General features: G+C 63.6%; 53 protein-coding genes, 1 other RNA gene and 1 pseudogene (2 of these 55 cut by a window edge). 16 read left to right on the forward strand and 39 right to left on the reverse strand.

What is annotated here, in order from left to right:
• Nucleotides 1–516: the 3' portion of a hypothetical protein gene (locus tag LB557_RS22100; protein WP_224643438.1), read on the forward strand. The gene continues 384 nt to the left of window position 1, outside the view; 516 of the gene's 900 nt are visible here — the last part of the coding sequence; the start codon falls outside the window, past its left edge; the stop codon is at nt 514–516.
• 243 nt (nt 517–759) lie between these two features.
• Nucleotides 760–1,274 (forward strand): annotated as a pseudogene (locus tag LB557_RS22105) (TMEM175 family protein).
• A gap of 57 nt (nt 1,275–1,331) precedes the next feature.
• On the opposite strand, the gene LB557_RS22110 reads toward LB557_RS22105, so the two are convergent.
• Nucleotides 1,332–1,613: a hypothetical protein gene (locus LB557_RS22110; protein ID WP_140660926.1), complete on the reverse strand. Its 282-nt coding sequence runs from the start codon at nt 1,611–1,613 to the stop codon at nt 1,332–1,334.
• A 134-nt stretch (nt 1,614–1,747) separates the two neighbouring features.
• On the opposite strand from LB557_RS22110, the gene LB557_RS22115 reads away from it, so the two are divergent.
• Nucleotides 1,748–2,614, forward strand: a complete 867-nt coding sequence (locus LB557_RS22115) for an SDR family NAD(P)-dependent oxidoreductase (RefSeq protein ID WP_140615657.1) — start codon at nt 1,748–1,750, stop codon at nt 2,612–2,614.
• Between the two features lie 217 nt (nt 2,615–2,831).
• Here the strand turns inward: LB557_RS22115 and LB557_RS22120 are convergent, their stop codons facing one another.
• The 3 genes from LB557_RS22120 to LB557_RS22130 form a co-directional block, all read right to left on the reverse strand.
• Nucleotides 2,832–3,125 (reverse strand): low affinity iron permease family protein, encoded by a 294-nt coding sequence (locus LB557_RS22120; RefSeq protein ID WP_411970563.1) that lies wholly within the window; start codon nt 3,123–3,125, stop codon nt 2,832–2,834.
• A gap of 258 nt (nt 3,126–3,383) precedes the next feature.
• Nucleotides 3,384–4,025, reverse strand: a complete 642-nt coding sequence (locus LB557_RS22125) for a DapH/DapD/GlmU-related protein (protein ID WP_224523312.1) — start codon at nt 4,023–4,025, stop codon at nt 3,384–3,386.
• A gap of 84 nt (nt 4,026–4,109) precedes the next feature.
• Nucleotides 4,110–4,604, reverse strand: coding sequence for a CreA family protein (locus tag LB557_RS22130; protein WP_263496805.1), 495 nt, complete (start codon nt 4,602–4,604; stop codon nt 4,110–4,112).
• 255 nt (nt 4,605–4,859) lie between these two features.
• On the opposite strand from LB557_RS22130, the gene LB557_RS22135 reads away from it, so the two are divergent.
• The 3 genes from LB557_RS22135 (at nt 4,860) to LB557_RS22145 (ending at nt 8,383) form a co-directional block, all read left to right on the forward strand.
• A complete protein-coding gene (locus tag LB557_RS22135) occupies nt 4,860–5,438 on the forward strand; it encodes an SCO family protein (protein WP_140714597.1) in 579 nt (192 codons plus the stop codon).
• 11 nt (nt 5,439–5,449) lie between these two features.
• A complete protein-coding gene (locus LB557_RS22140; protein WP_224643437.1) occupies nt 5,450–6,322 on the forward strand; it encodes a 50S ribosomal protein L11 methyltransferase in 873 nt (290 codons plus the stop codon).
• 216 nt (nt 6,323–6,538) lie between these two features.
• Nucleotides 6,539–8,383, forward strand: coding sequence for an aminopeptidase P family protein (locus LB557_RS22145; RefSeq protein ID WP_224643436.1), 1,845 nt, complete (start codon nt 6,539–6,541; stop codon nt 8,381–8,383).
• A gap of 135 nt (nt 8,384–8,518) precedes the next feature.
• Here LB557_RS22145 and LB557_RS22150 read toward each other — a convergent pair whose 3' ends face one another.
• Entirely contained in the window at nt 8,519–8,815 is a 297-nt protein-coding gene (locus tag LB557_RS22150) for an AzlD family protein (RefSeq protein ID WP_023769676.1), read from the reverse strand.
• Entirely contained in the window at nt 8,812–9,540 is a 729-nt protein-coding gene (locus LB557_RS22155) for an AzlC family ABC transporter permease (RefSeq protein ID WP_140726132.1), read from the reverse strand. Before LB557_RS22155 ends, LB557_RS22150 begins: the two co-directional genes overlap by 4 nt.
• Before the next feature lie 161 nt (nt 9,541–9,701).
• Here LB557_RS22155 and LB557_RS22160 point away from each other — a divergent pair, with 161 nt between their 5' ends.
• Entirely contained in the window at nt 9,702–10,460 is a 759-nt protein-coding gene (locus LB557_RS22160) for an SDR family NAD(P)-dependent oxidoreductase (RefSeq protein ID WP_140615645.1), read from the forward strand.
• Nucleotides 10,461–10,486: 26 nt separating this feature from the next.
• On the opposite strand, the gene LB557_RS22165 is transcribed toward LB557_RS22160, so the two are convergent.
• From LB557_RS22165 to mraZ, 21 genes are all read right to left on the reverse strand, one after another.
• Nucleotides 10,487–11,179 (reverse strand): DUF2461 domain-containing protein, encoded by a 693-nt coding sequence (locus tag LB557_RS22165; protein WP_224643435.1) that lies wholly within the window; start codon nt 11,177–11,179, stop codon nt 10,487–10,489.
• Nucleotides 11,176–13,380, reverse strand: coding sequence for an NAD-dependent DNA ligase LigA (gene ligA / locus LB557_RS22170; RefSeq protein WP_224643434.1), 2,205 nt, complete (start codon nt 13,378–13,380; stop codon nt 11,176–11,178). Before ligA ends, LB557_RS22165 begins: the two co-directional genes overlap by 4 nt.
• Nucleotides 13,381–13,550: 170 nt before the next feature.
• On the reverse strand, nt 13,551–15,224 hold the full coding sequence (gene recN, locus LB557_RS22175; RefSeq protein WP_140714589.1) for a DNA repair protein RecN: 1,674 nt from the start codon (nt 15,222–15,224) through the stop codon (nt 13,551–13,553).
• Nucleotides 15,225–15,408: 184 nt separating this feature from the next.
• Entirely contained in the window at nt 15,409–16,278 is an 870-nt protein-coding gene (locus tag LB557_RS22180; protein ID WP_015317218.1) for an outer membrane protein assembly factor BamD, read from the reverse strand.
• Nucleotides 16,279–16,541: 263 nt separating this feature from the next.
• A complete protein-coding gene (gene lpxC / locus LB557_RS22185; RefSeq protein ID WP_140714587.1) occupies nt 16,542–17,492 on the reverse strand; it encodes a UDP-3-O-acyl-N-acetylglucosamine deacetylase in 951 nt (316 codons plus the stop codon).
• A gap of 280 nt (nt 17,493–17,772) precedes the next feature.
• Nucleotides 17,773–19,458 (reverse strand): cell division protein FtsZ, encoded by a 1,686-nt coding sequence (gene ftsZ, locus LB557_RS22190; RefSeq protein WP_140615637.1) that lies wholly within the window; start codon nt 19,456–19,458, stop codon nt 17,773–17,775.
• 66 nt (nt 19,459–19,524) lie between these two features.
• Complete coding sequence (gene ftsA / locus LB557_RS22195) at nt 19,525–20,832, reverse strand: cell division protein FtsA (RefSeq protein WP_015317215.1); 1,308 nt, start codon at nt 20,830–20,832, stop codon at nt 19,525–19,527.
• Nucleotides 20,829–21,770, reverse strand: coding sequence for a cell division protein FtsQ/DivIB (locus LB557_RS22200; protein ID WP_140873342.1), 942 nt, complete (start codon nt 21,768–21,770; stop codon nt 20,829–20,831). The genes ftsA and LB557_RS22200 overlap by 4 nt, the downstream gene beginning before the upstream one ends.
• A complete protein-coding gene (locus tag LB557_RS22205; protein WP_015317213.1) occupies nt 21,758–22,684 on the reverse strand; it encodes a D-alanine--D-alanine ligase in 927 nt (308 codons plus the stop codon). The genes LB557_RS22200 and LB557_RS22205 overlap by 13 nt, the downstream gene beginning before the upstream one ends.
• Nucleotides 22,685–22,985: 301 nt before the next feature.
• The gene (murB, locus tag LB557_RS22210) at nt 22,986–23,951 is read right to left on the reverse strand and encodes a UDP-N-acetylmuramate dehydrogenase (protein ID WP_224641320.1); all 966 of its coding nucleotides are present in this window, start codon (nt 23,949–23,951) and stop codon (nt 22,986–22,988) included.
• Nucleotides 23,948–25,348 carry a UDP-N-acetylmuramate--L-alanine ligase gene (gene murC, locus LB557_RS22215; protein WP_015317211.1) on the reverse strand — a complete coding sequence of 467 codons (1,401 nt, stop codon included), beginning with the start codon at nt 25,346–25,348 and terminating at the stop codon, nt 23,948–23,950. Before murC ends, murB begins: the two co-directional genes overlap by 4 nt.
• Nucleotides 25,345–26,472 carry an undecaprenyldiphospho-muramoylpentapeptide beta-N-acetylglucosaminyltransferase gene (gene murG / locus LB557_RS22220; RefSeq protein ID WP_140660918.1) on the reverse strand — a complete coding sequence of 376 codons (1,128 nt, stop codon included), beginning with the start codon at nt 26,470–26,472 and terminating at the stop codon, nt 25,345–25,347. The genes murC and murG overlap by 4 nt, the downstream gene beginning before the upstream one ends.
• 1 nt (nt 26,473) lies before the next feature.
• Complete coding sequence (gene ftsW, locus LB557_RS22225; RefSeq protein ID WP_015317209.1) at nt 26,474–27,625, reverse strand: putative lipid II flippase FtsW; 1,152 nt, start codon at nt 27,623–27,625, stop codon at nt 26,474–26,476.
• Complete coding sequence (murD, locus tag LB557_RS22230) at nt 27,625–29,025, reverse strand: UDP-N-acetylmuramoyl-L-alanine--D-glutamate ligase (RefSeq protein WP_224641319.1); 1,401 nt, start codon at nt 29,023–29,025, stop codon at nt 27,625–27,627. Before murD ends, ftsW begins: the two co-directional genes overlap by 1 nt.
• Nucleotides 29,026–29,033: 8 nt before the next feature.
• Nucleotides 29,034–30,116, reverse strand: coding sequence for a phospho-N-acetylmuramoyl-pentapeptide-transferase (mraY, locus tag LB557_RS22235; protein ID WP_015317207.1), 1,083 nt, complete (start codon nt 30,114–30,116; stop codon nt 29,034–29,036).
• Between the two features lie 17 nt (nt 30,117–30,133).
• Nucleotides 30,134–31,591 carry a UDP-N-acetylmuramoylalanyl-D-glutamyl-2,6-diaminopimelate--D-alanyl-D-alanine ligase gene (locus LB557_RS22240; protein ID WP_224641318.1) on the reverse strand — a complete coding sequence of 486 codons (1,458 nt, stop codon included), beginning with the start codon at nt 31,589–31,591 and terminating at the stop codon, nt 30,134–30,136.
• On the reverse strand, nt 31,588–33,042 hold the full coding sequence (locus LB557_RS22245; protein WP_224641317.1) for a UDP-N-acetylmuramoyl-L-alanyl-D-glutamate--2,6-diaminopimelate ligase: 1,455 nt from the start codon (nt 33,040–33,042) through the stop codon (nt 31,588–31,590). Before LB557_RS22245 ends, LB557_RS22240 begins: the two co-directional genes overlap by 4 nt.
• Before the next feature lie 54 nt (nt 33,043–33,096).
• On the reverse strand, nt 33,097–34,821 hold the full coding sequence (locus LB557_RS22250) for a peptidoglycan D,D-transpeptidase FtsI family protein (protein ID WP_224594781.1): 1,725 nt from the start codon (nt 34,819–34,821) through the stop codon (nt 33,097–33,099).
• Nucleotides 34,818–35,213, reverse strand: a complete 396-nt coding sequence (locus LB557_RS22255) for a hypothetical protein (RefSeq protein ID WP_015317203.1) — start codon at nt 35,211–35,213, stop codon at nt 34,818–34,820. The genes LB557_RS22250 and LB557_RS22255 overlap by 4 nt, the downstream gene beginning before the upstream one ends.
• Before the next feature lie 4 nt (nt 35,214–35,217).
• Nucleotides 35,218–36,234 (reverse strand): 16S rRNA (cytosine(1402)-N(4))-methyltransferase RsmH, encoded by a 1,017-nt coding sequence (rsmH, locus tag LB557_RS22260; RefSeq protein WP_224583486.1) that lies wholly within the window; start codon nt 36,232–36,234, stop codon nt 35,218–35,220.
• Nucleotides 36,231–36,704 carry a division/cell wall cluster transcriptional repressor MraZ gene (gene mraZ / locus LB557_RS22265; protein ID WP_224583484.1) on the reverse strand — a complete coding sequence of 158 codons (474 nt, stop codon included), beginning with the start codon at nt 36,702–36,704 and terminating at the stop codon, nt 36,231–36,233. Before mraZ ends, rsmH begins: the two co-directional genes overlap by 4 nt.
• A 406-nt stretch (nt 36,705–37,110) precedes the next feature.
• Here mraZ and LB557_RS22270 point away from each other — a divergent pair, with 406 nt between their 5' ends.
• The gene (locus LB557_RS22270; protein ID WP_015317200.1) at nt 37,111–38,226 is read left to right on the forward strand and encodes a cystathionine gamma-lyase; all 1,116 of its coding nucleotides are present in this window, start codon (nt 37,111–37,113) and stop codon (nt 38,224–38,226) included.
• Between the two features lie 115 nt (nt 38,227–38,341).
• On the opposite strand, the gene LB557_RS31640 is transcribed toward LB557_RS22270, so the two are convergent.
• The 8 genes from LB557_RS31640 to LB557_RS22305 all read right to left on the reverse strand — a co-directional run bounded on the left by LB557_RS31640 (nt 38,342) and on the right by LB557_RS22305 (nt 42,355).
• A complete protein-coding gene (locus tag LB557_RS31640) occupies nt 38,342–38,473 on the reverse strand; it encodes a type II toxin-antitoxin system RelE/ParE family toxin (protein WP_318012210.1) in 132 nt (43 codons plus the stop codon).
• Between the two features lie 28 nt (nt 38,474–38,501).
• A complete protein-coding gene (locus LB557_RS31645) occupies nt 38,502–38,645 on the reverse strand; it encodes a type II toxin-antitoxin system RelE/ParE family toxin (protein WP_263485734.1) in 144 nt (47 codons plus the stop codon).
• Nucleotides 38,642–38,917 (reverse strand): type II toxin-antitoxin system ParD family antitoxin, encoded by a 276-nt coding sequence (locus LB557_RS22280; RefSeq protein WP_140615618.1) that lies wholly within the window; start codon nt 38,915–38,917, stop codon nt 38,642–38,644. Before LB557_RS22280 ends, LB557_RS31645 begins: the two co-directional genes overlap by 4 nt.
• Nucleotides 38,918–39,096: 179 nt before the next feature.
• Nucleotides 39,097–39,496: RNase P RNA component class A (gene rnpB, locus LB557_RS22285), an RNA gene on the reverse strand.
• Nucleotides 39,497–39,560: 64 nt separating this feature from the next.
• On the reverse strand, nt 39,561–40,298 hold the full coding sequence (locus LB557_RS22290) for a lytic transglycosylase domain-containing protein (protein ID WP_140615616.1): 738 nt from the start codon (nt 40,296–40,298) through the stop codon (nt 39,561–39,563).
• A gap of 212 nt (nt 40,299–40,510) precedes the next feature.
• Complete coding sequence (locus LB557_RS22295; RefSeq protein ID WP_224641315.1) at nt 40,511–41,266, reverse strand: N-acetylmuramoyl-L-alanine amidase; 756 nt, start codon at nt 41,264–41,266, stop codon at nt 40,511–40,513.
• Nucleotides 41,263–41,982 (reverse strand): J domain-containing protein, encoded by a 720-nt coding sequence (locus tag LB557_RS22300; protein WP_041163805.1) that lies wholly within the window; start codon nt 41,980–41,982, stop codon nt 41,263–41,265. Before LB557_RS22300 ends, LB557_RS22295 begins: the two co-directional genes overlap by 4 nt.
• A gap of 160 nt (nt 41,983–42,142) precedes the next feature.
• A complete protein-coding gene (locus LB557_RS22305; RefSeq protein WP_224641313.1) occupies nt 42,143–42,355 on the reverse strand; it encodes a hypothetical protein in 213 nt (70 codons plus the stop codon).
• 183 nt (nt 42,356–42,538) lie between these two features.
• Here LB557_RS22305 and LB557_RS22310 point away from each other — a divergent pair, with 183 nt between their 5' ends.
• From LB557_RS22310 to LB557_RS22330, 5 genes are all read left to right on the forward strand, one after another.
• A complete protein-coding gene (locus LB557_RS22310; RefSeq protein ID WP_224641310.1) occupies nt 42,539–46,189 on the forward strand; it encodes a hydantoinase B/oxoprolinase family protein in 3,651 nt (1,216 codons plus the stop codon).
• Between the two features lie 32 nt (nt 46,190–46,221).
• Nucleotides 46,222–47,520, forward strand: coding sequence for a DUF3419 family protein (locus LB557_RS22315; RefSeq protein WP_224641308.1), 1,299 nt, complete (start codon nt 46,222–46,224; stop codon nt 47,518–47,520).
• Nucleotides 47,517–48,182, forward strand: a complete 666-nt coding sequence (locus LB557_RS22320; RefSeq protein ID WP_224641306.1) for a class I SAM-dependent methyltransferase — start codon at nt 47,517–47,519, stop codon at nt 48,180–48,182. The genes LB557_RS22315 and LB557_RS22320 overlap by 4 nt, the downstream gene beginning before the upstream one ends.
• Nucleotides 48,183–48,345: 163 nt before the next feature.
• On the forward strand, nt 48,346–48,642 hold the full coding sequence (locus tag LB557_RS22325) for a type II toxin-antitoxin system RelE/ParE family toxin (protein WP_140615608.1): 297 nt from the start codon (nt 48,346–48,348) through the stop codon (nt 48,640–48,642).
• Between the two features lie 8 nt (nt 48,643–48,650).
• Complete coding sequence (locus LB557_RS22330) at nt 48,651–48,959, forward strand: HigA family addiction module antitoxin (RefSeq protein WP_015317189.1); 309 nt, start codon at nt 48,651–48,653, stop codon at nt 48,957–48,959.
• Nucleotides 48,960–48,987: 28 nt separating this feature from the next.
• Here the strand turns inward: LB557_RS22330 and LB557_RS22335 are convergent, their stop codons facing one another.
• Nucleotides 48,988–50,367 carry a serine hydrolase domain-containing protein gene (locus LB557_RS22335; protein WP_224641303.1) on the reverse strand — a complete coding sequence of 460 codons (1,380 nt, stop codon included), beginning with the start codon at nt 50,365–50,367 and terminating at the stop codon, nt 48,988–48,990.
• Between the two features lie 289 nt (nt 50,368–50,656).
• Here LB557_RS22335 and LB557_RS22340 point away from each other — a divergent pair, with 289 nt between their 5' ends.
• Both LB557_RS22340 and LB557_RS22345 read left to right on the forward strand, forming a co-directional pair.
• Nucleotides 50,657–51,457 (forward strand): GH25 family lysozyme, encoded by an 801-nt coding sequence (locus tag LB557_RS22340; protein WP_224641302.1) that lies wholly within the window; start codon nt 50,657–50,659, stop codon nt 51,455–51,457.
• 287 nt (nt 51,458–51,744) lie between these two features.
• Nucleotides 51,745–52,923, forward strand: coding sequence for a lytic murein transglycosylase (locus tag LB557_RS22345; protein ID WP_224641299.1), 1,179 nt, complete (start codon nt 51,745–51,747; stop codon nt 52,921–52,923).
• 82 nt (nt 52,924–53,005) lie between these two features.
• Here the strand turns inward: LB557_RS22345 and LB557_RS22350 are convergent, their stop codons facing one another.
• Entirely contained in the window at nt 53,006–54,226 is a 1,221-nt protein-coding gene (locus LB557_RS22350) for an alanine racemase (RefSeq protein ID WP_224641296.1), read from the reverse strand.
• A 318-nt stretch (nt 54,227–54,544) separates the two neighbouring features.
• Between LB557_RS22350 and LB557_RS22355 the strand changes: the two genes are divergently transcribed.
• Nucleotides 54,545–55,462 (forward strand): DMT family transporter, encoded by a 918-nt coding sequence (locus LB557_RS22355; protein WP_224641294.1) that lies wholly within the window; start codon nt 54,545–54,547, stop codon nt 55,460–55,462.
• Between the two features lie 434 nt (nt 55,463–55,896).
• Here the strand turns inward: LB557_RS22355 and metF are convergent, their stop codons facing one another.
• Nucleotides 55,897–56,808: a methylenetetrahydrofolate reductase [NAD(P)H] gene (gene metF / locus LB557_RS22360; RefSeq protein WP_023769638.1), complete on the reverse strand. Its 912-nt coding sequence runs from the start codon at nt 56,806–56,808 to the stop codon at nt 55,897–55,899.
• Nucleotides 56,808–56,911, reverse strand: the 3' portion of a protein-coding gene (locus LB557_RS22365) for an ArsR/SmtB family transcription factor (protein ID WP_015317182.1). 919 nt of this gene lie beyond the right edge of the window; the window shows 104 of its 1,023 coding nt (coding positions 920–1,023); its start codon lies beyond the right edge, outside the window; its stop codon occupies nt 56,808–56,810. Before LB557_RS22365 ends, metF begins: the two co-directional genes overlap by 1 nt.

Consider the following 56,911-nt stretch of genomic DNA (forward strand, 5'->3'; position numbering starts at 1 on the left):
GCCCGCACGGCCAACGACATCGCTGGTCGCTCTAATGAAGCCCAACTGCGGGCCTATCTGGCCGTGCAATCCATCGAAATCATTCAGACTGGCAGCGAATGGATGCCAAACATCCGTATCAAATTTAAAAACTTCGGTCAGACGCCTGCCTACGATTTGACGAACATCTGCGACTACGATTTCCATGACCGGAAATCCGGCCGGAAACCGCGCCGCCAGGTTCGTGGCGCTCGCCTGCTGGTCGGCAAAATGGATCTCGCCCCCACACAGGATATGACGTCGACTCTCCTGATAAGCATGGGCGAGTGGGCAAGACGAAAACCGATGCTTGAACTTAATAAGAACAGGGAAATCGAAACCGATTTGTACGTGTTCGGGAAACTGCACTACCGCGACGCCTTTTCCAACAAGCCGAACCGATGGACGGAATACCGGTTCAGGCTCGACGTTGACGAAGACGGCGTTATCGACGGCGAAGGCTTTCACCTTACCCAAGAGGGAAATGAATCCAACTAGCATCGCGGCAACGCCGCGCGCGCGATCACAGCACGGCTTCAGCGCTTGGTGCGTTTGCTACATAAGACCGGAAGTTTCCCCTGATATAGTTGAGGAATTTTGCGTACGCCGTTTATCGGCATGCCAACATCCGTTAACGATTTACTATCTTTCGGCAATTCGTCGCGGACCGAGGTGGTGATCATGGGCAAAGGCAGGGTCGAGGCATTCACCGACGGCGTGGTGGCGATCATCATCACCATCATGGTGCTGGACCTGAAGGTACCGGAAGGCGAGGATTTTCGGCGCTGCTGCCGCAGTGGCCGGTCTTCCTGTGCTACGTGCTTTCGTTCATCAATGTCGGCATCTACTGGAACAATCTGCACAACATGTTCCATACCGTGCAGCGTGTCGACGGCCGCGTGCTGTGGGCGAACCTGCATCTGCTGTTCTGGTTGTCCCTGATGCCGGTGACGACCGCCTTCATGGGCGAGAACCATTTCGCCGCGGTTCCGGTCGCGGTCTATGGTTTTGACCTTGTAATGTGTGCGACCGCCTACAGCATCCTGGTCATTGCGCTGCATCGGCTGCATGGGCCGGACACCGCATTCGCCAAGGCAATCGGCCGCGATCGCAAGGGAAGGATTTCGCTCGCCGTCTACATAGCGGCCGTTGGGCTGACCTTCCTCGACCGGTGGATCGGCGTGGCGCTCTATGTCGCCGTCGCCCTGATCTGGCTGGTGCCGGACACGCGCTTTGCGCGGGTGATCGAAAAATAGCCATCTGCCTGACGCAATCCGAGAGGGCAAACCGCTTCACACGTTTCGTGGAATTGCCTAACCGCGCATCGCCTTCAGCTTTTCCGCCACGGAAGCGGCCAGATCGGCATAGCGCTCTTCCAGCCGCTCCGCCGCCTTGATGATCGAGAAATCATGGCCGAACTTTTCCAGCGCCATGCGCAGTTTCTCGACGAACTCGGCCTGTTGCTCGAGCGCCGAAAACAGAGTCTTCACCTGGGCTTCGCTGATATCGGGGTTGGCCAGCATCTGCGGCACCTCGCGCCCCATCCGGTCGCCGGTGGCGGTCTGTTCCTTCAGAATTGCAACCCAATCCGTCAATCGGAAATCTCCTTTTTGGCGTCGCAGCATGCGCAGCCCCGACCGGGCCGGTCAACCCGACAAGCCCGACGGAGGCTTGCGCAGGCCCGTTCCGGCGCTAAGTTCGGCGCCATCAAAAAAGGAAACCATTGCCGATGATCGCCGACACCGAGATCCAGACCGCCCTGCCAGCGCTTGCCCCTGGCAACACCGCCGTCATCACCGGCGCCGCCAGCGGCATCGGCCTTGCCGCGGCCAAACGGCTGGCGCTGATGGGCATGAAGATCGTGCTGGCCGACATTGGCGGGCCGCGCCTCGACGATGCCGCGCGGGCCGTCTCCGCGATTGCCGGTGACGACGCCGTGCTTGCCGTCGCATCGGACGTTTCGAAGGCCGATGAGGTCGATCGCCTCGCCGACCGGGCATTCGGCGCCTTCGGCGAGGTCTCGCTGCTGATGAACAATGCCGGTGTCGGCGACAACCCCGGAAAGCCCTGGGAAAACCGCGACGGCTGGAAGCGGCTGCTCGACATCAATTTCTGGGGCGTCGTGCACGGCGTCGAAGCTTTCGCGCCACGCATGCTGGCGTCGGCCAAGCCGGGCCTGATCGTCAACACCGGCTCCAAACAAGGCATCACCACACCGCCCGGCAACCTCGCCTACAACGTTTCCAAGGCTGGCGTGAAAACCTTTACCGAGGGCTTGGCGCATGCGCTGCGCAATGAACCCGGCGCCCGCCTGTCGGCGCATCTGCTCATCCCCGGCTTCACCTATACCGGCCTGACCGAGGGCGCGACCGAAAAGCCGGCGGGAGCGTGGACGGGCGAACAGGTGATCGATTTCATGCTGGAATCGCTGGTCGGGGGCGACTTCTATATCCTGTGTCCCGACAATGAGACGGCGCGACCCATGGACGAAAAGCGCATGGCCTGGGCGATCGGCGACATCATCGAAAACCGCCCTGCCCTGTCGCGCTGGCACCCCGGCCACAAGGATGCATTCGCGGCGTTCATGAAGCGATGAGCATGTCCCGAACATGGCCGCTGTGCGGATCACATAACTCGAACACCGGCGGAACACTCGGGATTGACCGCGGGTTCAGCCGCCGGCGCTTCGTGCTACCTCTTTTTTCGGTTTGCGTTTTGCCGCCACGACTTTCTTTGCGGCCATGGTCGCGACTTTGTCGTCATGCCGCTTCGCCGCGACCTCGCATTTGGCGCGGATCTCCTGGACCTCGGCTTCAGTCAGGTGCTCGATGCCGATGAAGGTGTTTTTGGCCTCGCTGACCCTCGTCGAGCTTGGCCTGGATCGCGGCGCCGTCCCGATTCTGGGTGTTTTGAATGAGAAACACCATCAGGAAGGTGATGATCGTGGTTCCGGTGTTGATCACCAACTGCCAGGTGTCGGAAAAATCGAAGAACGGCCCGCTCACCGCCCAGACGATAACGATCAGGCAACACGCCGCAAATGTCAGCGGCAGTCCGGTGAGATGGGCGATCTGGTTGGCGAATTTGGTGAAAAGCTTCTCGATCATGTGGTCCCTCAAAACAGCGCCGCGTCATGCGGTCCGCCGGAAGAAACAACCAGCAGCCATTTCGGGTTCCCGCCGGTAAAAAATACGGCCCACGCAATCGAATGCACGCAAAGCGCGCATCTGGAACAAAACACACCTTATCGGTTTAAGGTCATTGTAGCCGTGCAGGCAAAGAGCCTGTTCCTTCCGCTTCACAGCGGTTTACCTCCAGCCCCTTCCGCTGCGCCACCCCCGCATGGCGGAAGGGGTTTCATTCCGTCAGACGGCGTCGTTTTCCCAGCGGTCGAGGAAAGCCTCGATCGGCATTGCCTGCATGTCGGGAACCGCCCTGGCGAGTTTCTCGACGGGCCAGTCCCACCAGGCGAGAGCTTCGATGCGTGCCGCTATTTCAGGGGCAAAGCGCTGCTTGAGCGGCTTCGCCGGCACGCCGGCAACGATCGTGTAGGACGGTACGTCCCGCGTCACCACCGCATTGGCGCCGATGACCGCACCATTGCCAATGGCGATCCCGGGCAAGATGACCGCGCCATGGCCGATCCACACATCATGGCCGATGGTCACGGCCTTCGACCGCCGCCGGTCGCGGAACGCGGCATCGACGCCCAGCCAGCGGAAATACTCGTTCGGCCGGTAGCTGACCTTGTGCTGGGTCAGCCGCTCGATCGGATGCTCCAGCGCATTGATGCGGCTGTTGGCGGCGATCGAGCAGAATTTGCCGATCGTCGTGTAGATCGCCTCGGCATGGCGTTCGAAATAGGAGAAATCGCCGACGATGACCTCGCGCAGCACGACGCGTTCGCCGATCGCGGCGTAGCGGCCAAGCTTGCAGCCCTTCATCTCAGCGGTTGGATGAATGCGCGGCTCGGGATCTTTCGCAACGAGATCTTCAGAACGGTCCATGCCGGCGGCTTTACGTCAGACCGATTGGTCCCGCAAGCGGGGCCAATCGCCAGCCAGAACAGGACAGGGTAGAGTTCGACCCGCCTATTTCGGCTTGCCGTTGCTCCACACCACGTTCTGGCCATAGAGCGGCACCGTCGTAACCGACATCTTGGCCGAGCCGTTCTGGACTTGGCGCGAATGCGACAGATAGATCAAGGTCTCGTTGGCCTTGTCGTAGATGCGGTTCACCACCTGCTTCTTCCAGATCAGGCTGATGCCTTGTTTGAAAACCTCCTCGCCGCCTTCGCTCATATCAATATCCCCGATGGTGATCGGACCGGTCTGACGGCAGGAGATCGAGGAATCGCTGGGATCCTCGAACCAGTTGCCCTTGTGCAAGCGGTCGATAACACTGCGATCGAAATAGGAAACGTGGCAGGTCACGCCCTCCACTTTCGGATCCTTGATCGCCTCGACGATGATGTCGTTGCCGATCCAGTCGACGCCGACCTTGCCGACTTCCTCGGCAATGGCGCTACCGGCGGCAAGCACGACACACGCGGCCAAGGCACCGCCGATCAGTTTTTGCCCAATCAAGCCTCGTCCGATAAATTCTGGCCCAGTCAATCCCGGCAAAGAATCCTCCTGCGGTTCGGGTTGCCGGGGTCTCAGGTGGGGCCAAGGCTGACACATTGCAAGCCGGAAGGTCGGATCAAACCGCAGGCATCCGCCATAGCCGGTTGCGTCAACGCGGCATCTTTGCGTGTACCCCGTCGAACCGCTAAGACTGTGGCCTACAACGGGTGCATGGTTCTGGCCGGCGCGCCGTGACATTACGGACGGACTTTTTTGATGATGCGTTCTATCCTGGTCGGCATTCTCATTCTGATGGCGGCCGGCATCGGCTGGCTGACTTTCGACTGGTATCGCGGTCACTATGGCGGCGAACCGTTCGGCGCGCCCTTTACCCTGGTCGACCAGAAAGGCGCACCGATCACCGAAGCCGCTTTCCGGGGCCAGCCCAGCGTCGTCTTTTTCGGCTTCACCCACTGCCCCGAAGTTTGCCCGACCACGCTGTTCGAACTCTCCGGCTGGCTGAAGACGCTCGGCGACGACGGCAAGAACCTGCATGCCTATTTCGTATCGGTCGATCCGGAGCGCGATACGCCGCCGGTGATGAACGCCTATGTCAGCAATTTCTCCGACCGCATCACCGGCATTACCGGCGATCCGGACAAGGTCCATGCCATGGCCAAGGCGTTCGGCATCTATTGGAAGAAGGTCGATACCGGCGACGGCGACTACACCATGGACCACACCGCCTCGGTCCTGCTGCTCAACGCCAAGGGCGACTTCGCGGGCACGATCGCCTATGGCGAGAATGCCAGCACCGCCGTGGAGAAGCTGAAGCGCCTCGCCGCGAAGGGCTGACAAGAATTCACATGACCCAGACGCGGCTCCATTTCACCACCGGAAAGATCGAGGCCGAGCGCATCTTCGCGGCGCTCGAAACGGCCTTCGAGGATGAGGGCCTGCCGATCGCCGTGCTGGAGGTCGATGAAGAGGCCGACATCCACGAGGTCTCGCTCTACGCCGATGGCGACGTCGAAGCGGTCGAGGCGCGGCTGAAGGATGTTCTCGCCGGCCTCGCTTTGTCGAGACCGGTCCAGCGCGAAGCGCTGCCCGACATCGACTGGGTGGCACGGTCCCTGGAAGGGTTGAAGCCGGTGCGCGCCGGCCGTTTCTTCGTCCACGGCGCGCATGACAGCAGGAAGCGCCACAGCGGCGAACTCGCCATCGAGATCGAGGCGGGCCTTGCCTTCGGCACCGGCCATCATGGCACCACTGCGGGCTGCCTCGAAATGCTGGAGAAAGTCGTGCGGCGCGAGCACCCGCGCAACGCGCTCGACCTCGGTACCGGCAGCGCGGTGCTGGCGATCGCCGTTGCCAAGCTGGCGCATATTCCGGTGCTGGCCACCGACATCGATCCGGTCGCGGTCAAGGTTGCCGCCGCCAATGCGCGTCTGAATCACGTCAAAGGCCTGATCGAGACGGTGACCGCGCCTGGCTTTCACCACCCGATCTTTGCCAGGCGCGCGCCCTTCGACCTCATCGTCGCCAACATATTGGCGCGGCCGCTGATGCGGCTGGCACCGCAAATGGCAGGGCATGTCACGCTTGGCGGCTCGATCGTGCTGTCAGGCATTCTCGACCGCCAGCGCGACGCTGTGATCTCGGCCTATGTCGGCCAGAATTTCCGCCACGTCAGTACCTTGCACCGCGAAGGCTGGGTGACGATCCATCTCAAGCGTTGAGGCCGGCAAGGCGGTGGCCGGCCCTCAACGGTCCCGGTTGCTGGACTTCGATGCGTGTCGGCAAGAGAATGCCGCCGCCGCCCCTTTATCCATGGCTGGACCAGCCTCATTTGGTTGTCACCCGGCGGACGCTGTAGCAATTTGCACCAGCCGGAAAATCGATTCCGCTTTCCAGGCCCATAGATTACGGTCGAGCGGATACCAAGGAGGCCCATCATGTTCCAGAGCTTCGATTCCGCGGGCGATCCGGCGGTCGGCAAGCCGCGCGTGGCGCTGCTGCGCCAGTGGCTGGGCGCCAATGGCCTCGATGGCTTCATCGTTCCGCGCGCTGACGAGCACCAGGGCGAATACGTCGCCGACCGGTCGGCACGGCTGAAATGGCTGACCGGCTTCAGCGGCTCGGCCGGCGTCGCCATCGTGCTGCGCGACCGTGCCTTCGTCTTTGTCGACGGGCGCTACACGCTGCAGGTGCGCAATGAGGTCGATCTCGGCATCTTTTCGATCGAAAGCCTGGTCGACAATCCGCCCGCCGTCTGGCTCAAGGACAACATCGGCAAGGGGGCGCGGCTGGGCTTCGATCCCTGGCTGCACACCATCGGCGAGGTCAAGGCGCTGCAGGCCTCCGCCGACAAGACCGGCGCGGTGCTGGTGCCGCTCGACAGGAACCCGATCGACATCATCTGGAAGGATCAGCCCGCCGCACCCGTGACCCCGATCGAGCTTCATCCGATCGGCTTTGCCGGCGAACTCGCCAAGGACAAGCTGGCGCGGCTGGCGACGGCGATCGGCAAGGACGGCGCCACCCATGCGGTGCTGACCGACCCATCATCCATCGCCTGGGCCTTCAACATCCGTGGCGGTGACGTGCCGCACACGCCGCTGGCGCTCGGCTTCGCCATACTCGCCGCCGACGGGTCGCACCAGCTTTTCATCGATCGGCGCAAGTTCTCGCGCCAGGTGGCGGCCTACCTCACCCAGCTCGCCGATCCGCATGAGCCCGGCGAATTCGAAGCGGCGATCGCCGCACTTGCGAAAAGCGGCGCGAAAATCGCGCTCGATCCGGTGCTGGCCGCCGACCGGCTGCGCATGCTGGTCGAGGACAATGGCGGCACGGTGATTGCCGCGCCCGACCCTGCCCGCATTCCGCGCGCCACCAAGAACCAGGCCGAGATCAACGGCTCGCGCGCCGCGCATCGCCGCGACGGCGCGGCGGTGGCCAAGCTGTTGTGCTGGCTGGAGCGCCAGAAACCCGGCTCACTCGACGAAATCGCGGTTGTCACCAGGCTCGAAGAAACCCGCCGGCAGACCGGCGAGGAAACGCAGATGCCGCTGCGCGACGTCTCTTTCGACACCATTTCGGGCGCCGGCCCGAACGGCGCCATCATGCATTACCGCGTCTCGCGCGCCACCAGCCGCAAGCTTCAGGCCGGTGAGCTGTTCCTGCTCGATTCCGGCGCCCAATACCAGGACGGCACGACAGACATCACCCGCACCGTGCCGATCGGCCAGCCGACCGAAGAGATGCGCGAGCGCTTCACGCTGGTGCTGAAAGGCATGATCGGCATTTCCACGCTGCGCTTCCCCGCCGGCACGCGCGGCTCGGAGATCGACGCCGTCGCCCGCATGGCGCTGTGGAGGCATGGCTGCGACTTCGCCCATGGCACCGGCCACGGTGTCGGCTCATACCTGGCCGTCCATGAGGGTCCGCAGCGCATCGCCCGCACCGGCACCGAAAAGCTGCTCGAAGGCATGATGCTGTCGAACGAGCCCGGCTACTACAAGGAAGGCGCCTACGGCATCCGCATCGAGAACCTCATCCTGGTGACGCCGGCCGAACAGATCGAGGGCGGCGACATCGCCATGCACGGTTTCGAGACGCTGACGCTGGCCCCGATCGACGTCAGGCTGGTGCGATCGGATCTGCTGACGCGAGACGAATTGCACTGGCTCGACTCTTACCACGCCCGCGTGCTGGCCGAGATCGGTCCGATGCTCGACGGCGAAACGCTGGCCTGGCTCGAAAAGGCAACGGCACCGCTGCCGCACGATGCGAAGATTTGATTTTCTGAAGCGCTGAAGGGCTCGAGGTTCAGGCCAGACCGGTTCGAAAACGGTTGATACGGAGAACCGGATTGGAGCACCGAAGCGCAGCTATCAGCCGTCTGCGGGCCGGAATCACCTGGATATCGATACGCCCTACCCGACGAACTGCCGCGCTACGATCAACACCGCCGCGCCCGCCAGAAACATCGCCATCAGCCCGCCACGCAGCGCCACCAGCGCGGAGACGACCAGCGCTGCCCACTCCGCCGGGCCTGCGCCGAGCGCCGCCGGCGCCACCAGCGTCGTCAGCACCGCCGCAGGCACGGCGTTGAGCCCGGCCTCGACCCGCGGATGGATGTGATCGAAACGCGAGATGACCAGATGCCCGCCAATACGGGTGAGATAGGTGGCGATGGCGCCGGCGATGATGATCCAGAAGGTCGTGCTCATGGCCTTGTCTCCACACCGCTGTGATGCGGCGGCAGGACGACGGCGAGCAACACACCGGCGATGGCGCCGATCGAAACGTGCCAGGGCGAACCCACTGTCTTGTAGGCGATGATCGAGGCGCAGGCACTGGCGACGACCACCGGCAGCCACAGCGGCCGCTTGCGGAAGCCCATCACGAGGCCAAGGAAATAGATCGGCAGCAGGAAATCGATGCCCAGGGCATGGGGATCGGGAATGAGCTTTCCAAACAGCGCGCCGAGCGCGCTTTCGATGGTCCAGAATACATAGACCGGCAGCCCAAGTCCCAGATACCAGGCAAAGCCGACGGTCTGGCCCGACTGGGCCCTGGCCTCGGCGACGGCGAATTGCGGATCGGTGAGGATGAAGAAACCGAGCGCCTGCTGCACCCCGGACCAGTGCGCGATGCGCCGGCCAATGCCGGCGGAATAGAGCACGTGGCGGAAATTGACGGCGAAGATCGACAGCACGATCAGCCACGGCGCGACATGCTGGCCGAACAGTTCTATGCCGACCATCTGGCTGGCGCCGCCGAAGATCAGCGCGCTCATCAGGAAGGCTTCGAAAACGGAAAAGCCGTTGTCGACGGCGATCGCGCCGAACAGCAGCCCGAACGGCGCCGCCGCCACCACGACCGGCATGGAGAGCCGTACGCCTTGCCAGAAATCGCTTTTCGCGCCGTTCTCGGAAATTGCTTGCGCCGACATGTCTCTCCCCGATCAGAGGGCTGATGTAGGAAGCACTGCCCGGCTTGTCACACGAATTCGCTTGAGCCAAACGATCAGCGGAAATGATCCCTGTTAGGATTCACGCGATATCCTATTGTCGCCCGGCAGGCATTTGGCAGAAACACACGAGGGGGATTCTAATGATTGCTTATGATTTCACCGGCAGGCACGCAGTCGTCACCGGGGCCGGTGGCGGCATGGGCGAGGCGATCACGCTGGCGTTGCTCGATGCCGGCGCGTCGGTCACCGCCATCGACGTCAAGCCACGCCCGACAGCGCTCGCCGCCTATGACGACCGGCTGACCTTCGCCCAGGGCGACCTCACCGACGCCGGCTTTGTTGAACGGACCATCGGCGCTGCGGGCCGCGAACGCGGCGGTATCGACTATCTCGCCAATGTCGCAGGCGTGCTCTGGTTCGGCCGCGACAAGTCGGCTCTCGAGATGGACCTCGACGTCTGGGACCAGGTCTTCAACATCAACCTGAAATCCTTCGTGCACACGGCGCGCGCGGTTGTTCCGCAAATGCGCGCAGGCGGGCGTGGCGGCGCCATGGTGCATTTCTCGACCATCCAGTGGTATCGCGGCGATCCGAAGCCACAGGATGCCTACCAGGCGTCGAAGGCCGGCGTCTGCGCGCTGTCGAAGTCGCTCGCCATGCAGTTGGCCGGCGAGCGCATCCGCTCCAACGCCATCTGCCCGGGCATGGCGCTGACGCCGCTGCAGGCGCGTTGGGACACCGAGGAGAAGCGCGCCGCCGTCGCCGACTACACACCGCTCGGCCGCATCGGCACGCCGCAGGACATGGCCAACGCCGCGCTCTTCCTGCTTTCCGACGCGGCAAGCTACATCACCGGAATAGAGCTGGCCGTCGATGGGGGTCTCCTGATGCGGATGTAGCCCGCCCTGTCCAACGGATCGGAAAACTAACCGGTCACCTTGCCCTGGATCGCCCTGCCCCAGTCGAGCAGCGGCTTGGCGCGTAATGTAAACTCGACAAGCTCGTCGACCAGCGCCGGCGCGTGAATTTCGGTCGGATCGATGACACGCTGGACGACGAAATGCCGGTTGCGCACGGCCTCCGCGAGATCGGCGTCCGCGATCTGCTCAAAACCGCGCGGCGCCCGCTTCATGCGGCCTTCGGTTTCGAATTCAAGGCCGTTTTTCTTCAACGTTGAAAGCAGCTTGCGGAATTCGCCGGGCCGATCGGTGATCGCCCTGCGCATCGCCAGCAAGAGCGGCGGCTCAGGGTTCCACCAGGCCACGTCGGCAAAGCAGCGCTCGAGCCCGATATGCACGTAGAAGACGCCCAGGCCTGTCTTGCTGCCGTCTGGTGACAGAATGGCCGAAACATGCCTGTTGTAGGGACGTTTGTCCTTGGCAAAGCGGACGTCGCGATTGATGCGGAACAGCGATTTCTTGCGGTCGCCGCGCAGACCAAGCCCCGCCGTTGCGAAACGCTCCGTAAGGACCTCGACCAGATCGCCGATCGGCCCATGCAGATCGCTGTCGAAAAGCGCGCGGTTTTCCGCAAACCATTCGCGGCTCTGGTGGAAATCCAGCGCCTTGAAGAACGGAATGGCTTTCGGACCAAAACCTTTGAACGTTCCGCCCGTCACGACTTGCCGACCCGCTGCAGCCAGGTGTCCTCGTCTATGACCTCGACGCCGAGTTCGCTGGCAAGCTTGAGCTTTGAGCCCGCACCCGGTCCCGCCACCAAAAGATCGGTCTTCGCCGAAACCGAACCGGCCACCTTGGCGCCGAGACGTTCGGCCATCGCCTTGGCTTCGGAACGGGTCATCTTTTCCAGCGAACCGGTAAAGACAATCGTCTTGCCGGCGACTTCGCTGTCGGCCGAGACGGTGACGATATAGGGCTTCGGCTTGACCTGTTGCAGCAACTTCTCGAGCACCTCGTCATTGCGCTCGTTGCCGAAGAAATCGCGCAGCGCATCGATCACCGTATCGCCAATGCCGTTGATCGACGGGAAGACCGAATGCGGATCCTCCGCCGCCGCCGTCTCCTTGCCGACCCGGATCAGCTCCTCGATGGTCGAGAATGTTCGCGCAAGCACGGCGGCCGTCGTCTCGCCTATATGGCGGATGCCGAGCGCGAAGATGAAGCGGTCGAGCTCCGGCTCGCGGCGCGAATCGATGGCCGCGAACAATTTGTCGAGGCCTTCGTAATTGCGGTCCTTGACGCTGCGCACATTCTTGCGGGTCTTGCCGGATGCGGCCTCGCGTTGCCTGGCCTGCTCCTCGCGCCGCTCGGCCAGCGCCTTGGTCACGGCGGGGCGGCGCTCCCTGAGCGTGAAGATGTCGGCGGCTGTCTTGATCAAACCCGCATTGAAAAACGTGTCGATGTTCTCCGCGCCCAGGCCTTCGATATCCAGGGCGCCGCGCGACACGAAGTGGCGCAGCCCCTCCACGGCCTGCGCCGGGCAGATCAGTTCGCCCGTGCAGCGGCGGCGCGAATCCTCCTTGCCGGTCTTCTCGTTGATCTCGCGCGTCGCCGGCGAGCCGCAGATCGGGCAAGAGTGCGGGAATTCGTACGGCACGGCATCGGGCGGACGCTTGTCGATGACGACGCTGACGATCTGCGGGATGACATCGCCTGCCCGCTGGATCACCACCGTGTCGCCGATGCGCACGTCGATGCCGTCGCGGATCGGCTGGCCGGTGCTGTCCAGGCCCTTGATATAATCTTCATTGTGCAGCGTGACGTTCTCCACCACCACGCCGCCGACCGTCACCGGCGCAAGCCGCGCGACCGGCGCCAGCGTGCCGGTTCGGCCGACCTGGATGTCGATCCTCTGCACGGTCGTCATCGCCTGTTCGGCCGGGAATTTGTGCGCGACGGCCCAGCGCGGCTCACCGGTGACGAAACCCCAGCGGCGCTGCAGCTCCAGCTGGTCGACCTTGTAGACGACCCCGTCTATGTCATAGCCGAGCGACGAGCGTTGCTCCTCGATCAGGTGATAATGCGCGACCAGTTCCTCGACCGATTTCGCCCGCACCATCAGCGGGCTGATCTTGAAGCCCCAATCGGCGAATCTCTGCACCGCTTCATACTGCGTTGGTGCCGGATCCGCCGTCGTGTAACCCCACGCGTAGGCAAAGAATTTGAGGTTGCGGCTGGCGGTGACGGATGGATCCTTCTGGCGCAGCGACCCGGCCGCCGTGTTGCGCGGATTGACGTAATCCTGGCCCCCCACAGCCGCCGAGCGCGCCTTGAGCGCCTCGAATTCGGCATAGGTCATATAGACCTCGCCGCGGATCTCGATGGTCTCGGGCCAGCCTGAACCCTTCAGCTTGGCGGGAATGTCGGCGATGGTCCTGAGGTTGGCGGTGATGTCCTCGCCGACAGCGCCGTCGCCGCGCGTCGCGCCTTGCACGAACACGCCCTTTTCGTAACGCAGCGAAGCCGACAGCCCGTCGATCTTCGGTTCGGCGGTGAAGGCAATGTCGAGGTCCTTGTCGCGGTCGAAGAAGCGCCGGCCGCGCTCGATGAAATCGGTGACGTCGGCGTCGGTATAGGCCTTGGCGAGGCTGAGCATCGGCACGGCATGGCGCACCTTGGTGAAGCCTTCCGCCGGGGCGGCACCCACCCTGAGCGAGGGCGAATCCTCACGCACCAGCCCGGGAAAGCGCTCCTCGATGGCAAGATTGCGCCGCCGCAGCGCGTCATACTCGGCGTCCGTGATCGTGGGCGCGTCCTCGGCATGGTAGCGCCGGTCATGACCGGCGATCTCCTCGGCAAGGCGCTGGAGTTCGGCTTCAGCCTCGCTTTCGCTGAGCGAATCGACAGGTTTTTCGGCCATGCTTTTTGTCCCTGAACGGTGGCGCGCCACAATAGAGCATGATCTTGAAAGGTGGGAACCGGTTTTCGGAAAGGATCATTCCTGAACAGCAGGATGGAGCCATATCCTGACTCGCCCCATGATGCCTGATCGTTTCATGACGCCTGATCGTCTCATGACGCCGGATCGTCTCATGCCGCGTTTGTATTCTCGCGCAGCAGCCGCTCGGCGGCGGCGCGCGCCTCGTCGGTGATCGTGGCGCCAGCCAGCATGCGGGCGATCTCCTCCTGCCGCGCCGTCCTGTCCATCTCGGCAATTCCGGTCGCGACACGGTCGGTGCTGCCCGATTTGGAGATCAGGAAATGTGTTGCCGCGCGCGCCGCCACTTGCGGCGCATGGGTGACGGAAAGCACCTGGACGCGCTTCGACAGCCGCGCCAGCCGCTGGCCGATGGCGTCGGCGACAGCGCCGCCCACCCCGGTGTCGATTTCGTCGAAAACCAATGTCGGCGCCGAGCCACGGTCGGCCAGCGCCACCTTTAACGCCAGGAGAAAGCGCGAAAGCTCGCCGCCGGAGGCAACCTTCATCATCGGCCCGGGCCGCGTGCCAGGATTGGTGCGCACCCAGAACTCGATCTGGTCGATGCCCTCTTCCATGCGCGCCTCGGCCTCGCTCTTCATCTCGACGATAAAGGCCGCGCGTTCGAGCTTCAGCGCCGGCAGTTCGGCCATCACCGCCTTGGTCAGACCGACCGCCGCGGCATGGCGAAGCGAGGACAGCTGTGCGGCGGCGATGTCATAGGCTTCGCGCGCGGCGGCCGCCTGCTTTTCCAAGCCGTGCAGGCGTTCTTCGCCGGCGTCGAGATCGGCGAGATCGGCAACCATCGTGTCGCGCAGCTGCGCCAGGTCGTCGACGGCGACGCTGTGCTTGCGTGACGCCGCGCGCAGCGAAAACAGACGTTCCTCGGCTTTCTCCAGCCGCTGCGGATCATACTCCGTGGCACGAAGCGCGGCCTCGACGCCCGACTGCGCCGCGTCGAGAGACAGCATGGCTTCGTCCAGCGACTTCACCACGTCCTCGAGCAGGCCGGGCGCCTCCGTCGCCTTGCGCTGCAGCCGTCTCAGCAGGCTGGCCAGTTGCGGCAAGGGCGAGGACGGGCCCGACAGCACATCCTGCGCGTCGTGAATTTCGGAAGCGATCTTCTCGGCGCGCATCATGTGGGCACGCAGCTCGGCAAGTTCGGTTTCTTCGCCGGGCTGCGGATCGAGCTTGGTCAGTTCGGCAACCGCGGCGCGCAGATAGTCGGCTTCGCGCGCGGCGGCTTCCACCTTGGCGCGATGGCGCGTCAGTTCCTGCTGGGCGGCGCGCCAGTGCCGCCATGCCTCGCCGGTCGAGCGGACGGCGCCGAGATGGCCGCCGAAAGCATCGAGCACATCGCGATGCGCGCCGGGATCGACCAAGGCGCGCTCGTCATGCTGGCCGTGGATCTCGACCAGCGCGCGGCCGACATCGCGCATCAGCGTCACGGAGGAAGGCTGGTCGTTGACGAACACACGGGTCCGGCCGTCCGCCGTCTGCACGCGCCGCAGGATGACGTCGCCATCATCCTCGATGGCGTTTTCGGCGAGCAGCGCGCGCACCGGATGGTTGCGCGGAACATCGAACACGGCAATGACCTGGCCCTGGGACGCGCCGTGGCGCACCAGCGAGGCATCGCCGCGCGCGCCGAGCGCCAGCGACAGGGCATCGAGCAGGATGGACTTGCCGGCGCCGGTTTCGCCGGTCAGCACGGAAAGGCCCGGCTGGAAGTCGATGTCCAGCTTTTCGATCAGGACGATATCGCGGATCGACAGTCTGGAAAGCATGAGAAACCGGACCTATTGCATGCCGCCCAAAAGTGGACCCGGTTTCGGGATAACGACAGGCACGAAAAACAAAAGGATAAAGCGGCACCCGACAGTTGGAGTCGCAGCGCCGCACTATCTTTTTGTTTGAGCTTCGGATCAATCCGAAAAAGCGCGCTGCGCGCTTCGCTCGGAGGCTCCGTGGTCAGGCGCCGGTGATCAGCTTCCCGGCCTTGGATATCCACGACCCGGCATTTTCACGCGGCGCCAGCCCGTTGCTCTGCAGCAGCTTGTAGGAATCCTTGTACCACGAACTGTCGGGATAGTTGGTACCGAGCACCGCGGCCGCCGTCTGGGCCTCCGAGGTCAAGCCCAACGCGTAATAGCTTTCGGTAAGGCGCGCGAGCGCTTCCTCGACATGGCGGGTGTTGGAATAGTTTTCGACCACGGTGCGGAAGCGTTTGACGGCGGCGATGTACTCGCGGCGCTCCAGATAATAGCGGCCGATCTGCATTTCCTTGCCCGCGAGCTGGTCGTTGGCGAAGCGGATCTTTTCCTTGGCATCGTCGACATATTCCGACGTCGGCCAGCGCGTCACCAGGTCCTGCATCGTCTGCAGGGTCTGGCGTGCTTCCTTCTGGTCCTGCGTCACATCCTTGATCTGGCGATAGTAGCTCAGACCAATGATATACTGGGCATAGGCCGCGTCATCCGTGGACGGATAGAGCGCCAGGTACCGCTTCGCCGACTGGATCGCATCGTCGTAGCTGCCCTTTCGATAGTCGGCGAACGCGCCCATCACCATCGATTTGCGGGCCCATTCCGAATAGGGGTGCTGGCGGTCGACCGCGTCGAATTTCTTGCTTGCCTCGTCCAGGCGGCCGGCGTTCAGATTGGCCAGGCCCTGATTGTAGAGAACGTCGGCCGGTTCGGTCTGGTCGACATAGGTCGACAGGTCGATGTCTTTTTCCGACGACATGCAAGCCGCCAGAAAGAGCGATGGAACAACCACCGAAAGCGCCAGGAAAACAGACCGCTGCGGCGCTTTCGATTGACCGACTCGCTTGAAGAACATGATTGGATTGCGCCCTTTCGGCGTTATTTTAATGCTCGTTGCATGCAGTTGTCCCAAAACTGGTCCCCACCTTTGAGCGACATGCACTAATCGACGGCAGCAGCCATAAACCATAACCGCCTTGCCCGGCAACGCTATGTCCAGCCAATCGCGCATTTTTGTGGCGGCGGACCGTGGCGTGAAAATCTACGCAATTTCGCCGATGGATGATGCATTCATGCAACACCCATACCGCCATGGAAATCCGAAAAAGATTAAGAATATCAGATCATCCAGGGCGCATAGAGAGGCGCATTGACGGCGTTCATCTCGGCGGCGCGACCACGCTCGCGGCGTGTCGTCTCGACGATCTCGAAGGCGGTGCGGTCCGACAGCAGGCGCCGCAGTGCGGCGGCGTTCAGCCGATGGCCGCCGCGATAGGAGCGGAAACAACCGATGAAGCGCGCGCCGGCCAGCGCCAGGTCGCCCATGGCGTCGAGCGTCTTGTGGCGCACGAACTCGTTGGGATAGCGCAGCCCGCCCATATTGATGACGCGGTTGTCGTCACCGATCACTAGGGAATTTTCCAGCGAGGATCCCAGAGCATAGCCGGCGGCCCACAGCCGCTCGACGTCCTTCATGAAGCCGAAGGTGCGGGCCCGCGCGATGTCGCGGCGGAAAATATCGGCGTTGATGTCCGATGCGAAGAGCTGACGGCCGATCGCCGGGCTTTCGAAATCGATCTCGACCTCGAAACGGGTGCCGTCATAGGGCCTGAACTCCGCCCAGGAGGCGCCGTTCTCGATGCGGACCGGCTTGACCACCCTGATATAGCGCCGCTTGACGGCCAGCGTCTCGATGCCGGCCTGGTCTATGGCTTCGACGAACGCCATGGCGCTGCCGTCGAGGATTGGAACCTCGTGGCCGTCGATCTCGATGATGACATTGTCGATGCCGAGCCCGAACAGGGCGGCCATGATGTGCTCGACCGTGGCGATGTGCTCGCCCGACGGATCGCCAAGCATGGTGCAAAGGTCGGTGGCGCCGATCTCGGAAAACAGGGCGCGGAACTCACGGCCCTGCCCGTCTCCATTGAGGAGCGCGAACACGATGCCGGTATCGGCATCCGCGGGCAGGAAACTGATGGAAACTTCTTTGCCGCTGTGAACGCCGGTGCCTGTAAGCGACGCGCGCGTCTTCACTGTCGTCTGGTGGTCGTGCAAGACAATCCCCATGAGCCCGTAATGCCTAGGTCCGCTTCTCCAGCCCGAGGGCGCGGCTCTTGTTAAATCGGCAGGCAGGGCGACTTCCCCCGAAATCCCGGCAAACCGACTATGGTAGGCAGCGAAGATAATGTCCCGGCAAGGAGACTCCAAATCACGGTTTCTTACTCTTTGTAACCGCGAACTGGAACATGTACGATGTCATAACCCGTTGATTATGCGGTATTTTAAACGTTAACAGGCAAGCAATTTCTTGCCTGCCTGTTAACAATTGTTACAGTCCGTTAACCGCTCAGTTGGCCTGGCGGCGCAGGAACGCCGGAATCTCCAGCTGATCGTCGTCCTGAGTCGCCCTGGTCTGCGGCGTCAGGCGGCCCTGATCGTCCAACTGGCCGCGCCGCGGCGCGTAAAGCTGGGCGTCCTGGCTGGCGAGGCGGCGCACTTCCGGTGCCGCCTGGCGCAGCTTGGGCTCGCGCGGCTGCGCCGGCTGCAGCCGTGCGGGCTCCTCCTCGCGGCGGGTCAGGCCATTGGTCAGGCGCTTCAGGAGGCCCATCGGGCCGCTGTTCTCGTGGTCGGCCGGGCGGCTCTTGGCGTCGACCTCGGCCTTGACGACCGGCGGAAAGTCCTCGACGCGCGGCATGCGCTGCGGCGCCATCGCCACCGGCTGCTGGACTTCACGCAGCATTTCGCGTGGCTGCGGAGCCGGCTGCATCATCTGCTGGACGACCGGCTGCACCATAGGCTGCGGTTGTGCGGGCGGCGCCTGGAAGATCTTGCTCTGCGGGCGGAAATCGTCCGCATGGGCGACAGGAGCCGGACGAGCCTGCGCCATGGCCGCGGCATTGGCTTCGGCCAACTGGATGGCTTCGGCGACCGGATCGGCGGCGCGCGGCTCATACACCGTCTGCTGGACCGGCGTCGGGCGGCTTTCCACAGGGGCGACGGCCGGCCGGGCAGCCTGCTTCGGCGGGGAGGTCCGGATCGAGATCGGCGCCGCGGCGATTTCAGCCGCCGACTTGTCGATGCCGGTGGCTACCACCGAGACGCGGATGACGCCTTCGAGTTCCTCGTCGAACGTGGCGCCCAGGATGATGTTGGCATCCTGGTCGACTTCCTCGCGGATGCGGGTCGCCGCTTCGTCGACTTCGAACAGGGTCAGGTCGCGGCCGCCGGTGATCGAGATCAGCAGGCCCTTGGCGCCCTTCATCGAGGTCTCGTCGAGCAGCGGGTTGGCGATCGCGGCTTCCGCCGCCGCCATCGCGCGGCCCTCGCCCGAAGCCTCGCCGGTGCCCATCATCGCCTTGCCCATCTCGCGCATCACCGAACGCACGTCGGCGAAGTCGAGGTTGATCAGGCCTTCCTTGACCATCAGGTCGGTGATGCAGGCCACACCGGAGTAGAGCACCTGGTCCGCCATCGCGAAGGCGTCGGCGAAGGTGGTCTTGTCATTGGCCAGCCGGAACAGGTTCTGGTTGGGGATGACGATCAAGGTGTCGACGCATTTCTGCAGCTCCTCGATGCCGAAGTCGGCCGTCTTCATGCGGCGCTGGCCTTCGAAGTGGAACGGCTTGGTGACGACGCCGACAGTGAGAATGCCCTTCTCGCGCGCTGCGCGGGCAACAACCGGAGCAGCACCCGTACCGGTGCCGCCGCCCATGCCGGCGGTGACGAAGCACATATGGGTGTTGGTGAGATGGTCGAGAATCTCGTCGATGCACTCTTCCGCCGCCGCGCGGCCGACTTCCGGCTGCGATCCGGCACCGAGCCCCTCGGTGACATGCGCGCCAAGCTGGATCAGCCGAGAGGCCTTCGACATGGTCAGCGCCTGCGCGTCGGTGTTGGCCACGACGAACTCGACACCGCGCAGTCCGGCGGTGATCATGTTGTTCACGGCATTGCCGCCGCCGCCGCCCACACCGAACACGGTGATGCGCGGCTTAAGCTCGGTGATGTCCGGCTTCTGCAGATTGATAGTCATTGTCTCCGTCCTTTGCCTTTCACGCCGCTTCGCCGCCGCGGCCGCCTATGGGGCTGTCCCCGTCAATTAGAAACTGTCTCTCAACCACTGACTCATGCGATGCAGTTTTCCACCCGTTCCGGTCATTCTGAGACCGGAAATGCCTTTCGCCGGATGGCTCTCGAAGCTCGCCATCTGCGGATAGATCAGAAGCCCGACCGCGGCCGAGAAAGCCGGGCCTTTCGCCGCTTCGGGCAGGCCCGCCACGCCGAGCGGGCGACCGATGCGTACATTGCGCCCCAGGATGCGGCGCGCCGCTTCCGGCAGGCCGGCCAGCTGGCTGGCGCCGCCGGTGAGCACGACCCGCTTGCCGACCGCATTGCCGTAGCCGGACTTGTTCAACCGGTCGCGCAGGAGTTCGAGCGTCTCGTCGATGCGGGCGCGCACGATGCGCGTCATCACCGAACGCGGGATCTGCAGCGGCACGTCGCCATCGTCGCCGATCGGCTGGATCGAGACCAGGTCGCGGTCGTCGGCGCTGCCCGGCAGCGCCGAGCCGTGCATCACCTTCAGCCGTTCGGCGGCGTCGAGCGAGGTCGAAAGTCCCTTGGCCATGTCGAGCGTCACATGGTTACCGCCGATGGCGATGGCGTCGCCATGGACGAACTTGCCTTCCGAAAACACCGAGATCGTCGTCGTGCCGCCGCCCATGTCGATGCAGGCGGCTCCGAGTTCCAGCTCGTCGTCGACCAGTGCCGCCAGCCCGCTGGCATAGGGCGTCGCCACCATGCGCTCGACCGACAAATGCGAGCGGTTGATGGAGAGCTCCAGATTGCGCATCGGCGCCGCATCGCCCGTCAGCACATGCATGTCGACGCCAAGCGTGTCGCCCACCATGCCACGCGGATCGCGCACGCCACGCTCGGCATCGAGCGAGAAGCCGACGGGCAGCGAATGGACCACCTCGCGCTCGGCCTTCAGCGCCTGCTTGGCACCGGCGCCGAGCACGCGCTTGATGTCGGCTTCGTCGGCCTCGTGGCCGCCAAGATTGATGGTCGCCGAGAAGCTTTCGCTCTTCAGCCGGCCGGCGGTCATGTTGACGATCAGCGAATCGACCGTCAGCCCGGCCATGCGTTCGGCGGCGTCGACGGAGAGGCGAATGGCATGCTCGGCTCGGTCGAGATCGACGATGACGCCGGACTTCACGCCTTGCGATTTCTGGTGGCCGATGCCGATGACCTGGATGCGATGCGAGCGGCCGCGCAGGAGCTTGCCGTCATCGTTCGGCTTCAGCTTGGCCACCATGCAGCAGACCTTGTTCGAGCCGACATCCAGCACCGTCAGGGTGCCCGACCGGCGCGACGAGGCATCGCCAGAACCGCCAAGCCAGCTCATATCTTCGTCTCCGGCTTGCGCTTGAGGGTTTTCGGCTTCTCGTTGAGCGCGGCTTCGCGCTGCGTCGCCGCCTGCGGCGTCAGCTCCACGACCAGCCGGTCTGTCAGGCGCATGTCGACGGCGGCGATGTCGCGCGACAACAGCCCCTTGTCATGGTCCATCTTGACGAGTTCGGCGAGCGCCTGGTCCTCGTCATCCTCGGGCAACTTGATGGTGATGCCGTTGTCCAGCTTCAGGTCCCAGCGCCGTTCGCCAACACGGACATAGCCTTTGATGCGGCCGGCGAGGTCGGGATAGTGTTCGATCCTGGCCAGGAAATCGGGCGCCTTGGCGGGCGCGCCGGTGCCGATCAACAGCGGCAGGAGCACCTGCTTGCCGCCCGAGAACGGCGCGATGACGGCGCCATCCTTCTCGATGACGGAAAGGTCGTTGCCCTGCTGCCAGAGCGCGAAAGCCGCACGCTCCTCGACGCGCACTTCCAGCGTGTGCGGATAGACCTTGCGCACCGCGGCAACCTGGATCCAGGGCAAGGTGGCGATACGCTCCCGCGCGGCCTCGGCGTCGAAGCCGATCAGCGACGTCCAGCCATCGAGTTCCAGCCTGTCGAGAATGTCGATCTCCGAAGTCTGACGGTTGCCGACCACCTTGACCTGGTCGACCGCGAAGCCGGTGCGGGCGGTGATGCTTTGAATGATGCCGTCGGCGTGACCGCCGAGGTAGGCGCCATAGGCGCCACTCGAGGCCAGCAGCACCGACGACATGATCGCGGCGGAGAAGCGCGGTGCCTGGAATTCGCCATCGCCCAGGCGCGTCAGGATGCGTACCGGGCGGCGAAGCACGCGCGGCAGAACGAAATGGTCCAACGACAATGGCAGGCCGAACAGCGACGGCCCGGCCGCGCCCCTCACCTTACCCTGTCCCCATTTCAACGCAGACACGAAGCGTCCTCCACCATCCAACTCAACAATTCACCAAACGAATGCCCGGCATGGGCGGCAATTTCAGGCACCAGAGACGTCGGCGTCATGCCCGGCTGAGTGTTGACCTCGAGCCATACAACCTCGCCATTTTCGGAGTGACGATCGTCATAACGGAAGTCCGACCGGGAAACGCCCCGACAGCCGACAGCTTGGTGAGCCTTGAGCGCCAGTGTCTGTATTTTTTGGTAAATATTCGGTGAAACTTTTGCGGGGCATTCGTGTTTTGATCCGCCCGCGACATATTTTGAATCATAGTCGTAGAAGGAATGGCCCGTCGGGATGATCTCGCAGACGCCAAGCGCCACATCGCCCATGACGGCGCAGGTCAGCTCGCGCCCATGGATGTAGCGCTCGACCATGACGGTATCGCCATATTTCCATTCGGACGACCCGATCACCTGCGGCGGGTGCGACTGCCCCTCCGACACGATGACGACGCCAAAGCTCGACCCCTCGCTGACCGGCTTGACCACATAGGGCGGCTTCATCGGATGCTTGTTCTGGATGGAGAACCGATTGGAGACCTTCGATTCGGCAACGGGGACGCCGACCGATTTGACGATCTTCTTCGCCTGCTCCTTGTTCATGGCAAGCGCCGAGGCGAGCACGCCGGAATGGCTGTAGGGAATGCCGAGATATTCGAGGATGCCCTGGATGGTACCGTCCTCACCAAAAGGCCCATGCAGCGCATTGAAGGCGACGTCAGGCTTGAGCTCGGCAAGCACCGAGCCGACATCGCGCCCGACATCGACGCGGGTGACCTGGTAACCCTCCTGCTCCAGCGCATCGGCACAGGCCTTTCCGGAAGACAGAGACACGGGCCGCTCGGACGAGAAACCTCCCAGCAATACGGCCACATGCTTGCTTTTCATTCCCCGTCATCCCCTCTCACCGCGGACCAAAAACACAAGATTTCCGCAACATTGAGTCTGAGTCTCCCGGCAGGTTGCCCCCCAGACGGAAAACGCTGAAAACGCGTCGAACGACTCAAATCAGGAAACGCTTCAGGGCAGAGAATCAGAGAGTTGATTCACTGGCAAGCACTTATGATTCCGAGAGATTCACTTTCTGAGAAAATGGATGCGAAAACCGTGTCGCTGAGTCTTTGCGGCAACGATTTCACGGTATTTCGATCCGGTTGAAGTTCACGCATCACGTGAACTTCAAGAGGCGCTAGAGAAGCTGGCCGAGGAACTCCTGGACGGCATATCCGGAACGGAAATTGCCGATGCGCTTGATCTCCCACTGCAACCGGATGCCGGAATGCTCGAGCACCCGCGCGCGCACCGTCTCGCCGAGATATTCGAGGTCGTAGCCGGTCGCCGTTCCGGTGTTGATCATAAAGTTGCAGTGCATCGGCGACATCTGCGCACCGCCGATCATCAGCCCGCGGCAACCCGCCTTGTCGATCTCCTTCCAGGCCGACGTGCCTTCCGGATTCTTGAAGGTCGAGCCGCCCGTCTTCTCGCGGATCGGCTGCACGGTCTCGCGATGGTTCTGCACCGCATCCATCGCCGCCTTGATCACCGCCCCGTCCTCGACAAAGCCTTCGAAAACGGCCGAAGTGAAGATCAGCCCGGCGGGCGCCGCCGAATGGCGGTAGGCATAGCCCATCTCGGCATTGCTCAGCGTTTGGGCGTTGCCCGCGCGGTCGAGCGCCCGCACCTCGACGACGCGCTCGCGCGTCTCGACCCCGTTGGCGCCGGCATTCATCCTGAGCGCGCCGCCGATAGCGCCTGGAATGCCGTGATAGAAATGGAAGCCGCCAATGCCGGCCTCGAGCGCTACCGCCGCCATGCGCTTGTCTGGCGTGGCGGCACCTGCCTTGATCCTGATCGGGGAAACGACTTCGGCCTCGCCAAAGCCCTTGGCCGAAAGCCTGATGACGAAACCCGGAATGCCGCCGTCGCGGACCAGAAGGTTCGAACCGACGCCAACGATGGTCAGGGGTATCTCTTCGGGAACGGCTCTGAGGAAGGCCGACAGATCCTCCTCGTCCGCAGGCTGGAACAGCGCCTCGGCAAGGCCGCCAGCCCGGAACCAGGTGATCTTGTCCATCTCGGCATTCGGCGTGATGCGGCCGCGCAGACCGGCCAGCCGGTCGCCAAGTCTGTCGATCAGGGCCTGGCCGTTCATCATGGGGCGGCAAGCTCCTTCGGCAGCGCATAGGCCCACTGAGTGATATTGCCGGCGCCGAGAAAGACGACAAAGTCGCCGGGCTTGGCGATGTCGCGGATGACGGGCGCGATGTCGGCCGGTCCCTCGATGTAGCGGGCGTCGCGATGGCCGCCGGCGCGGATACGCGACACCAGCGCGTCCGATGTCACGCCGTCCATCGGCTCTTCGCCGGCGGCGTAGACCGGGGCGACCATCACCGTGTCGGCATCGTTGAAGCAGGCGGAGAACTCGTTGAACAGATCATGCAACCGGGTGAAGCGGTGCGGCTGGGCAATGGCGATGACACGCCCGTTGGTGGCGCTGCGCGCCGCCTTCAGCACCGCCGAGATTTCGACCGGGTGGTGGCCGTAATCGTCGAACACGTCGACACCGTTCCAGGAACCGGTGTGGGTGAAGCGGCGCTTGACGCCGGCGAAAGACGACAGGCCTTTCTTGATCGCCTCGGCCGACAGGCCGAGTTCATGCGCGACCGCGATCGCGGCGGTCGCGTTGGAAACATTGTGGCGGCCGGGCATCGGCAGGCGCAGGCCCGAAATTGCCGTCTGGCCGCGCCCCTTGCGGTCGCGGATGATCACGTCGAACTCCGAGGTCGCCCCCGCCATGCGATGGTTGGTGAAGCGCACATCGGCCTGTGCGTTCTCGCCATAGGTGATGACGCGCCGGTCCTCAATGCGCCCGACCAGCGCCTGCACTTCCGGGTGATCGGTGCACATCACTCCGAAGCCATAGAAAGGCACGTTCTCGACGAACTGGCGGAACGCTTCGCGCACATTGTCGAAATTGCCATAATGATCGAGATGCTCGGGATCGATGTTGGTGACGACGGCGATGTCGGCCGGCAGCTTGAGGAAGGTGCCGTCGCTCTCGTCGGCTTCGACCACCATCCACTCGCCATCGCCCATGCGGGCGTTGGTGCCGTACGCATTGATGATGCCGCCATTGATGACGGTCGGGTCGAGCCCGCCGGCCTCGAGCAGCGTCGCCACCATCGAGGTCGTCGTGGTCTTGCCATGCGTGCCGCCGATCGCCACCGCCTGGCGAAAACGCATCAGCTCGGCCAGCATCTCCGCGCGGCGCACGATCGGCAACAGCTTTTCACGCGCCGCCTTCAGCTCCGGATTCGACTTCTTGATCGCCGTCGAGACGACGATGACCTCGGCGTCACCGAGATTCTCCGCCTTGTGGCCGACGAAGCATTCGATGCCCTTGTCGCGCAGCCGCTGCACATTGGCGCTGTCGGCCTGGTCGGACCCCTGCACCTTGTAGCCGAGATTGTGCAGCACCTCGGCGATGCCGCTCATGCCGATGCCGCCAATGCCGATGAAATGCACGAGGCCGATGGTCTGCGGCATCTTCATGGGTGCGTCCCCTTCCTGAAATCCGATACTGTTTTGCGGGACGCAATAGCCTCTGTGAGGTCGGCGAGCAACCGCGCCGCGTCGGGCCTGCCGACCGACTTTGCCGCGGCAGCCATCGTCGCCAGCCGCTCCGGTTGGTCTATCAGGGCGCCGAGCAGTGCCGCGATGCGCTCGGGCGAAAGCGAGGATTGCACATGCACCTCGCCACCGCCGGCGGCCGCAAGGGCGGCTGCATTGGCCGCCTGGTCGTGGTCGAGCGCGAAGGGATAGGGCACCAGCAGCGCCGGCCGGCCGATGACGGCGATTTCCGACACGGTCGAGGCGCCGGAACGAGAGATTACAAGATGCGCCGCCGCTATGCGCGCCGCCATGTCGGTGAAGAACGGCGAGACCTCGACGGCGACGCCGAGCGCGGCATAGGCCGCCTTCACCCGCGCCACGTCGTCCGCGCGAGCTTGTTGGGTCACGACAAGGCGCTTGCGCTGTGCGTCGGAAAGCAGCGCGATGGCCCCTGGCATGGCATCGGAAAAGAATTGTGCGCCCTGGCTGCCGCCGAACACCAGCAGGCGGAAGGGCTCATCCCCGGTCGAAGCCGCGTAAGGCGTCCTGGCCGCTTCGAGCACAGCCGGCCGGACCGGATTGCCGGTCGTCACCGTTTTGGCGCCGGCCGCGCTTTCATCCTGCGGCAGGAAGCCGCCGGCGATCGCGTCGACACGGCCGGCCAGCGCCCGGTTGGCGCGCCCCATCACCGCGTTCTGCTCGTGGATCAGCGTCGGCACCTTGCGCCGCGTCGCCGCGTAGAGCGGCGGCAAGGTCGGATAGCCGCCAAATCCAACCACGGCCTCCGGCTTGACCCTGCCGATGATGGCGGAGGCCTGACGCACGCCGCTCCAGATTTTCCAGAAGGCGCCGAGCAGGGCGAAGGGATTTTTCGAGCCTAACGTCGCCGACTGGATCGGATGGACGGCCGCCGCAGGAAAATGGGCGGCAAACCGTTCGGCCCGGGTGTCGGTCGCCAGATGCACCGCCCAGCCGCGATCGAGGAGTTCATGCGCCAGCGCTTCGGCTGGAAACAGATGTCCGCCGGTTCCGCCCGCCGCGAGAAGGATAACGCCTCTGGCCATGTCACTCCGCCGGCATGGCGCGCTGCGGCAGGGTAAAGCCCATCTGCTTGCGCTTTTCCGGCCGCTTGCGCGTCAGCGCCAGCACCATCCCCATCGAGATGGCGATGGCGATCTGCGAGGAGCCGCCGTAGGAGATGAAGGGCAGCGTCATGCCCTTTGCCGGCACCAGTTGCAGGTTGACGCACATGTTGATGACGGCCTGCAGGCCGAACACGGTGACCAGACCGCCGACCGCATAACGGGTGAAGTCGTCATGCTCCTTGAGCGCCGTGTTGAGACCGCGCAGCACGATGAAGGCGAATATCGACATGATGAAGAAGCACATGATCAGCCCGAACTCCTCGCCCGCGACCGAGAAGACGAAGTCGGCATGGCTGTCGGGGATGACCCGCTTGACCGTGCCCTCGCCCGGCCCGACGCCGAACCAGCCGCCATTGATCAGCGCATCGCGGCCCATGTCGACCTGGAACGTGTCGCCTTCGCCGGTGAGGAATTTGTCGATGCGCAGCGCCACGTGCGGAAACACCGTATAGGCGGCGAAGACGCCGCCGACGCCGGCAGCGCCCAGCACGATGATCCAAAGCCATGGCAGCCCCGCCATGAAGAACATGATGCCCCAGGTGCCGGTGGTCAGCATGGTCTGACCGAGGTCAGGCTGCGCCACCAGCAGCGACACGACCAGCACCAGGAGCAGCATGGCGAACAGATTGCCCGGAATGTCGGGCTGGCGCTTGTGCTCGGCGAACAGCCACGCGCACATGATGACGAAGGCCGGCTTGAGGAATTCCGAAGGTTGGATCGACAGGCCGGCAAGCGACACCCAGCGGCGCGCGCCCTTCACCTCGACGCCGACATAGAGCACCGCCACCATCAGCACCAGCATCAGGCACAGCATGATCAGCGACATGCGCCGGATCTGCCTGGAATCCAGGAACGAGACCGCCAGCATCACGCCGAGCGCAGGCACGGTGAAGATGATCTGCCGGGTGGCGAAATGGAAACTGTCGAGGCCGATGCGTTCGGCCACCGCGGGACTTGCCGCGAAGGACAACACGATGCCGAGCCCCATCAGCGACAGAAACGCCGCCAGGAACCAGCGATCGATGGTCCACCACCAGGTTGCGACCGGACTTTTGTCGAGACGGCTCTGCATTATCGTGCCCCTCCGATGGGTTTGACGCCATCCATAGCGCTCGCAGCTTGCCTGAAGGCTTCGCCGCGGACCTCGAAATTCTTGAACTGGTCGAAACTGGCGCAGGCCGGCGACAACAGCACCACGGCCTCGCCACTGTCGTCCTTGGCCGCGTCATGCGCGGCATGCTCGACCGCTGCCGCCAGCGTGCCCGAGATCTCGTAGGGCACGGCCTCGCCGAGCGTCGCCGAAAAGGCGGGCGCCGCCTCGCCGATCAGATAAGCCTTGGCGATGCGCGGGAAGAAACCGCGTAGCGGCTCGATGCCGCCTTCCTTGGGCAGGCCGCCGGCGATCCAGTAGATGCGATTGAAGCTGGACAGCGCGGGTGCGGCGGCATCGGCATTGGTCGCCTTGGAATCGTTGACGAACAGCACATGGTCCTTGCGGCCAACCTGCTCCATCCGGTGCGCCAGACCCGGGAAGCTTTCCAGCCCAGACTGGATCTCGCCAAGGTTGAGCCCGACCTTGAGGCAGGCGGCGACGGCGGCCAACGCATTTTGCGCATTGTGCTGACCACGCAGCGAGCTAATGCCTTCGAGGAAGGCTACCCGGCTGTAGCGGCCGTGGACGGCTTCCATCAGATTGGTGCCATCGGCGAAATAGCCGTCGGTCAGCGGCAGGCGCTTGGAAATGCGGACGACCTGCCGCCCTGCCCGCTCCAGCCGATCGGCGATCTGCGCGCACCAGGAATCGTCGATGCCGATGATCGCCGTCTCGCTGCCCGCCACCAGCCGCTCCTTGATCGAAGCGTAGTGCTGCATGGTGCCGTGGCGGTCGAGATGGTCGGGCGTCAGATTGAGCAGGATGCCGGCCGTCGGATTGATCGACGGCGCAAGGTCGATCTGGTAGGATGAGCATTCGACTACATAATGCCGGCCGGGCTTCGGCGGATCGAGCGTCATCACCGCACGGCCGATATTGCCGCCCATCTGCGTGTCGCGCCCGGAGGCTTGAAGGATATGCGCTGTCAGCGCCGTCGTCGTCGACTTGCCGTTGGTGCCGGTGATGGCGATGAAGGGAGCATCCGGCGCACGCTGCGTCCGTTCCCTGCAGAACAGCTCGATATCGCCGATGACCTCGACGCCGGCCCCACGCGCCAATTCCACGGTCCAGTGCGGCTTGGGGTGGGTCAGCGGCACGCCGGGCGACAGCACGAAGGCGGAAAAACCGGCCCAGTCGGCGCCACGCAGATCGCCGGTGGCGATGCCGGTGGCGGCCGCCTTGGCGACGCTGCCGGGATTGTCGTCCCAGGCCAGCACCTCGGCGCCGCCCTCGATCAGCGCGCGCGCCGTGGCGATCCCCGAGCCGCCGAGCCCGAAGAGCGATACACGCTTGCCTGCGAATGATGCGGCGGGGATCAAGTGGCGGCCTATCTGAGCTTGAGGGTGGAAAGACCGACCAGCGCCAGGATGACGGCGATGATCCAGAAGCGGATCACCACCTGGCTTTCGGTCCAGCCGAGCTTTTCGAAATGATGGTGGATCGGCGCCATCAGGAACACGCGCTTGCCGGTCATCTTGAAGTAGCCGACCTGGATGATGACCGAGAGAATCTCGACCACGAACAGGCCGCCGACGATGACGAGCACGATCTCGTGCTTGGTGGCGACCGCGACCGTGCCGATCAGGCCGCCCATGGCCAGCGATCCGGTGTCGCCCATGAAGATCGCCGCGGGCGGCGCGTTGAACCACAGGAAGCCGAGGCCGGCGCCGATGACCGCGCCAAGCACGACCGCCAGTTCACCAGTGCCGGGCACGAAATGGATCTGCAGATATTCGGCGAAAACCGCGTTGCCCGAGAGATAGGCGATGACGCCGAAGGACGCCGCCGCGATCATGATCGGCACGATCGCCAGGCCGTCGAGGCCATCGGTCAGGTTCACCGCATTGCCGGCGCCGACGATGACGAAGCAGGAGAACGGAATGAAGAACCAGCCGAGGTTGATGATGAATTCCTTGGCGAAGGGGAATGTCAGCGACGACGAGAAGGGCGCCTGGCCATTGTGCATGATCGCCCAGGCGGCGATGCCGGCGATAACGAATTCCAGCGCAAGCCGCGCCTTGCCGGAGAAGCCGAGATGCGACTGCTTCGTCACCTTCAGATAGTCGTCGTAAAAGCCGATCGAGCCGAAGCCGAGTGTCACCAAAAGCACCACCCAGACATAGATGCTGGACAGGTTCGCCCATAAAAGCGACGAGCCGATGATGCCGGACAGGATCATCAGTCCGCCCATGGTCGGCGTACCTGCCTTTTTGAAATGGGTCTGCGGCCCGTCGGCGCGGATCGGTTGGCCCTTGCCTTGCCTGAGCCGCAGCGAATTGATGATGGTCGGCCCGAAGATGAAGACGATCAGGGCGGAGGTGATCAGCGCCCCGCCGGTGCGGAACGTGATGTAGCGGAAGACATTGAAGACAGAGACCTTGTCCGCGAAATCGACCAGCAGTGTGAACATGCGCTTTCGTCCCCCGACTAGGTCTGGTTGCTTGTTGTCGTTTCAGCCGGGAATTTGCCCAGCAGCGCATCGACCAGTTTTGCAAAACCGATGCCCTTCGACGATTTGATCATCACCACGTCGCCCGGCTTCAGCGCGGCGAGCAGCACCGGCTTCAACTCCTCGACGCCGGCGCGGTATTCCGTCCTGATATCGTCCGGCAGCGCTTCCGCCAGCGACCGCATTTCCGGGCCGCCGAGAAAGACCGTCCGCGTGCCGGTGCCGACGATGAGATCGGCAAGAGCGGCGTGCAGCTTGGCCGAGTGATCGCCGAGTTCGAGCATGTCGCCAAGCACGGCGATGCGCCTGCCCTCGCCCGTCACCGGCGTCGCGTTGAGCAGCGCCATCGCGGCCGCCATCGAGGCAGGATTGGCGTTGTAGCTCTCGTCGATCAGCGTGATCGAGCCCCCGGCCCGGCCCGAAATCGGGCCACCGGGATGCCGCAGCACGTGGCGCTTGCCGCGCCCGCGCTCGGCCGAGAGATCGGCCAGCGCCAATGCAACCTTGTCGAGATCGGCGCCAACCAGATGGGCGGCGCCAAGCACCGCCAGCACGTTCTGCACCATGTGCCGGCCGGGCGCGCCGATACGGGCGATGATATCGTGGCCGCTGATCCGGGCGGCGATGTCGGAATGGTCGGCATGCAACTCGCACTTGACCAGCTTGAAGGTCGAGCGCGCATTCTCGCCGAAGCCATGGATATGCTCGACGCCGGCAGCCTGTGCCATCTTGTACAGTAGCTTGAAACGCGCATCGTCGCGGTTGAGGACGGCAGCACCATCGGGCTCCAGGCCCTCGAAAATCTCGGCCTTGGCCTTGGCGATCTCGTCCAGGTTGCGGAAGAAGCCAAGATGCGCGGCCGCGATCATGGTGACAATGGCGACATGCGGCCGCACCATCTTCACCAGCGGCCGGATCTCGTCGGGATGGTTCATGCCGATCTCGAACACGGCATAGTCGCAATCGGCGGGCATGCGCGCCAAGGTCAGCGGCACGCCCCAATGGTTGTTGAAGGACTGCGCCGAGGCATGCACCTTGCCGACAGCCGAAAGCACGTGGCGCAGCGCCTCCTTGGTCGTGGTCTTGCCCGCTGAGCCGGTCACCGCGATGATCTTGGCTTGCGAGCGGGCGCGCGCCGCGACACCGAGCTTTTCCAGCGCAACCAGGACGTCGTCGACGACGATTATCGGCGCGGTCAACCGGCCAAGTGAGGGCAGCTTGCCTTCGGCCACCACCAGCACGCCGGCGCCGGCCTTGATGGCCGCGGTGACGAAGTCATGGCCGTCCATCGCCTCGCCCTTGATGGCAAAGAAAGCATCGCCCGGCTGCAGGCTGCGGCTGTCGATCGAAATGCCCGATATGCCTTCGGGCATGGGGCCGAGCGGCCGCCCGTCCGTGGCGGCAACCAGCGCTTCCGACGTCCACAGCAAGCTCATGCGGCATGCTCCCGGAGCGCGGCGCGCACTTCCTCGTGGTCGGAGAAATGCAGGGTTTCCGAGCCGATCGTCTGGCCTTCCTCGTGGCCCTTGCCGGCCACGATCAGGGTGTCGCCGGCATGCAGCATGCCGACAGCCTCGTGGATAGCCTTGCGCCGGTCGCCGATCTCCATGGCGCCGGGCGCGGCCTCAAGAATGGCGGCGCGGATGGTTTCGGGCACTTCCGAGCGCGGATTGTCGTCGGTGACGATGACGACATCGGCAAGCCGTGTCGCGATCTCGCCCATGATCGGTCGTTTGCCACGGTCGCGGTCGCCGCCGCAGCCGAACACCACCATCACGCGACCGGTGGTGAACGGACGCACGGAGGCCAGCACGTTCTCCAGCGCATCGGGCTTGTGCGCGTAATCGACATAGACCGGCGCGCCGCTCGCCGTGGTGCCGACGAGATCGAGCCGGCCCGGCGCCCCTTTCAATTTCTCCAACGCCGCCAAGGCTTTGGCGACAGGTGTTCCAGTGGATATGGCAAGCCCCGCCGAAACCAGCGCATTCGCGATCTGGAAATCGCCGGCGAGCGGCAGGTCGATCTCGTGGATCACACCGTCGGCCTCGACCTCGGCACGCTGGCGATGACGCTCATGCTCGACCCGCTTCAGCCTGAGGAAATCGCCATGGCGGCCAACCGTCAGCACGTCGAGCCCGGCGGCCCGCGCCGCCTTTATCGTCGGTTCCGACCACGGATCGTCGGCGAAGAGGATGGCGGGTGCGCCCTTCGGCAGCAGCGTGTCGAACAGGCGCAATTTGGCGCGATGATAATCCTCGATCGTCGGATGGTAATCCATGTGGTCGCGGCCGAGATTGGTGAAGCCCCCGGCCGAGAGCTTCACCCCATCGAGGCGGCGCTGGTCGAGCCCGTGGCTGGAGGCCTCCATCGAGGCGTGGTTAACGCCGGCATCGGCCAATTCCCTGAGCAACCGGTGCAGGGCGACTGGATCGGGTGTCGTCAGCGAACCATATTCGTTGCGGCCGGGCGCGACCACGCCAGTGGTGCCGATCGAGGCGGCGGCGTATCCCGCCTGCTCCCAAATCTGCCTGGTGAAGGCGGCAACCGACGTCTTGCCGCTGGTGCCGGTAACCGCGACCATGGTTTGCGGCTGTTTGCCGAAGTAGCGGGCGGCACTCAAGGCCAGTGCCAGGCGCGGATCATCGACCCCCAGCACCGGAACCGGCAAATCGGCAAGGGCGCTCCCGTTGCCCAAGACGATCGCGGCAGCGCCACGCCGGGCCGCGTCGGCGGCATAGCTCGCGCCATCGGCCTTGGTTCCGGCAAGCGCGAAAAAGACGACGCCCGGTTTTACCTGGCGGGAATCGGACGAGATGCCGGTAACCTCCAGATCGGCCGAAGCTGTTCCTTCGACAGGCAGGATACCGGCTAGATCTTTGAGCTTCATCGAGTCCCGTTCACCGCAACAAAATAGCGCGCAGTTGCCGGCGCGCCCTAAGAATCACTGATAGGAAACCAGCGTTGCACCATTTTCATGGCTGAAATCTGGCTTCACGCCAAGCATGGCCGCTGAACGCCTGATGATATTGCCGGCCATAACCCCAGCATTGTTGGCGGCGACGTCGGTCATCCCAGGCTTTTCCGGATGCGGGGCGTCGGCGATCGTGAACACCAGATATTGCGGATCGTCCATCGGGAAGGCGGCGACGAAGGTGTTGAAATTCAACTCCTTCGAGTAACGGCCGTTGATGACCTTCTCGGCCGTTCCGGTCTTGCCGCCGACGCGGTAGCCGGGAACGCGGGCGTTTCTGGCCGAGCCCTTTTCGGCGTTGAGCGTGTAGAGGTAGCGCATGCCCTCGACGGTTTTGTCGGCGACCACTTTCTTGGCTGCCGCCATCGCGTCCTGCTGGCTGCGGACCAGGAATGTCGGCTCCATCAGATATCCGCCATTGACCAGCGCTGCGCAGCCGACAGCCGCCTGCAGCGGCGTCGTCGACACGCCATGGCCGAAGGCGATGGTGAACGAGTTGACCTGCTTCCAGACTTTCGGCTCGGTCGGGCGGGCGACTTCGGGCAGTTCGGTCTGCATCTTCTCCAGAATGCCGAGGCGGTGCAGGAATTCGCGGTGCGCCTCGATGCCGACCAGCTCTGCCTCCCTGGCCGATCCGATGTTGGACGAATAGAGGAACACCTCCGGCAACGACAGCACACGGTTCTTGCCGTGGAAATCGTGAATGGCCTGGTGGCCGACGCGGATTGGATGCGAAGCGTCGAAGCGGCTCGACATCGTCGCCTTGCCGGAATCGAGCGCCATGGCAGAGGTGAAGCTTTTGAACGTCGAGCCCATTTCATAGAGCCCCGCCGACATCCGGTTGAGCCGGTCCTTGTCCTGCGCATTGTAGGGATTGTTCGGATCGAAATCCGGCACCGAGGCCATGGCCACCACTTCGCCGGTCTTGACGTTGAGCACGACCGCGCCTGCGCCCATGGCGCGATAGCGTTCCAGGCCGGCGGCGATCTCGTCGCGCACCACATGCTGGACGCGCAGGTCGATCGAAAGCTTCACCGGCCTGAGATCCTTCGCCACCGCCAGGCCCGACGCCTGCAGGTCGCTCAGGCCCTGCTCATCGATATATTTCTCCATGCCGGAAATGCCCTGGTTGTCGATGTTGGTCAGACCGACAACGTAGGACGAGGTTTCGCCGCTTGGATAGAAACGGCGCTTTTCGGTGCGGAAGCCAAAACCGGGAATGCCGAGCTGCATGATGTCGGCCTGCTGCTTGGGCGTCAGCTGCCGCTGCAGCCAGACGAAGCCGGCGCCGCTCTTCAGCTTGTGATAGGTCTGCTCGTAGTCGATTTCGGGCAGCACCGTCGACAGCTTCTCGATCGCCTCGTCGGCATCGACGATGCGGCGCGGTTCGGCGAACAGCGACGCCGTCTTGATGTCGGTGGCCAGCACTTCGCCGTTGCGGTCGACAATGTCGGGCCGCGAGGCGGTCACCCGGCTCTGCGGCCCGCCCGACAGGTCGGGTGTCTGGAAACCGAGATAGACCAGCCGCCCCGATATCGTCGAGAAGATGCCGAAGAACACCGCCATCGTCATCACGATGCGCGCCTTGCCCTTGCCGCCTGTCGCCTTGCGGGCGCCTTCGACCACGATCGATCTGTCCTCGCCCGTCCTGGCGCGCCTTACCGACGCGAAGCGCTTCAGCAGTTTGCCGATCATTGGGCGATGTCTCCGGTCACGACGGGATCCTTGTCGCCTGAAGGCGCCTTATCGGAATTGTCGGCCATCGCGCCCTGGCGCCCGTTCAGGATGTCCTGGATATCGAGGGCCTTGGCCGGCAGGTCGCCCAGGCCCACGATCTGGCGGGCACTGACCGGCTCCAGCGCGAGCTGCGATTTATAGAGTTCGGCCAGCTTCTGCAGGCGCGACGGCTGGGTGAGCAGGCTCCAGTCGGCCTTGAGCAGGTCGATCGTATCCTCCTCGTAGCGAATCTCGGCATGGATCTTCTGCACGGCCGCCAACTGGTCCTCGGCCTCGCGCTTGGCCTTGTAGGTCAGGGCCGCCGCCGAAACCATGACGGCGATCAGGACAATGTCGCTGGTACGAAACACGTGCTTACCTCTCCCCCGGCCGGTCGATGCCGGGAAGCTTTGGAAGGCCGAAAATCGAAAAATCGTCGCCGCGCGCCGGAGCCTCGGTGCGGATCGCGGCACGCAGCCTGGCCGAGCGGGCGCGCGGGTTGGCTGCAATCTCGGCGTCGCCTGCGGTCACCCCGCCACCAGCCTTGCGGAATGTCGCGGTGCGCGCCTGCGCCTCCGGCATGTGGCGCGAGCCGGTCATGGCGTCGGCGCGGTCGGCGATGAAGCGCTTGACGATGCGGTCTTCCAGCGAATGGAACGTCACCACGGCGAGCCGTCCACCGGGCTTCAGCGCGCGTTCGGCCGCGAACAGCGCCCTGGCCAGTTCCCCGAGCTCGTCATTGACGAAGATGCGCAGCGCCTGGAAGACGCGGGTCGCCGGATGGATCTTGTCCTTCGGCGCGCGTCCAATATGCGTTTCGATCGCATCGGCGAGTTCGAGCGTGCGCTCGAATGGGCGTTTTTCCCGGCGCGCCTCGATCATGCGGGCGATGCGGCCGGCGTGACGCTCTTCGCCGAGGAAGCCGAAGATGCGGGCAAGGTCGCCCGGCTTGAAACTGTTGACGACATCGGCAGCACTCAGGCCCGCCTGCGCCATGCGCATGTCGAGCGGTCCGTCGTTGCGGAAGGAAAAGCCGCGCTCGGCCTGGTCGAGCTGCATGGAGGAAACGCCGATGTCGAGCACGACGCCATCGACGCTTTCGACGTGCTCGTCGAGCGTCGAGAACGGCGCCTGCACCAGCTTCAGCCGGCCGCCGGATTGCGCCTCGAGGTCGCGGCCGGCCGCGATGGCATCCGGATCGCGGTCGATGGCAATCACGGACGCGCCTGCCGCCAGGATGGCCTTGGTGTAGCCGCCGGCGCCGAACGTGCCGTCGATGACGATGTCGCCCTCCGCCGGCGCCAGCGCTTCCAGCACTTCGCCAAGGAGGACCGGAATGTGGCGGACCGATCCGCCGACGGCGTTGATATCATCGCCGTGGCCCACCGTCATTCCGGTCGCTCCCCAGCCTTGGCCTCGTGAGCCTTCGTCCCCCGCCGAAGCTGCAAAAGCCTGGCACGCGCCTGCGCGCCGTAGGTCGCAAGCCGTCCCGGCTCCCAGACCTGAAAGAAATTGCCGCGCCCGACAAAGGCCACCTCCGCGGAAATGCCGGTATGTTCGCGGATGAAATCGGTCATGGTGATGCGGCCGTCCTGGTCGAGTTTCAGGAACGCTCCGTCGCCATGGCAGAAGAACGACATGTCGTCCGCAGCCTGCAGGAACGGGTCTTCCCGCGCGATGCGTTGCTCGTAGCGATCGAGCAGATCGAGCCCGCCGACATCCATCGCCGGCAGGTCCAGGCACCGCAGCGCATAGAGTTCCGAATAGCCGCGCTTCTGCACCACGGCACGGAAATGCGCCGGAACGGACACCCGTCCCTTCGCATCGATCCTGCTCACCGTGTTCGACAGAAACCGGTCCATCACACGTTGCAGCCGCCTGCGCGGCCGCACCCCTCTTCATCGTGTCGCACGCGCCACCGCAGCGCTGCGTCTGCCCCGCACCAACCTCGTCCACACGGGCAAAAAACGGCAAACGCGCAGCCGCCGCGGCTGCCCGATTGGCGTACGCTTTACCCTGACGCGGAACGAAGGCTTTGATGTCGAAATGGGATATCATGGGGCACTATGGGCGTCAACGGGAATAGGCTTCACAAACATGCGCATCACGGCGACGAGAAGGCTTTGACGGCACGTCTCGTATTTATCGATCATTAAGCCTAACGAACCGTTTAGAGCCGCGCTGGTCCAACTGGAGGCGCCTTGCCGCGAGCCGCGGCCGGGCATAGCGTCTCCCCATATCACCGATCGCCAAGGGACTTGAAACTCGATGTCTGAAACTGCCAAATCGCGCGCCGCGGCCCTTCCCCATTTGCGTCGCAGCGGGTTTGCCATGGGCGATTCCATTCCCCTGCCACTGACCATGGCCGCCATCTTCCATGCACCGGGCGATGCCACCGGCTTCAACCAGTACGGCCGTTTCAGCAACCCGACCTGGGATGCCGTCGAACACATGTTGTCCCATTTGGAAGACGCGCCCTGCGTCGGCTTTCCCTCGGGAATGGCAGCGATCTCGGCGGCATTCTTTGCCGTGCTCAAGGCCGGCGACCATGTCCTGCTGCCTTCGGACGGTTATCACACGACCAGGGCGCTGGCTGATCGCTTCCTGCAACCGCTCGGTGTCTCCTACGATGTCCGGCCGACATCGACTTTCCTTGACGGCGGTTTTGCGGGCTATCGCCTGGCCTTCGTCGAAACGCCGGCCAATCCGGGGCTGGACATCTGCGATATCGCCGCTGTCGCCGAAGCCGTCCACAAGGCCGGCGCGCTGCTGGTGGTCGACAACACGACGATGACGCCCTTCGGCCAGCGCCCTCTCGATCACGGCGCCGATATCGTTGTCGCCGCCGACACCAAGGCACCCAATGGCCATTCCGACGTGCTGTTCGGACATGTTGCCAGCCGCAATGCGGATATCATCGCCGCCGTGACCGGCTGGCGCGAGGTCTCGGGCAGCATCCCCGGGCCGTTCGAAGCCTGGCTGGTGCATCGCGGCCTGGAAACATTGGATGTGCGCTTCGACCGCATGTGTTCGTCGGCGGAAGTGATCGCGCGGCGCCTGCAAGGCCATCGGGCGATCAACGGCCTGCGCTATCCCGGCCTGGAAGGCGATCCCTCGCACAATCTTGCCCGCGCCCAGATGGAGCGCTTCGGCTTCCTCATCTCCTTCGAACTCGCTTCCGAGCAGAAAGCCGAGGATTTCATCAACAATTGCGACCTGATGCAGGCCGCAACCTCCTTCGGCGGCGTCCACACCTCGGCCGAGCGGCGCTTGAAGCGAGGCGACGCGGTTCCGGCCGGCTTCGTTCGCCTGTCGGTCGGTTGTGAGCCGGTGGAAGAACTCTGGAAGGCGATCGAGGCCTCGCTGGACAGGATCAGCGACTGACAAATCGACCACGAGCGGGTCAGCGTTTGATGGGATCGCCGAACCGCCCTAACTCCTTGTTTTACGCAATTACGCGATTCCGCAAGGGAAAGCGCTAGCGCTTCTCCTGGATTGCTTAGGAGCCGAGGTCATTGGCTTCGATGTTGCGCCGACCATGCAGCACGCGAAGAACTTCGATCGCATCACCGCCGACCCGGTACAAGGTGAGATATTCGCCGACAATCAGATGGCGGATACCCGGCGCAATGTCGTCGCGTGGCGCACCTGAGAAGGGATTAAGTCGACAATTGCTGCCATCTTGCCGCTAAACGATCAAGCAACCGGTCCGCTGCTGCCTCGTTGTTGCCCGCAATATGAAGCCAGATCGCAACCAAATCCTCTTCCGCACGAGCGCTGCGGTCGATTGGCAGCAACTTCATGCCGCGTCGTCAGATCGCAGACGCCTGCGGGCCTCCGCCTTGATTTCGTCCATCGAGGCAAACCGACCAGGCCCGCTGTCGATCCCCTCCTGCACCAGCTTGCGCAGTTCCTCAACCGTGTAGCCCATCAGGTCGCGGCGGTCCTTCCATTGCCTCAACGCATCGCGGATCACCTCGCTCGCCGAAGCGTATTCTCCAGCCGCGACCACATCGTCGACGGCCTGAGCCAACTCCGGCGAAAGCGTGATGCTGCGTTTGTCGACCTGACCCACGATAGGCTCCTGATGATGAGCCGTGATGGTACGATTTAATCGCACCAATTTCAAGAAAAGTCGGCGGATATCTCTGTCTTGCGGCGGGGCAAATGAGCGCCATGCGTTGAATCAGAAGCTGCGCCCATGGGCGTAACCTTCTGGCACCAAAGGCTTTATCCCAGATGTCGTGGAGAGGAACTGCCAGCTGGCCTATAAGCCGGGTTTTGTATGGCCCTCGCCCCTTGCGAGGCGAGAACGTGGCGGCCATTCATCTTGGGCGCATGTTGCCATGCGCCTCACGCAACCTACCCGGACGGTGGGCCGGAAACAGCCCTCGAGGGTTCCCCCTCGCACCGCCCCTATTCGGTCTTGCTCCCGGTGGGGTTTACCGTGCCGCTCCTGTTGCCAGTCGCGCGGTGGGCTCTTACCCCACCCTTTCACCCTTACCCCGACAAAGTCGTGGCGGTTTGCTTTCTGTGGCACTTTCCCTGGGGTCGCCCCCGCCGGCCATTAACCGGCACCGTGTTTCCATGGAGCCCGGACTTTCCTCACCCGCGGCCTTTCGGCGTTTGCGGGTGCGGCCGCCCGGCCAGCTGGCAGGGCGTATAAAGGGGTTCACACCGCAAAACGCAACCGAAAAAGCCGTCGTGCCCGGTTCTTGTCAAGCCGGTGCGCCGACAGCCGCCAACTGGACCTTGACCTTGCTGCAATAGGCCGCCGAAACCGGGTTCATGCGGGTGGCGCCATGGCCGGCATTGTATTTCAGGATGGTGCCGCAGGTCGTGCCGCCGCCGAGGTCGCGCGCCATGGCGAGGTACTTCATGCCGTATTTGATGTTGGTGTCGGGATCGAACAGGCCCTTGGCCGACCCGCTGTAACCCATCATGCGCGCGGTTGCCGGCTTGATCTGCATCAGTCCGATCTCGCCGGCGCCGCCGACCATATTCGGCCGGTAGTTGCTTTCGATCTTGATCACGGCCTGGGCCAGCGACACCGGAACCCCGTAGGTCGCCGCGTAGCGGCCGACAATCGCGGAATACTGGCCACCGCTCGTCACCGCCGCGGTCGCCGCAGCGACGTTGCCGAGACCGATCGATGCTGTCGTCGTCATGTCCACGGTTTTGCGGCCGCGCTTTGTCTGCCTCTTGGCGGAGGATTTCCCTGCCCCGGTCTTACTTGCCTTGGTCCCACTTGCCTTGGCCCAGCTTGCCTTTTCCACTTTCGCGGAAACCTGCTTCGTCGTCTTGTTGCTTTTGGCCGAAATGGCCTTGCCTTTGGCGGATGCCGCGACGAGGCCCTGGTCGGCCCGTGGACTTAACGGCGCGGCGTCGGCCGCACTGAAGGCAAAACTCATTACCCCGGCAGCAAGAGCTGCCGTTAAAACGGTCAATTTCTGCATGTGATCCTGTTCTGTTGGGGCCACGCGAAGATCTTCGCGTGGCATCGCTTGATCAATATCGGAACACCCGGGGGGATGGACGTCCGACAAACTGTACGAAACGCCCTTTGAAGTCCGATTTGGCGCCAATGAAGGCGAGGCAAGTCACTTTCAGTGACAGTTTGTAACTTTATGACCAGCGAGGATTACTTGGACCCGCTCTTGACCTGAGGTCAATTCCTCGCGGAAGCAAGCAGTTTCTGCAGCGTGCGCATCGTCGAGCCGTCGGCGGCGCCGTCGATCCGGCGCGGTCGAAAATGCCGTTGAAAGGCCTCAACGACAATTCGTGTCCGGTCGTCGAAAATGCCCGATATCTCGACGCCATAGCCATAAAGCGACAGCATCGACTGCAGCGTCTCCACATCGGCACCGCGGTCACCGGACTTCAGCGCGGCTCCGCGCCTGACGGGAGCGGCCGGCACGAGATGACCGACACCGGCCTTAAACAGCGCGGCCCATGGGAACTTCTCGCCGGGATCGATCTTGCGCCCCGGCGCCACGTCGGAGTGCGCCAACACCCGCTGGGGAGTGATCGCGTGCCGCGTGACAATCCCCTTGCACAGCTCGATGACCGCCGTGATCTGACGTTTCGGAAAGCCGGGATAGCCCAGTGAATGGCCGGGATTGACGATTTCGATGCCGATCGAGCAGGAATTGATGTCGGTGCATCCGAACCAGGAACTCTGGCCGGCGTGCCACGCGCGATCGCTTTCCCGCACCATCTGCACGACGTGACCATTCTCATGGACGAGATAATGCGACGAGACTTCACTCGCCGGATCGCACAGCCAGGCTTCGGCCGCGGCCCCGGTAGCCATGCCCGTGTAGTGCAGCACAATCATGTCGGGCTTCTGCGCGTCGCGCCTTGGCCCGAAATTCGGCGATACCCTGACCTCGGCGCTTGGCTCGTCGGGCAGGAAGCCGCTCATGCGTGCCGCAGACCCCGCTCGATCATCTCGTAGGCGGCGTTGATCGCCGCGACCCTGGTCGTCGCGATCTTGATGAATTCCTGCGGCAGCCCGCGCGCGATCAGCCGATCCGGGTGGTTGTCCGACACCAGCTTGCGATAGCGTTTCCTGACCTCCTCGAACGGCTTGCCCCGCTCGATGCCGAGGACGACATAGGGGTCGCCGGCACCAAGATTGACGTGCCGCGCCATGATCGATTCGTAATGCGTCTCGTCAATACGGAAGATCTCGGCGATACGGTGCAGGAAGATGCCTTCGCGCTCATGCACCAGCCCATCGGCCTTGGCGATGTGGAACAGGCCGTCGAGTATGTCTTCCAGCATCACGCAATTGGAGTGCCCGGAGCCGCAGAGCTGCGCCATGCGCTCGGCATAGGTCTCGAAACCGGCGACGTCCCGCTGGGCCAGATCGAACAGCCGCGCGACGTTGCGCGTCTCCTTCGGTGGCACTTCGAAGATTTCCTGGAAGGCGCGCACCTCATCCTGGGTGACGATACCGTCGGCCTTGGCCATCTTGGCCGACAGCGCGATCATCGCCACCGAGAAGGCGACGCGGCGGCGCAGGTCGGCATCGCCGGAGAAAACCGTGCGCACAGCTTCGACCACGTCGGCGACGCCTGACGTGGTCGAAGACGAAACGCGCGTGATGAAGTCGCCGAGGCGGTCCCAAATCGACATGGCCAGCTTCATAGAGCCAACCGATCCCCGCTATCAAGCCAATAACGGCCACTCTCTGTCGGGTCCGTGGCCACCGACGATCGACGGTCCCGAGCGCGGTCTCCACGAGGAAGGCCGGCACGAAGCCGGCCTTCCTCCCAAGACACCTACTGCTTACAAACTACTGCGCGGGCGCAGGAGCGGGCGTTGCCGGAGCCGGCTCGGCAGGCTTGGTCGAATTATCGGCTGGGGCCGCGGGCTTCATCGGCTGCTCGGCAGCCGGCGGATTGGTGCTCTGCGTGGTGGTTTTGTCAGTGCCTGTGCCGCTGTCGCTGCAGGCCGCGACGCCCAGCAGGGCAAGGGCGGACACCGAAGCAAGAATGAGCTTTTTCATTACGTCTCTCCTTCAACACACGTTCACGTTGCGGTGAACGGTCGAGGAGAAATGCTGCGGACGGCCATGGGTTTCATAACGTTGCGTTTCCGCCTGTAACATCAATGGCATGCAGGCGACATTGCTGCCGGCGCTTAGGCGCTTTAACAACGATAACGGAAACGAAATACCGGAGACAGCCGCATGACCGCGAAATGGGATTTCTGGATCGATCGCGGCGGCACCTTCACCGATATTATTGGCCGTGACCCGCAAGGCGGGTTGCATCCGCGCAAATTGCTGTCGGAGAATCCTGAAGCCTATGCCGATGCGGCCATTCAGGGCATCCACGACCTGCTCGACCTTGAACCGGCCGCCGCGATCCCGTCCAGCCTGATCGGCGACATCAAGATGGGCACGACCGTGGCCACCAACGCCCTTCTGGAGCGCAAGGGCGACCGCGTGTTGTTGCTCATCACCAAGGGGTTTGGCGATGCGCTAGGGATTGCGTACCAGGCGCGACCGGACATCTTCGCCAAGGAGATCATCCTTCCCGAACAGCTCTATGAGCGCGTCATCGAGGTCGACGAGCGCGTGCTCGCCGACGGCTGCGTCGAGCGGCTGCTCGACGTATCAGCCTGCCGGCCGGCCATAGAACAAGCGAAAGCCGATGGCATTGATGCGGTGGCGATCGTCTTCATGCATGCCTGGAAATATCCCGATCACGAGAAGGCCGTGGCCAAGGTCTGCCGCAAGCTTGGTTTCGGACAGGTCTCGGTCAGCCACGAGGTCTCGCCGCTGATCAAGCTGGTCGGCCGCGGCGACACCGCGGTGGTCGACGCCTATCTGTCGCCGATCCTGTCGCGCTATGTGCAAAGGGTGGCGGGAGAACTTGGGGTGGCGGGAGAACCGGGTGCGGCGGGAAAAAACAACGAATCCCCTCGCCTGATGTTCATGATGTCTTCTGGCGGGCTCACCGCCGCCGACATGTTCCAGGGCAAGGACGCATTGCTGTCGGGCCCGGCCGGCGGCGTGGTCGGCATGGTCGAGACGGCGAAGCTCGCCGGTTTCGACAAGGTCATCGGCTTCGACATGGGCGGCACGTCCACCGACGTCGCCCACTATGACGGCGAGTATGAACGGGCCTTCGACACCGAAGTCGCCGGTGTGCGCGTCCGCGCGCCGATGATGCGCATCCACACGGTCGCCGCCGGCGGCGGCTCGATCCTGCACTACGAGGCCGGCCGTTTCCGCGTCGGACCGGACTCCGCGGGCGCCAATCCCGGCCCCGCCGCCTACCGGCGCGGCGGCCCGTTGGCGGTGACCGATGCCAATGTGATGCTCGGCAAGCTGCAGCCCGACTTCTTCCCGTCGATCTTCGGTTCCGGCCAGGACGCGCCGCTCGACGCGGAAACCGTGCGTGCGAAATTCGCGGCACTTGCCGCTGAGATCGGCGATGGCCGGCCGCCCGAATCGGTCGCCGAGGGCTTCGTCACCATCGCGGTCGAGAACATGGCCAATGCGATCAAGAAGATTTCCGTGCAGCGCGGCTACGATGTCACCGAATATCTCCTGAACTGCTTCGGCGGCGCCGGCGGACAGCATGCGTGCCTGGTCGCGGACGCGCTTGGCATGGAGGCCGTGCTGATCCATCCCTTCTCCGGCCTGCTTTCGGCCTATGGCATCGGCTTGGCCTCGGTGTTCGCCTCGCGCCAGCAGGCGTTGCTCAAGCCGCTCGCCGAAGAGTCCAGAACGGAGATTGGCGGCCTCATCGCCACCTTGAAAAAGGCCGTTATCGCGGAGCTGGCGGCGCAAGGCATCGCCGAGGACGTGGTTGCCACCAGGCCGGTACTGCACATTCGCTATGACGGCGCCGACACGACGCTGCCGGTAAATTTTGAGAACGACTCGATTTTCCAGGCAAAGCGCGATTTCGAAATCGCCCACAAAGCGCAATTCGGTTTCGTCTATGACGACAAGCCGATGATGGTCGAGACCGTCGGCGTCGAAGGCACCGAAACCGGCCAGACCAGCGCCGAGGCCCATGCGCCTGCCGGACCGGCAAGGGTCCATCCAGCCGCTTCCGAGACCCGGCTAATCTACACGGAAGGCCAGTGGCATGAAGCTGGCGTCTACCGTCGCGAGACCCTCGGACCGTCCAATCTGGTCGCCGGCCCCGCCTTGATCATCGAGCCAAACCAGACCATCGTCGTCGAGCCGGGCTGGCGGGCCGAAATCACCAACCTCAATCACGTCGTTATACGCCGCACGGAAAAGAAAGCGCGCGCCGCTGCCCTGGGCACGCAAGCCGATCCGGTGATGCTCGAAGTCTTCAACAATCTCTTCATGTCGATCGCCGAGCAAATGGGCGTGACGCTGCAGAACACCGCCTATTCCGTCAACATCAAGGAAAGGCTGGATTTTTCCTGCGCCGTATTCGACCACACCGGGGCGCTGGTCGCCAATGCGCCGCACATGCCGGTGCATCTCGGCTCCATGGACCGTTCGGTCGAAACCATCATCCGGCTCAACTCCGGCGACATCCACCCCGGCGACGTCTTTGCCTTGAATGCCCCCTATAATGGCGGCACGCATCTGCCCGACATCACCGTGGTGACGCCGGTGTTCGACGACATCAGGAAAAACATCCTCTTCTGGGCGGCCTCGCGCGGCCACCATGCCGACATTGGCGGCACCGCCCCGGGCTCGATGACGCCGCTCGCCACCACGGTCGACGAGGAAGGCGTTCTGTTCGACAATTTCCGCATCGTTGACCGCGGAAAATTCCGCGAGACGGAGCTGCATACGCTGCTCACCGACCATCGCTACCCCGCCCGCAATCCGCACCAGAACATCGCCGATCTCAAGGCACAGATTGCCGCCAACGAGAAGGGTGTCGCCGAACTGCGCAAGATGGTCTCCCATTTCGGGCTTGATGTCGTCGAGGCCTATATGGGCCATGTCCAGGACAATGCCGCCGAGAGCGTGCGCCGGGTGCTGGAGCGGCTGCCGGACACGTCGGAATATGAATATCCGACCGATACCGGCCAGGTCATCAAGGTGAAGATCACGGTCGATCGCCAAAGGCGCGAGGCGACCGTCGACTTCACCGGCACGTCGCCTGTCATGAAGAACAATTTCAACGCCCCTGAGCCGGTGGCGCGCGCGGCCGTGCTCTACGCCTTCCGCGTCATGGTCGAGGACATGATCCCGATGAATGCCGGCTGCCTCAGGCCGATCAACATCGTCATTCCCGACGGCTGCATGCTGAAGCCCGCCTATCCTGCCGCCGTCGTCGCCGGCAATGTCGAGACCTCGCAGCACGTAACCAATGCGCTGTTCGGCGCCATGGGCGCGATGGCCAATGCGCAGGGCACGATGAACAACCTGACTTTCGGCAACAAGAAGTACCAATATTACGAGACCATCTGTTCCGGCTCGCCGGCCGGCCATATGAACTCCGGCCGCGGCTTTGCCGGCACCTCCGGCGTGCACACCCATATGACCAATTCGCGCCTAACCGATCCGGAGGTGCTTGAACTGCGCTTTCCCGTGGTGCTGGAGGATTTTCACATCCGCGAAGGCTCGGGCGGCAAGGGCAAATGGAACGCCGGCGACGGCACCAAACGCACCATCCGCTTCCTCGAGAAAATGGAATGCGCGATCCTGTCCTCGCACCGCAACCGCCCGCCACGGGGGCTGGATGGCGGCGGCGACGGCGAAGTCGGCTCGACCAAGGTCCGCCGCAACGACGGCACGGTCGACGTGCTGAAGGCCTGCGACCAGACCGTTCTCGACGCTGGCGAGGCCGTCATCGTGACGACGCCGACGCCGGGCGGGTTTGGCAAGCTGTAAGAGAGACGTCAACAGGCTGTCACCGGCCTGTCATGACCCTGCGGTACCCGCTTGCGGCAAAGCAAATGGGGAATCACTTTGCCATGACGGACGTCTCCTCGGACCTGGTTTTTCGCCGCGGCAAGGAAGTTGGAAAAGCCGTCTACCAGAACCGCGCGCTTTCGAAAGCTGGCATTTCCGAGCGGCTGTTCGCCTTCCTGTTTTCCGGCCTTGTCTATCCGCAGATCTGGGAAGATCCTGACGTCGACATGGACGCGATGCAACTTGGCCAGGGTCATCGCGTCGTCACCATCGCTTCCGGCGGCTGCAACATCCTGGCCTACCTTACCCGTTCGCCGGCACGGATCGACGCTGTCGACCTCAACGCCGCTCACATCGCGCTGAACCGCATGAAGCTTGAGGCAGTCCGCCATCTGCCTTCGCAGGGCGACCTGTTCCGCTTCTTCGGCGCCGCCGACACCAGCCACAATTCGGAAGCTTACGACCGTTTCATCGCGCCGCATCTCGACCCGGTCAGCCGCCACTATTGGGAACACCGCAACTGGCGCGGCCGCCGGCGTATTGGTGTCTTCGACCGCAATTTTTACCAGACCGGCCTGCTCGGCCTGTTCATCGCCATGGGCCACCGCACGGCGAAATTGTTCGGCGTCAACCCGGCCCGCATGATGGAAGCCAGGAATATCGGCGAACAGCGCCGCTTCTTCAACGAGGAGCTGGCGCCGGTCTTCGACAGGAAGCTGCTGAAATGGGCGACCTCGCGAAAAGCCTCGCTGTTCGGTCTCGGCATTCCGCCGGCGCAGTATGATTCGCTGATCACCTCCGGCGACGGCACCATGGCCAGCGTGCTTAAGGCCCGCTTGGAAAAGCTTGCCTGCGACTTCCCCTTGGAAAACAATTACTTCGCCTGGCAGGCCTTTGCTCGCCGCTACCCGGAACCAGGCGAGGCCGCCCTGCCCGCCTATCTGGAAAAGCACAATTACGAGACCATCCGCGGCAATGTCGACCGCGTCGCCATCCATCACGCCAACCTGATCGAATTCCTCGCCGGCAAGGATGCCGGCGCCGTCGACCGCTTCATCCTGCTCGACGCGCAGGACTGGATGACCGATGACCAGCTCAATGCACTGTGGTCGGAAATCACCCGCTCCGCCTCCACTGGGGCCCGCGTCATCTTCCGCACCGCCGCCGAGCCCAGTCTGTTGCCTGGCCGTGTCTCGACCTCTTTGCTCGACCAGTGGACCTATGAGAGCGATGCCTCGCGCGAATTCTCGGCCCGCGACCGCTCGGCCATCTATGGCGGTTTTCACCTCTATGTGAAGCGCGCAGCATGAGCACGACGGAGCTGCCGGCCAGCCACGCCGAACTGATGGACGGCGTCTACCGCTGGCAGCGCCATGTCTACGACCTGACCCGCAAATACTACCTGCTCGGCCGCGACAAGCTGATATCGGGACTGGACGTGCCATCGGGCGGCACCGTACTGGAACTCGGCTGCGGCACCGGCCGCAACATCATCCTCGCCGCCCGCGCCTATCCAGACGCGCGCTTCTTCGGCCTCGATATTTCGGCCGAAATGCTGGAGACGGCAGGCGCCGCGGTTGCCCGCGAAGGCCTCTCTGATCGCGTCATGCTGGCAAGGGGCGATGCCACGGATTTCAACGCGAAGGCGCTGTTTGGCCAAGGCAGCTTCGACCGCGTCTTCGTATCCTATTCGCTGTCGATGATCCCGGGCTGGGAGAAGACGGTATCGGCAGCACTTGCCGCGCTGGCCCCGATGGGCTCGCTGCACGTCGTCGATTTCGGCCAGCAGGAAGGTCTGCCAGGCTGGTTCCGCACCTTGCTGCGCGGCTGGCTGAAAAAATTCCACGTCACGCCGCGTGAATCCCTGCGCGACGTTCTGGAATCGGAAGCCGAGCGAACCGGCGCAACCTTCCGTTTCCGCACGCTTTGTCACGGTTATTCCTGGCTGGCTGTGATCAAGCTCGGCACCTGACATCGCAGACAAAACAGCCGTAGAACCCGGCGCGCTTTCGCCATCGGCGGCCCAACGCTCCAATTCCAAGGTCAATCCGGTGAACGCGATCAGCAGGGTTCGCCCTTCGCGATTGCAGAATGACCCAAAGGGTGGTACATTATCTCCATGCTGGAGATAGAAAGTGATCGTCGGGTTTCGGGACGGATGGCTGCGAGCCTTTTTCGTGGAAGACATCCATTCCCGCAACATTCCGTCCGATCTTGAAGGCCGGTTGTTCCGCAAGCTCCAGATGATCGATGACGCGACGACCGATCAGGATTTGCGCGTACCGCCGAGCAATCATTTCGAAAAGTTGCGTGGTAGTCTCGATGGCTTCCACTCAATCCGTGTCAACAACCAATGGCGGCTGATCTTTCGGTGGAATGGCGGCCGTGGTGAAGCGTCGGATATCCATCTCGACGATCATAGCTACAGATGAGACGACACATGTTGATGACCACACGCAAGCCGGCAACGGTGGGTGAAATCCTCACGGAAGAATTTATGCAACCACTTGGCCTGACACAGGCTGCTTTGGCGGAAGCGATGGGGGTTCAGCGCAAGCATGTCAACGAATTGTGCAACGACCGCCGCAACGTGACGGCCGCGACCGCGCTCATTCTGGCGCGGGTCTTTGGCAACAGCCCGGATTTCTGGCTCAACGTGCAGCGCCGCAGCGATCTTTGGCAGGTCATGAATTCACCCGAGGAGCGGGCGCGGATTGATCGCGCCAAGCCTTTGGCGACCGCGGCCTAGAAGAAACTCTACAGCAACCGACTGCCGCTTAATGCAGCGCCTTCACGAGCGCCCCCACCATTGCTTGCGGGCGGTAGTTGAACGTGGCCGGCGTTAGCCCGAGCCGCACCACCACCAATTGCTCAGACGGAATGATGGCGACGGTCTGTCCGTCATGGCCCTCCATCCAGTAAGTGTCCTTCGGCAGCCCGGCCGCGACGCCGGCGCCGGGGTTTTCCTCGTCGCCCGGCGCTTCGATCCATAACTGGCCCTTGCCGTAGACCTTCGAGGCGGATGCCGGCTCGCGCATCCATTCGACGAAGCCGGCCGGCAGGATTTGGTTGCCGTTCCATACACCGCCCTGCAGCAGGAACTGGCCGAAGCGGGCCCAGTCATGCGCTGTGGCGTAGAGATAGGACGAGCCGACGAAAGTGCCCTGCTCGTCGGTCTCGAGCACCGCGCTACGCATGCCGAGCGGCTCGAACAGCGCCATGCGCGGCCACGTCAATGCCTTGGCCTTGTCGCCGATCGCGTCCTGCCAGAGGCGCGACAGCATCACCGCCGTGCCACTCGAATAGGAAAACGTCTTGCCGACCTCACCGGTGAGGGTTTTGGTTGCGGCAAAGCCCGCCATGTCAGGTTCGAGATAGAGCATGCGCGTGACGTCGGCGACATCGCCATAGTCTTCGTTGAACTCCAGCCCGCTCGACATCGCCATCATGTCGGCAAGGCTGATCGCGGCGCGGCCGTCGGCCTTCCACGACGTGAACAGGCCCTTGTTGTCGACCGTCATCTTCCCATCCTTGACCAGCGTGCCGACGATAGCGGCATTCACTGTCTTGGTCATCGACCAGCCGAGCAGCGGCGTCTTGGCCGAAAAACCGTCGCCGTAGCGTTCGGCGACGACGCGGCCGTTCTTGATCACCACGATCGCGCGCATGCCGGTGCCGGCCAGCGCGTCATCCCCGACGATCTTCGAGACCTCGAGATTTTGCGAGGCATCGACCCGTTCGCCCTCGGGCCACAGCGCATCCTGACTGGTCGGCGATGGCGAGGCGTGGGTTGCCGTGCGCCGCGCCTTGCCGACATCGCCGTCGGGGACCGAGGCGCAGCCCAGCCCGTCGCGGGCAACCGCCTCGCTCTTGCCGAGGAAGCCGAGCAGGCCGGCCGAAACCGTCCCCCGGTTCTTGTCGACCGAAACCCGCATCAAGCGCAGCAGCGGGTGGCCCGGCGCCTGCACGTCGACGGCCAGCACCTCGTTGGCATCGCGCCCGGCGATGAAGACGTTGGAGCAGACGATCTTGGCCGAATAGCCCGAGCCGACGCGGATCAGTTCCGGCGGCGCGATATAGAGCCAGGCAAACAGCGCGGCGATAGCCAGCACGATCAGGCCAAGCAGCCATTTGACGATCTTGACGACGAACCGCATCCATTGCCTCCCAGGCATTCGCCTGACGTTTATGTCATCGAATTGCCGCCATTGCTTCCGCAAAATCGGGCCTCTTGTCGACCGCCATAAACCAGATATCAACCATGATCGGCGATCACAGGGGTGCATGTCGGCCAAAAGCGCTCAGCGGTTTTGGGACAACGACATGCACGAAAAACGAATATGCCAGGCGATGCGTGGGGCGATCGCCTGGAGGGGGCCAGACCAGCTTCGGCCATCAGTGCACAGACCCATCAGCGACCGGCTGATTCCGGCTTGGAAGTTGCGGATGCGCCGTCTTGCGGTCCTTTTCATGCTGACGCTGCTCGGCGCCTGCTCGACCGTGGACGATCTCTCGCCGCTGTCGCGATCCGCGTCGAGCAGCCCGACGGTGGCCGTGCGCGCGCCGCGCTTTGCCGATTCAAAGCCGCATGAGTGGGACAGCGGTGCGCCGTGGAATTATGCCGTCCATGGTACCGACGTCTCCAAATACCAGACCTCGGTCGATTGGCCGACGGCCAAGGCCAGCGGCATCTCCTTCGCCTTCATCAAGGCGACGGAAGGCGGCGACCGTTTCGATGAGTATTTCAGCGAACACTGGGCGCGCACGAAAGCCAACGGAATTCCACGCGCGGCCTATCATTTCTTCTATTTCTGCACTCCGGCGGCCACCCAGGCGCGCTGGTTCATCCAGAATGTCCCCGTCGACCGCTCCGCTATGCCTCCGGTTCTCGACATGGAATGGAACCCGAACTCGCCGACCTGCCGGCTGCGCCCCGACGCCGCCACGGTGCGCGCGGAGATGACGACCTTCCTCGAAATCGTCGAGCGGCATTACGGCAAGAAGCCGATCATCTACACCTCGGTCGACTTCTTCGACGACAATGAACTGTCGACCTTCCGCGGCTATCCCTACTGGCTGCGCTCGGTCGCCGGACACCCGCGCGAGAAATATGGCAGCCACCCTTTCACCTTCTGGCAGTACACCGGAACCGGCATCGTTCCCGGCATGACCGGCAAGTCCGACATCAACGTCTTCAACGGCTCCGAATCCGCCTGGAACAAGTGGCTGCGGCAGAACACGCGCTGACGCCGTGGCAACGGCAGCAAGCCGCCTGGAGAGGCACTGCGGCAGCAGACCCGTTGACACCGTGGCAACGGCAGCGAGGCCGCGGGAATGGGGGTTGCGGCAGAAGACCCGTTGACACCGTGACAACGGCAGCAAGCCGCGGGAATAGTGATTGCGACAGATCAGCCGTTGACACCGGGCCTGCCGCCTGCTTTCGACACAGCCAGCGCTAAAGAGTGCAACCGCTGATAATTCAGGGCGTTGCGCTTTCAGGCACGACAATGCCCTCTCGTTTCGAAAGGAAGCTGATGCGACTGCGTTCCCAAGCCCTCGCGGCGCTGTTCCTGTGCGCCACGGCCTTGCCGGCGATGGCGCAGGAATGCGGCGGCGATTTCGAAACCTGGAAGCAGGGTGTGGCGGCGGAAGCCAAGGCTGCCGGTGTCGGCGCGGTCGGTCTTGATGCGCTGGAGGACGCCAGGATCGACGAGAGGGCTCTGGCGCGCGACCGTGCGCAGGGCGTCTTCACGCAGACCTTCGTCCAGTTTTCCAACCGCATGATCTCGGCTTACCGGCTGAAGCAAGGTGCGGCGAACATGAAGAAATACGCCGACATCTTCGCCCGCGCCGACCAGCAGTTCGGCGTCCAGGCCCCGGTCATCACCGCCTTCTGGGCGCTTGAAACGGATTTCGGCGCCGTGCAGGGCGATTTCCATACGCTGAGCGCATTGGTGACGCTGTCGCATGACTGCCGCCGCCCGCAGCTTTTCCGCCAGCAACTGGTGCCGCTCCTAGAACTGATCGATCGCGGCGTGCTGCCGGCCGACGTCACCGGCGCCTGGGCCGGCGAGATCGGCCAGACGCAGATCCTGCCATCCGACTATCTTGCGCGGGGCATCGATGGCGACGGCGACGGCAAAATCGATCTGCGCGGCTCCGTGCCCGACGTGATCATGACCACGGGCAACAAGGTGCTGTCGCGCGGCTGGAAACGGGACGAACCCTGGATCCAGGAAGTGCGCGTGCCCGAAGAGATGCCGTGGGACCAGACCGGGCGCACCAACAAGCTGCCGCTGACGCAGTGGGCGCAGTGGGGCGTCACCAATCCCGACGGCTCGCCGCTGGCCGACAAGGGGCTGAAGGCCGGCCTGGCGCTGCCCATGGGCCGCAAGGGCCCGGCGTTCCTCACCTACGAGAATTTCGACGTCTATCTCGAATGGAACCAGTCCTTCACCTACGCGCTGACGGCGGCAAACCTCGCCGCGCGGCTGGCGGGCGCGCCGCCGCTCGACCCGCGCAATCCCGAGCCCGGCCTCACCAATGAGCAGATGAAAGAACTGCAGACCAAGCTCGAGGCCAGGGGCTACGACGTCGGCACCGTCGACGGCATTTTGGGCACCAACACCCGTGAAGCCATCCGCAAGGAGCAGATGCGGCTTGGCCTGCCGGTGGATGGCTGGCCGACGCCGGAGCTGCTGGGAAAATTGTGAAGAGAGTGGGTAGTGGGTAGTGGGTAGTGGGTAGTGAAATATAGAGATTCCCTGCGACTACTGACTACTCACCCCTTTTTTCCTAATCCGCCATCGTCTCCAAACTCGCGAACCCCACCGGCGCGTCGCCCTCGTCGAAGGGCGTCGTGACCTCGACGAAGGTGTCGGGATAGAAGCCGTTGAAGCGGGTTCTGAGCGACAGCGAGTAAGCGCCGATATGGCCGATCTCGATCCAGTCGCCGGTGTCGACGGTTTCCGGCAGCCAGAACGGCCGCGACAAGATGTCGACGGAATCGCAGGTCGCCCCGCACACCTTGAACGGTACGATCTTGTTCTCGTCGCCATTGCGCGTGCGGATTGCCGGATCGGGGATAAACCGCGCCGGCAGCGTGATCTTGCCGGTCCACGAATCCGACAGCGACGCCCAGATACCGTCATTGATGTAGAGCCGCTTGCCCTTGCGCAACAGCACGCGCACGATCAGCGACAGGCAGCGCGCGACGATCACCCGGCCCGGCTCCGCCACCAGCGGCATCTGGTCAAACTGATATTCCTTCAGGTCGCCGGAGAGCCGTGACATGATCTGGCCGAGCGACGGCATCTCGATCTGCTTGCGGTTGGGATCATGTCCGTATTCGGCCGGAAAGCCGCCGCCGACGTCGAGCCCGGCAATGTCGAAGGTCAGCCGGTTGCGCACCCAGTCGGCCGAGGCCAGCGCCCGCTCATAGGTGTCGGGATCCTCGATCTGGCTGCCGACATGGAAACACAGGCCGACCTTGTAGCCGGTGCGGTTCAGCCGCTCGGCGAGTTCGACCGCATAGGCAGGCCCGGCGCCGAATTTCTTGGATAGCTCGTAGGCGGCATGGCCCTTTGTCTGCACACGCACGAAGACGCTGACCGCGCCCGGGTCGATATCGAGCGCCCGGACCACACGGGTCAGCTTGGTGATCTCGTCCTCATGGTCGAGCGAGATGACGCGAATGCCGTATTTCTCCAGTGCCAGCTTGATGTCCGACTGCGCCTTGACCGGATGCATGTAGAGCATCTCCGCATCGGGCGAGACGGCGCGCACGGCGGCGAACTCGCCTGGTGAAGCGACGTCGAAGGCGGTGACGCCGGCCTCGACCAGCGTCTTCAGCACGATCTGCTCGCCATTGGTCTTGACCGCGTAGGCGGTCTTGCCGGGGAACATGCCCATGAATTGCTTCGCATCCGCCTTCAAGACCTCCGGGCGGAAGCAGTAGACCGGGTCGTCCGGGCGAAGCGCCAGTGCAGCCTCGCTTGCATTCTCGAATCGCTGCATGGACGAATCCTCGACTTCAGCTCGCACAATTAATCCAAGCTAGCGGCTAGCGCATGACCCCGAAAGTTATTTCGACTTTCGGAAAGGATCATGCGCCAGGGATGAACCTTGCAGCGTCCTTTGCGCGTCTCTGGAGGCGCGCGGCGCTGCAACGAAAACAATTCTGTGTCTCGTGCTCCTGACGGCACGGCACTGGCCTTTGCCGAAAGGATGGGCTGCCGGTCGGGTTTCGGGTGGCCCTTGCCGCCGGACCAGATATGGCTTCTGCCTGACGGCTGGCATTCCGGCTGGCATTCCGGCTGTCTGGAGAGGATTCATATGGCAGTGACCGCTGCATCTGCGCCACGCGGACCGATGACGCTCAGGGACTGGGGGCAATTGCTGCTGCTCGGCGCCATCTGGGGCGGCTCGTTCTTCTTCGCCCGCATCGCGGTGGCGGAGCTTCAACCGCTGGTGCTGGTGCTGTTTCGCGTCGCCATCGCGGCGATAGCCCTGCAGCTCTATCTCGGCTTGCGCGGACCGTCCTTCCGCGCCGCTCTGCCGCATGCCGGCCTGTTCTTCCTGCTGGCCTTCACCAACAATGTCGTCCCGTTCTCGCTGATCTTTGCCGGTCAAACCCAATTGGGGGCCGGCGTCGCTTCCGTCCTCAATGCCACGACGCCGTTCTGGACGCTGCTCCTGGCCAATGCGTTGACATCAGATGAAAAGCTGTCCTGGAACAAGCTCGCCGGCATTGGGCTCGGTGTCGCCGGCACCGCTGTGATGATCGGTCCCGGCCTGCTGGCGGGGCTCGGCGGCCCTGTCTGGGCCAAATTCGCGCTGATCGGCGCCTCGCTTTCCTATGGCATCGCGCTGATGGTCGCCCGCCGTTTCAAGGGCGTGCCCTCGCCGGTCGTCGCCACCGGGCAGTTGACGGCTTCGACCATCATCATGATCCCGATCGTGCTCTTCGCCCATGGCCCGGCCGGCCTGTTCTCCGCCTCGCCGCCGGTGTGGGCGGCAGTGCTGGCGCTGGCGCTTCTGTCGACAGCCTTCGCCTACATCCTCTACTTCAACCTTGTCGCCTCGGCCGGAGCCACCAACGCCTCGCTGGTCACGCTGATCGTGCCGGCCAGTGCCATGCTGCTCGGCTTTCTTTTCCTTGGCGAGCGGCTGGAATTGTTCGAGATCGGCGGTGTGGTGCTGATCGGACTTGGTCTTCTGACAATCGACGGGCGAGTGTTCGGACGGCGTTAGAGCTCGGCATGTGCAATCGCGAAAGTCGGAGGCGAGTTTCGCGGGGGTAGCGCTGCCACGACACAGCATCGACACGCCACCGCCATAATTTATTCACAGGCATGAAGCGGGGTTTTGCCAAGGAGTTTCAACGGCTAACGGCGAAACCGAAGTCGCAAAATCCACAATCACGTCGCAATGCAGCACATTTTCCGCTTGCCTGTGGCACAAATGAACCTAGACTCCAGGGCATAGCTCTTTAAGAGGAGGCTATGTCATGGGACTTACGAGGCCAATCAACGCATTGATGATTTGTGCTGCGTTTGCTTTCATCGGCGCCCTCATTATCGGCGTCCTTCCCTGAACCCGCCAAGACGGGGAAGACCAGCACCAAATAGTCCAACCGATTCGAAAGGCCGGGTTTTTACCCGGCCTTTTGCTTACCTGACTGACCCTCAGGCAGCAGCGGAGCCCGCCACCTCATGCGAGCGGATGCCGATCATATGGCAGACCGCGAAGACGAGGTCGGCCCGGTTCATTGTGTAGAAGTGGAAATCGCCCACGCCGCGCTCGACCAGGTCCAGAACCTGCTCGGCGGCCACGGCGGATGCCACCAGCGCATGCGTCTGAGGGTCGTTCTGCAGGCCGTCGAAACGCTCGGCCAGCCATGCCGGCACCAGCGCGCCGCAGCGCGCCGAGAAATTGGCGACCTGGGTGAAATTGTGCACCGGCAGGATGCCCGGAACGATCGGGATGTAGATGCCGGCGCGGCGCGCGCGCTCGACGTAACGTTCGTAGAGATCGTTGTCGAAGAAGAACTGGGTGATCGCCCGCGTCGCGCCGTTGTCGACCTTGCGCTTCAGCATGTCGATGTCGGTGGCGAAGTCAGGGCTTTCCGGATGCTTTTCCGGATAGGCCGAAACCGAGATGTCGAAATCGCCGGCGTCCTTCAGCGCCCCGACCAGCTCGGCGCCGTTGGCGTAGCCGTCCGGATGCGGCCGGTAGGCGGCGCCGACGCCTTCCGCCGGATCGCCGCGCAAGGCGACGAAGCGCTTCACGCCCATGTCGGTGAATTCCTGGATCACGGCGTCGACCTGATGGCGAGCGGCGTCGACGCAAGTCATGTGCGCGGCCGGCGTCAGGCTGGTCTCCTTCAGGATACGGCCGATGGTGCGCGCCGTGCGCTCACGCGTCGAACCGCCGGCGCCATAGGTCACCGAGACGAATTTCGGCTGCAGCGGCTCGAGCCTTGTGACCGTATCCCACAGTCTTGCCTCCATCTCGTCGTTCTTCGGCGGGAAGAACTCGAACGAAACCCTGACCTTGTCGCCGATATCGGGCCGGCGGGAAAAACGAAACTGGTTCATCAGGCGATTTCCCCTATCGAGCTCACTCTGGTCTGCTGGCTGGCATTGGCAGGATCGGCGATCAACAGGCGCCGGTCGCGGCCAAGCCAAAGCTTGACGGTGA

It is taken from the genome of Mesorhizobium sp. BR115XR7A (assembly GCF_020165315.1).
GTDB lineage: Bacteria > Pseudomonadota > Alphaproteobacteria > Rhizobiales > Rhizobiaceae > Mesorhizobium > Mesorhizobium australicum.

Excerpts from the sequence above, each read along its gene's own strand:
- LB557_RS22160 (WP_140615645.1), top strand. The coding sequence starts at position 9,702 with ATGATTGCTTATGATTTCACCGGCAGGCACGCAGTCGTCACCGGGGCC.
- recN (WP_140714589.1), bottom strand. The coding sequence starts at position 15,224 with ATGCTTTCCAGACTGTCGATCCGCGATATCGTCCTGATCGAAAAGCTG.
- LB557_RS22115 (WP_140615657.1), top strand. The coding sequence starts at position 1,748 with ATGATCGCCGACACCGAGATCCAGACCGCCCTGCCAGCGCTTGCCCCT.
- lpxC (WP_140714587.1), bottom strand. The coding sequence starts at position 17,492 with ATGGGGATTGTCTTGCACGACCACCAGACGACAGTGAAGACGCGCGCG.
- LB557_RS22270 (WP_015317200.1), top strand. The coding sequence starts at position 37,111 with ATGTCTGAAACTGCCAAATCGCGCGCCGCGGCCCTTCCCCATTTGCGT.
- LB557_RS22135 (WP_140714597.1), top strand. The coding sequence starts at position 4,860 with ATGATGCGTTCTATCCTGGTCGGCATTCTCATTCTGATGGCGGCCGGC.
- LB557_RS22125 (WP_224523312.1), bottom strand. The coding sequence starts at position 4,025 with ATGGACCGTTCTGAAGATCTCGTTGCGAAAGATCCCGAGCCGCGCATT.
- LB557_RS22355 (WP_224641294.1), top strand. The coding sequence starts at position 54,545 with ATGGCAGTGACCGCTGCATCTGCGCCACGCGGACCGATGACGCTCAGG.
- ligA (WP_224643434.1), bottom strand. The coding sequence starts at position 13,380 with ATGGCCGAAAAACCTGTCGATTCGCTCAGCGAAAGCGAGGCTGAAGCC.
- LB557_RS22290 (WP_140615616.1), bottom strand. The coding sequence starts at position 40,298 with ATGCAGAAATTGACCGTTTTAACGGCAGCTCTTGCTGCCGGGGTAATG.
- mraZ (WP_224583484.1), bottom strand. The coding sequence starts at position 36,704 with ATGGACCGGTTTCTGTCGAACACGGTGAGCAGGATCGATGCGAAGGGA.
- LB557_RS22300 (WP_041163805.1), bottom strand. The coding sequence starts at position 41,982 with ATGTCGATTTGGGACCGCCTCGGCGACTTCATCACGCGCGTTTCGTCT.
- murG (WP_140660918.1), bottom strand. The coding sequence starts at position 26,472 with ATGGCCAGAGGCGTTATCCTTCTCGCGGCGGGCGGAACCGGCGGACAT.
- LB557_RS22180 (WP_015317218.1), bottom strand. The coding sequence starts at position 16,278 with ATGTTCTTCAAGCGAGTCGGTCAATCGAAAGCGCCGCAGCGGTCTGTT.
- ftsA (WP_015317215.1), bottom strand. The coding sequence starts at position 20,832 with ATGAGCTGGCTTGGCGGTTCTGGCGATGCCTCGTCGCGCCGGTCGGGC.
- LB557_RS22155 (WP_140726132.1), bottom strand. The coding sequence starts at position 9,540 with ATGTCGGCGCAAGCAATTTCCGAGAACGGCGCGAAAAGCGATTTCTGG.
- LB557_RS22330 (WP_015317189.1), top strand. The coding sequence starts at position 48,651 with ATGTTGATGACCACACGCAAGCCGGCAACGGTGGGTGAAATCCTCACG.
- murB (WP_224641320.1), bottom strand. The coding sequence starts at position 23,951 with ATGATGAACGGCCAGGCCCTGATCGACAGACTTGGCGACCGGCTGGCC.
- LB557_RS22140 (WP_224643437.1), top strand. The coding sequence starts at position 5,450 with ATGACCCAGACGCGGCTCCATTTCACCACCGGAAAGATCGAGGCCGAG.
- LB557_RS22205 (WP_015317213.1), bottom strand. The coding sequence starts at position 22,684 with ATGAAAAGCAAGCATGTGGCCGTATTGCTGGGAGGTTTCTCGTCCGAG.
- LB557_RS22120 (WP_411970563.1), bottom strand. The coding sequence starts at position 3,125 with ATGATCGAGAAGCTTTTCACCAAATTCGCCAACCAGATCGCCCATCTC.
- LB557_RS22305 (WP_224641313.1), bottom strand. The coding sequence starts at position 42,355 with ATGAAAAAGCTCATTCTTGCTTCGGTGTCCGCCCTTGCCCTGCTGGGC.
- LB557_RS22345 (WP_224641299.1), top strand. The coding sequence starts at position 51,745 with ATGCGACTGCGTTCCCAAGCCCTCGCGGCGCTGTTCCTGTGCGCCACG.
- ftsW (WP_015317209.1), bottom strand. The coding sequence starts at position 27,625 with ATGCAGAGCCGTCTCGACAAAAGTCCGGTCGCAACCTGGTGGTGGACC.
- LB557_RS22310 (WP_224641310.1), top strand. The coding sequence starts at position 42,539 with ATGACCGCGAAATGGGATTTCTGGATCGATCGCGGCGGCACCTTCACC.
- metF (WP_023769638.1), bottom strand. The coding sequence starts at position 56,808 with ATGAACCAGTTTCGTTTTTCCCGCCGGCCCGATATCGGCGACAAGGTC.
- LB557_RS22240 (WP_224641318.1), bottom strand. The coding sequence starts at position 31,591 with ATGAGCTTGCTGTGGACGTCGGAAGCGCTGGTTGCCGCCACGGACGGG.
- LB557_RS22245 (WP_224641317.1), bottom strand. The coding sequence starts at position 33,042 with ATGAAGCTCAAAGATCTAGCCGGTATCCTGCCTGTCGAAGGAACAGCT.
- mraY (WP_015317207.1), bottom strand. The coding sequence starts at position 30,116 with ATGTTCACACTGCTGGTCGATTTCGCGGACAAGGTCTCTGTCTTCAAT.
- LB557_RS22150 (WP_023769676.1), bottom strand. The coding sequence starts at position 8,815 with ATGAGCACGACCTTCTGGATCATCATCGCCGGCGCCATCGCCACCTAT.
- LB557_RS22335 (WP_224641303.1), bottom strand. The coding sequence starts at position 50,367 with ATGCGGTTCGTCGTCAAGATCGTCAAATGGCTGCTTGGCCTGATCGTG.
- ftsZ (WP_140615637.1), bottom strand. The coding sequence starts at position 19,458 with ATGACTATCAATCTGCAGAAGCCGGACATCACCGAGCTTAAGCCGCGC.
- LB557_RS22295 (WP_224641315.1), bottom strand. The coding sequence starts at position 41,266 with ATGAGCGGCTTCCTGCCCGACGAGCCAAGCGCCGAGGTCAGGGTATCG.
- rsmH (WP_224583486.1), bottom strand. The coding sequence starts at position 36,234 with ATGACGGTGGGCCACGGCGATGATATCAACGCCGTCGGCGGATCGGTC.
- LB557_RS22320 (WP_224641306.1), top strand. The coding sequence starts at position 47,517 with ATGAGCACGACGGAGCTGCCGGCCAGCCACGCCGAACTGATGGACGGC.
- LB557_RS22250 (WP_224594781.1), bottom strand. The coding sequence starts at position 34,821 with ATGATCGGCAAACTGCTGAAGCGCTTCGCGTCGGTAAGGCGCGCCAGG.
- murC (WP_015317211.1), bottom strand. The coding sequence starts at position 25,348 with ATGAAGATGCCGCAGACCATCGGCCTCGTGCATTTCATCGGCATTGGC.
- LB557_RS31645 (WP_263485734.1), bottom strand. The coding sequence starts at position 38,645 with ATGAAGTTGCTGCCAATCGACCGCAGCGCTCGTGCGGAAGAGGATTTG.
- LB557_RS22315 (WP_224641308.1), top strand. The coding sequence starts at position 46,222 with ATGACCCTGCGGTACCCGCTTGCGGCAAAGCAAATGGGGAATCACTTT.
- LB557_RS22145 (WP_224643436.1), top strand. The coding sequence starts at position 6,539 with ATGTTCCAGAGCTTCGATTCCGCGGGCGATCCGGCGGTCGGCAAGCCG.
- LB557_RS22340 (WP_224641302.1), top strand. The coding sequence starts at position 50,657 with ATGCGCCGTCTTGCGGTCCTTTTCATGCTGACGCTGCTCGGCGCCTGC.
- LB557_RS22350 (WP_224641296.1), bottom strand. The coding sequence starts at position 54,226 with ATGCAGCGATTCGAGAATGCAAGCGAGGCTGCACTGGCGCTTCGCCCG.